This is a genomic window from Kocuria sp. APC 4018 (genome assembly GCF_030407675.1).
In the GTDB taxonomy this organism is placed as follows: Bacteria; Actinomycetota; Actinomycetes; order Actinomycetales; family Micrococcaceae; genus Kocuria; species Kocuria rhizophila.
Map to the genome: position 1 here is coordinate 1 of NZ_JASDCY010000007.1, position 57671 is coordinate 57671.

General features: G+C 70.3%; 50 protein-coding genes (1 of these 50 running past the window's edge). 9 read left to right on the forward strand and 41 right to left on the reverse strand.

Features of this window, described 5'->3' with window-relative positions:
• Positions 1-217: 217 nt before the first annotated feature.
• Positions 218-1507, forward strand: coding sequence for a DUF349 domain-containing protein (locus tag QL985_RS02310; RefSeq protein ID WP_121566906.1), 1290 nt, complete (start codon positions 218-220; stop codon positions 1505-1507).
• 124 nt (positions 1508-1631) lie between these two features.
• Positions 1632-2282: a type IV toxin-antitoxin system AbiEi family antitoxin gene (locus tag QL985_RS02315; protein ID WP_121566905.1), complete on the forward strand. Its 651-nt coding sequence runs from the start codon at positions 1632-1634 to the stop codon at positions 2280-2282.
• A gap of 172 nt (positions 2283-2454) precedes the next feature.
• Here the strand turns inward: QL985_RS02315 and QL985_RS02320 are convergent, their stop codons facing one another.
• The 13 genes from QL985_RS02320 to QL985_RS02380 all read right to left on the reverse strand — a co-directional run bounded on the left by QL985_RS02320 (position 2455) and on the right by QL985_RS02380 (position 18780).
• Positions 2455-4920, reverse strand: coding sequence for a bifunctional (p)ppGpp synthetase/guanosine-3',5'-bis(diphosphate) 3'-pyrophosphohydrolase (locus QL985_RS02320; RefSeq protein ID WP_290147548.1), 2466 nt, complete (start codon positions 4918-4920; stop codon positions 2455-2457).
• Positions 4921-5080: 160 nt separating this feature from the next.
• Entirely contained in the window at positions 5081-6115 is a 1035-nt protein-coding gene (gene secF, locus QL985_RS02325; protein ID WP_290147550.1) for a protein translocase subunit SecF, read from the reverse strand.
• The gene (secD, locus tag QL985_RS02330) at positions 6112-8100 is read right to left on the reverse strand and encodes a protein translocase subunit SecD (RefSeq protein ID WP_290147552.1); all 1989 of its coding nucleotides are present in this window, start codon (positions 8098-8100) and stop codon (positions 6112-6114) included. The genes secF and secD overlap by 4 nt, the downstream gene beginning before the upstream one ends.
• Positions 8101-8195: 95 nt before the next feature.
• Positions 8196-8768, reverse strand: a complete 573-nt coding sequence (locus tag QL985_RS02335) for a preprotein translocase subunit YajC (protein WP_239358420.1) — start codon at positions 8766-8768, stop codon at positions 8196-8198.
• Between the two features lie 112 nt (positions 8769-8880).
• Positions 8881-9981 (reverse strand): Holliday junction branch migration DNA helicase RuvB, encoded by a 1101-nt coding sequence (ruvB, locus tag QL985_RS02340; protein WP_019309306.1) that lies wholly within the window; start codon positions 9979-9981, stop codon positions 8881-8883.
• 2 nt (positions 9982-9983) lie between these two features.
• Positions 9984-10625 (reverse strand): Holliday junction branch migration protein RuvA, encoded by a 642-nt coding sequence (gene ruvA / locus QL985_RS02345; RefSeq protein ID WP_259919245.1) that lies wholly within the window; start codon positions 10623-10625, stop codon positions 9984-9986.
• Between the two features lie 294 nt (positions 10626-10919).
• Entirely contained in the window at positions 10920-11600 is a 681-nt protein-coding gene (ruvC, locus tag QL985_RS02350; RefSeq protein ID WP_259919242.1) for a crossover junction endodeoxyribonuclease RuvC, read from the reverse strand.
• A 4-nt stretch (positions 11601-11604) separates the two neighbouring features.
• Positions 11605-12366: a YebC/PmpR family DNA-binding transcriptional regulator gene (locus QL985_RS02355; RefSeq protein WP_039101125.1), complete on the reverse strand. Its 762-nt coding sequence runs from the start codon at positions 12364-12366 to the stop codon at positions 11605-11607.
• A gap of 391 nt (positions 12367-12757) precedes the next feature.
• Positions 12758-13489, reverse strand: a complete 732-nt coding sequence (locus tag QL985_RS02360; protein WP_259919240.1) for a glutamine amidotransferase — start codon at positions 13487-13489, stop codon at positions 12758-12760.
• 9 nt (positions 13490-13498) lie between these two features.
• Complete coding sequence (locus tag QL985_RS02365) at positions 13499-14812, reverse strand: Mur ligase family protein (protein WP_259919237.1); 1314 nt, start codon at positions 14810-14812, stop codon at positions 13499-13501.
• Positions 14813-14891: 79 nt separating this feature from the next.
• Positions 14892-15467 (reverse strand): HIT domain-containing protein, encoded by a 576-nt coding sequence (locus tag QL985_RS02370; protein WP_019309312.1) that lies wholly within the window; start codon positions 15465-15467, stop codon positions 14892-14894.
• A complete protein-coding gene (gene thrS / locus QL985_RS02375; RefSeq protein ID WP_259919235.1) occupies positions 15464-17593 on the reverse strand; it encodes a threonine--tRNA ligase in 2130 nt (709 codons plus the stop codon). The genes QL985_RS02370 and thrS overlap by 4 nt, the downstream gene beginning before the upstream one ends.
• Before the next feature lie 254 nt (positions 17594-17847).
• A complete protein-coding gene (locus QL985_RS02380) occupies positions 17848-18780 on the reverse strand; it encodes a PRC and DUF2382 domain-containing protein (RefSeq protein WP_259919232.1) in 933 nt (310 codons plus the stop codon).
• 326 nt (positions 18781-19106) lie between these two features.
• Here QL985_RS02380 and QL985_RS02385 point away from each other — a divergent pair, with 326 nt between their 5' ends.
• The 3 genes from QL985_RS02385 (at position 19107) to QL985_RS02395 (ending at position 21319) form a co-directional block, all read left to right on the forward strand.
• Positions 19107-19601 (forward strand): NfeD family protein, encoded by a 495-nt coding sequence (locus QL985_RS02385; RefSeq protein WP_259919229.1) that lies wholly within the window; start codon positions 19107-19109, stop codon positions 19599-19601.
• An 86-nt stretch (positions 19602-19687) separates the two neighbouring features.
• A complete protein-coding gene (locus tag QL985_RS02390) occupies positions 19688-20872 on the forward strand; it encodes an SPFH domain-containing protein (protein ID WP_259919226.1) in 1185 nt (394 codons plus the stop codon).
• Between the two features lie 111 nt (positions 20873-20983).
• On the forward strand, positions 20984-21319 hold the full coding sequence (locus QL985_RS02395; protein WP_290147564.1) for an RNA polymerase-binding protein RbpA: 336 nt from the start codon (positions 20984-20986) through the stop codon (positions 21317-21319).
• Positions 21320-21545: 226 nt separating this feature from the next.
• Here QL985_RS02395 and QL985_RS02400 read toward each other — a convergent pair whose 3' ends face one another.
• The 15 genes from QL985_RS02400 to QL985_RS02470 all read right to left on the reverse strand — a co-directional run bounded on the left by QL985_RS02400 (position 21546) and on the right by QL985_RS02470 (position 39988).
• Complete coding sequence (locus QL985_RS02400) at positions 21546-22286, reverse strand: polyprenol monophosphomannose synthase (RefSeq protein ID WP_124109715.1); 741 nt, start codon at positions 22284-22286, stop codon at positions 21546-21548.
• A gap of 188 nt (positions 22287-22474) precedes the next feature.
• Positions 22475-23794, reverse strand: a complete 1320-nt coding sequence (locus QL985_RS02405) for a hypothetical protein (protein WP_259919964.1) — start codon at positions 23792-23794, stop codon at positions 22475-22477.
• A gap of 49 nt (positions 23795-23843) precedes the next feature.
• A complete protein-coding gene (locus QL985_RS02410; protein ID WP_259919966.1) occupies positions 23844-26669 on the reverse strand; it encodes a DEAD/DEAH box helicase in 2826 nt (941 codons plus the stop codon).
• Positions 26670-26730: 61 nt separating this feature from the next.
• Entirely contained in the window at positions 26731-27642 is a 912-nt protein-coding gene (tatC, locus tag QL985_RS02415) for a twin-arginine translocase subunit TatC (protein WP_082019264.1), read from the reverse strand.
• Between the two features lie 109 nt (positions 27643-27751).
• Entirely contained in the window at positions 27752-28087 is a 336-nt protein-coding gene (gene tatA / locus QL985_RS02420; RefSeq protein WP_039101114.1) for a Sec-independent protein translocase subunit TatA, read from the reverse strand.
• Entirely contained in the window at positions 28071-28451 is a 381-nt protein-coding gene (locus tag QL985_RS02425; RefSeq protein WP_039101263.1) for a hypothetical protein, read from the reverse strand. The genes tatA and QL985_RS02425 overlap by 17 nt, the downstream gene beginning before the upstream one ends.
• Positions 28452-28476: 25 nt before the next feature.
• Complete coding sequence (locus QL985_RS02430) at positions 28477-30696, reverse strand: WYL domain-containing protein (RefSeq protein ID WP_019310640.1); 2220 nt, start codon at positions 30694-30696, stop codon at positions 28477-28479.
• Positions 30697-31092, reverse strand: a complete 396-nt coding sequence (locus tag QL985_RS02435) for an FKBP-type peptidyl-prolyl cis-trans isomerase (protein WP_039101113.1) — start codon at positions 31090-31092, stop codon at positions 30697-30699.
• A gap of 66 nt (positions 31093-31158) precedes the next feature.
• Entirely contained in the window at positions 31159-32145 is a 987-nt protein-coding gene (locus QL985_RS02440) for an FKBP-type peptidyl-prolyl cis-trans isomerase (protein ID WP_039101112.1), read from the reverse strand.
• Positions 32146-32257: 112 nt separating this feature from the next.
• The gene (gene pafA, locus QL985_RS02445) at positions 32258-33667 is read right to left on the reverse strand and encodes a Pup--protein ligase (protein WP_019310758.1); all 1410 of its coding nucleotides are present in this window, start codon (positions 33665-33667) and stop codon (positions 32258-32260) included.
• 4 nt (positions 33668-33671) lie between these two features.
• Entirely contained in the window at positions 33672-33878 is a 207-nt protein-coding gene (locus tag QL985_RS02450; protein ID WP_029603423.1) for a ubiquitin-like protein Pup, read from the reverse strand.
• Positions 33879-34018: 140 nt separating this feature from the next.
• Positions 34019-35713, reverse strand: a complete 1695-nt coding sequence (gene dop, locus QL985_RS02455; protein ID WP_290147575.1) for a depupylase/deamidase Dop — start codon at positions 35711-35713, stop codon at positions 34019-34021.
• Entirely contained in the window at positions 35710-37419 is a 1710-nt protein-coding gene (gene arc / locus QL985_RS02460; protein ID WP_059281700.1) for a proteasome ATPase, read from the reverse strand. The genes dop and arc overlap by 4 nt, the downstream gene beginning before the upstream one ends.
• A complete protein-coding gene (locus QL985_RS02465) occupies positions 37412-38632 on the reverse strand; it encodes a tRNA (adenine-N1)-methyltransferase (RefSeq protein WP_047978906.1) in 1221 nt (406 codons plus the stop codon). Before QL985_RS02465 ends, arc begins: the two co-directional genes overlap by 8 nt.
• 165 nt (positions 38633-38797) lie before the next feature.
• Positions 38798-39988: a site-2 protease family protein gene (locus QL985_RS02470; RefSeq protein WP_059281688.1), complete on the reverse strand. Its 1191-nt coding sequence runs from the start codon at positions 39986-39988 to the stop codon at positions 38798-38800.
• 86 nt (positions 39989-40074) lie between these two features.
• Here QL985_RS02470 and QL985_RS02475 point away from each other — a divergent pair, with 86 nt between their 5' ends.
• On the forward strand, positions 40075-40971 hold the full coding sequence (locus tag QL985_RS02475) for a PAC2 family protein (protein ID WP_059281689.1): 897 nt from the start codon (positions 40075-40077) through the stop codon (positions 40969-40971).
• Positions 40972-40990: 19 nt separating this feature from the next.
• Here QL985_RS02475 and mshC read toward each other — a convergent pair whose 3' ends face one another.
• The 3 genes from mshC to QL985_RS02490 form a co-directional block, all read right to left on the reverse strand.
• Positions 40991-42307 (reverse strand): cysteine--1-D-myo-inosityl 2-amino-2-deoxy-alpha-D-glucopyranoside ligase, encoded by a 1317-nt coding sequence (mshC, locus tag QL985_RS02480; protein WP_059281690.1) that lies wholly within the window; start codon positions 42305-42307, stop codon positions 40991-40993.
• Positions 42308-42443: 136 nt separating this feature from the next.
• The gene (locus QL985_RS02485) at positions 42444-43277 is read right to left on the reverse strand and encodes an undecaprenyl-diphosphate phosphatase (RefSeq protein WP_047978902.1); all 834 of its coding nucleotides are present in this window, start codon (positions 43275-43277) and stop codon (positions 42444-42446) included.
• 120 nt (positions 43278-43397) lie between these two features.
• On the reverse strand, positions 43398-43745 hold the full coding sequence (locus tag QL985_RS02490) for a primosomal protein (protein WP_146008592.1): 348 nt from the start codon (positions 43743-43745) through the stop codon (positions 43398-43400).
• Positions 43746-43832: 87 nt separating this feature from the next.
• On the opposite strand from QL985_RS02490, the gene QL985_RS02495 reads away from it, so the two are divergent.
• Positions 43833-44030, forward strand: a complete 198-nt coding sequence (locus QL985_RS02495; protein ID WP_102614006.1) for a DUF5703 family protein — start codon at positions 43833-43835, stop codon at positions 44028-44030.
• A gap of 16 nt (positions 44031-44046) precedes the next feature.
• Here QL985_RS02495 and QL985_RS02500 read toward each other — a convergent pair whose 3' ends face one another.
• Both QL985_RS02500 and QL985_RS02505 read right to left on the reverse strand, forming a co-directional pair.
• Positions 44047-45273, reverse strand: a complete 1227-nt coding sequence (locus QL985_RS02500) for an acyl-CoA dehydrogenase family protein (RefSeq protein WP_102614004.1) — start codon at positions 45271-45273, stop codon at positions 44047-44049.
• A gap of 176 nt (positions 45274-45449) precedes the next feature.
• A complete protein-coding gene (locus tag QL985_RS02505; RefSeq protein ID WP_059281692.1) occupies positions 45450-46769 on the reverse strand; it encodes a M20/M25/M40 family metallo-hydrolase in 1320 nt (439 codons plus the stop codon).
• Between the two features lie 184 nt (positions 46770-46953).
• Here QL985_RS02505 and QL985_RS02510 point away from each other — a divergent pair, with 184 nt between their 5' ends.
• Complete coding sequence (locus tag QL985_RS02510; RefSeq protein WP_059281702.1) at positions 46954-47457, forward strand: GNAT family N-acetyltransferase; 504 nt, start codon at positions 46954-46956, stop codon at positions 47455-47457.
• A gap of 223 nt (positions 47458-47680) precedes the next feature.
• Here QL985_RS02510 and QL985_RS02515 read toward each other — a convergent pair whose 3' ends face one another.
• The 7 genes from QL985_RS02515 to QL985_RS02545 form a co-directional block, all read right to left on the reverse strand.
• Positions 47681-48127 carry a pyridoxamine 5'-phosphate oxidase family protein gene (locus tag QL985_RS02515; RefSeq protein WP_070637696.1) on the reverse strand — a complete coding sequence of 149 codons (447 nt, stop codon included), beginning with the start codon at positions 48125-48127 and terminating at the stop codon, positions 47681-47683.
• A gap of 243 nt (positions 48128-48370) precedes the next feature.
• Positions 48371-49189 carry an SOS response-associated peptidase gene (locus tag QL985_RS02520; protein WP_102614065.1) on the reverse strand — a complete coding sequence of 273 codons (819 nt, stop codon included), beginning with the start codon at positions 49187-49189 and terminating at the stop codon, positions 48371-48373.
• A 22-nt stretch (positions 49190-49211) separates the two neighbouring features.
• Positions 49212-49943: a lipoate--protein ligase family protein gene (locus tag QL985_RS02525; protein WP_191550957.1), complete on the reverse strand. Its 732-nt coding sequence runs from the start codon at positions 49941-49943 to the stop codon at positions 49212-49214.
• A gap of 59 nt (positions 49944-50002) precedes the next feature.
• Positions 50003-50437, reverse strand: coding sequence for a hypothetical protein (locus QL985_RS02530; RefSeq protein WP_259906448.1), 435 nt, complete (start codon positions 50435-50437; stop codon positions 50003-50005).
• Positions 50438-51090: 653 nt separating this feature from the next.
• Positions 51091-53553: a DEAD/DEAH box helicase gene (locus QL985_RS02535; RefSeq protein WP_259906398.1), complete on the reverse strand. Its 2463-nt coding sequence runs from the start codon at positions 53551-53553 to the stop codon at positions 51091-51093.
• A complete protein-coding gene (locus QL985_RS02540; RefSeq protein WP_259906399.1) occupies positions 53553-54341 on the reverse strand; it encodes a Hachiman antiphage defense system protein HamA in 789 nt (262 codons plus the stop codon). The genes QL985_RS02535 and QL985_RS02540 overlap by 1 nt, the downstream gene beginning before the upstream one ends.
• Before the next feature lie 46 nt (positions 54342-54387).
• Entirely contained in the window at positions 54388-54618 is a 231-nt protein-coding gene (locus QL985_RS02545; RefSeq protein ID WP_259906400.1) for a DUF3387 domain-containing protein, read from the reverse strand.
• Between the two features lie 1320 nt (positions 54619-55938).
• Here QL985_RS02545 and QL985_RS02550 point away from each other — a divergent pair.
• Entirely contained in the window at positions 55939-57447 is a 1509-nt protein-coding gene (locus QL985_RS02550) for a recombinase family protein (protein WP_259906401.1), read from the forward strand.
• Between the two features lie 75 nt (positions 57448-57522).
• On the opposite strand, the gene QL985_RS02555 is transcribed toward QL985_RS02550, so the two are convergent.
• Positions 57523-57671, reverse strand: partial view of a helix-turn-helix domain-containing protein gene (locus tag QL985_RS02555; RefSeq protein WP_290147576.1) — the 3' portion only. Its footprint extends 58 nt past the window's final position; only the last 149 of its 207 coding nucleotides appear in the window; its start codon lies beyond the right edge, outside the window; the stop codon is at positions 57523-57525.

The following is a 57671-nucleotide window of genomic DNA, read 5'->3' on the forward strand; positions in this document are numbered from 1 at the left end:
CGAGCGTCCTGCTCACGAGCCGCCCGCACCCGCGGCTGCACCGGCCCCCACGGGAGCGCCCGCGCCCCAGGATCCTCCGGCCCCGAAGGCTCCGTCTGCGCCCAAGCCTCCGGCCGCGCCCCACCCCTCGGGCGCTCCGAAGCCCCAGGCCGGTCCGAAGCCCCCGGCGGCTCCCAAGGCGCCGCCCGCTCCCCACGCTCCGGGCGCGTCGCACCCGGTGGACGCCGCACACCCCGCCCTCGCCCCGGCCGAGTCCGTGGCACGCGCCAGGAAGTTCGGCCGTGCGGACGAGAACGGCACCGTGTACGTGACCGTGCGGGACGCGGAGCACGAGTGCGGCCAGTTCCCGGACGCCACCCCCGACGAGGCGCTCGCGTACTTCGCGCGCAAGTTCGACGACGCCGAGGCTCAGGTCGCGCTGCTCGAGCAGCGCATCGCGGCCAGGGCTCCGGCCGGTGAGATGCGCAAGACCGTGGCGCACGTGCGCGAGCAGGTGGACGCGCACACCATGGTGGGCGACCTCGTGGACCTCTCCACCCGCCTGGACACGCTCGAGGACGCGATCCGCGTGGCCCTGGACCGTGAGCGCGAGGAGGCGAAGGCCCACAAGGCGGAGCAGCTCGCGCGGCGCACCGCCATCGTGGAGGAGGCCGAGAAGGTGGCGGGCCAGGACCCGGAGAAGACGCAGTGGAAGCACTCGTCCTCCCGCATGGCCGAGCTGTTCTCGCAGTGGCAGGAGCACCAGAAGTCGGGCGGTCGGCTGTCCAAGTCGGACGAGGACGCCCTGTGGAAGCGCTTCCGCAAGGCGCGCACCACGTTCGACCGGCACCGCAAGGCGTTCTTCTCGTCCCTGGACGAGACCAACGCCAAGGCCAAGCGCGTCAAGGAGGCCCTGATCGCGGAGGCCGAGGCGCTCTCCTCGTCCACGGACTGGGGCGAGACCGCCGGGAAGTACCGCGAGCTCATGGACCGCTGGAAGCAGTCCCCGCGCGCGTCCCGCAAGGACGACGACGCCCTGTGGGCCCGGTTCCGCGCCGCCCAGGACGTGTTCTTCGACGCCCGCACGGCCGCGAACGAGCAGATCGACAAGGAGTTCGAGGGCAACCTGAAGGTCAAGGAGCAGCTGCTCACGGAGGCCAGGCAGATCCTGCCCGTGAAGGACCTGGCCGCAGCCAAGAAGCAGCTCGCGTCCATCCAGCAGCGCTGGGAGGAGGCGGGCAAGGTGCCCCGCGCCCACATGCGCCGCGTGGAGAACGAGCTGCGCTCCGTGGAGGACGCCGTCAAGAAGGCCGAGGACGAGAAGTGGCGGCGCACCGACCCCGAGACCAAGGCCCGCTCCAACTCCATGCTGTCCCAGCTGGAGAACAAGATCGCGGACCAGCGGGCGGCTGTGGAGGCCGCCCGGGCCGCGGGCAACGAGAAGAAGGCCGCGTCCCTCGAGAAGGACCTCGCCACGAGCGAGCAGTGGCTCGCCACGCTACAGGCCTCCGCGTCCGAACTCGGCTGAGCTCAGCCTCGACCCCGCGTCACCAGCGCCCCCGCACCGAACGGTGCGGGGGCGCTGCCCGTCCGTTCTCCACAGGTGCCCGGCTTCCCTGCCACGGGGCCGCGCCGTGCGGTGGGATGGGGGCATGACGTCCCTCGCACCCCCGCCGCCCGCCACTGGCACCCGGCACGACGCCGCGGTCACCGTGTTCCTCCCGGGCCACCCGTTCAGCCGGGCCGAGCTGCACGCCATGACCGTGGACGGTGTGCTGCGCCGTGAGCTGCTGGGCGCGCACGTGCACGCGTGGCAGCCCGTCTCCCACGGCATTCGTGCCGCGGTCCTGGGGCGGGTCCTGCCCGGTCACCTGCAGCGCCGGGGTGTCCTCGGCCGGATGGGGGCCGCGTGGTTCTACCGGTGCGCACCGGAACCGGATCCCGTGCCCGTGCTCGTGGACAAGTCCGCGCGCACCACCACCACGGTGCCCGCCGGGATCGTGCTGCACCAGACGAGCTTCGCCCCGGAGGACCTGGTGGCCCACCACGGCATTACGCTCACCACACCGCGGCGCACCGCGCTGGACCTGGCGCTGCACGTTCCGGGACCTCCCGGCGACGCCGCCCTGCTGGCCATGCTGGGACACGACCGGCTGTCGTGCTCGTCCGCCCAGCTCATCCGTGACCTGGAGACGATGCCCAAAACCCCCGGCCGCCGCGCCGCCCTGGCCAGGGTGCGCAAGCTCGACCGGGCGCTCGGCGGGGCCACCGCGGCGCCACGCAGCGGCCGCGCCCCGGCGTGAAGTGCCGCGCCCCGGCGGCGCTCGGCGGGCGCATGCCCGTGCGAGGTGCCAAGGCCGGCGGGGGGCGGTCAGCAGGGTGCGCTCAGCAAGACCTGGCGCGGGCACCGCGGCACCGCTGGCGGCCACGGGGTACGAGGGCCCAGGGGGGTGCGAGCGCCCACCGCGCGTTCCCTCAGGAGGCGACGGGGCGGTGGCCCGACACGCGGTACACGTCGTACACGCCGTCGATGCGCCGCACCTGGTTCAGCACGTGGTCCAGGTAGCGGGTGTCCCCCATCTCGAACGAGAACCGGGAGATCGCCAGGCGCGCCCGGGAGGTGTGGACCTGCGCGGAGAGAATGTTGACGTGGTTCTCGGACAGCACCCGGGTCACGTCGTACAGCAGGGACTTGCGGTCCAGCGCCTCCACCTGGATCTCCACACGGAACAGGGAGGACTGGGTGGGCGCCCACGCCACGTCCTTGACGCGGTCGTCGCCCTCGGGGACCACCTTCATGTTCGCGCAGTCCCTGCGGTGCACGGAGATCCCGGAACCGCGCGTCACGAAGCCCACGATCTCGTCCGGCGGCACCGGGGTGCAGCACCGGGCGATCTTCACGTAGACGTCCGAGGCTCCCTGCACCACGACGCCCGCGTCCGTGGCTCCGGCGCGCACGGGCTGGGTGACCCGGGTGTTCTCGGCCAGGTCCTCCTCGGTCCCCTCCGCACCGCCCAGGTGCTCCAGCAGCTTCTCGACCACCTGGTGGGCGCTGACCGCGTCCGAGCCGAGGGCCTCATAGAGCGCCGCAACGTCCCCGCGGTTGAAGTCCTGGGCCACCGCGAGCAGGGACTCGCTCGTCACCGTGCGCTGCAGCGGCAGGTGGTGCTTGCGCAGGGCCTTGGTCAGCAGCTCCTTGCCGCGCTCGATCGCCTCCTCCCGGCGCTCCTTGGAGAACCACTGCCGGATCTTGGTCCGAGCGCGCGGCGAGCCCACGAACTTGAGCCAGTCCTGGGAGGGTGCGGCCTGCTCGGACTTGGAGGTGAGGATCTCCACGCGGTCGCCGTGCTGCAGCTGCGAGGACAGCGGGGCCAGTTTGCCGTTGACCCGGGCGCCGATCGTGCGGTTGCCCACCTCCGTGTGCACCGCGTAGGCGAAGTCCACCGGGGTGGACCCCGTGGGAAGGGCCATGACCTCGCCCTTGGGCGTGAACACGTACACTTCGGCGGTGTTGATCTGGTATCGCAGGGAGTCCAGGAAGTCCGAGGAGTCCTTGGCCTCCTCCTGCCACGAGACCAGCGAGCTGAGCCAGTTCAGCTCGCCCTCCTTGGCCTTGGGCGTGGCGGAGTTCGCCTGGTTGACCTTGTCCTTGTACTTCCAGTGCGCGGCCACGCCGTACTCGGCGCGGCGGTGCATCTCGTGGGTGCGGATCTGGATCTCCACCGGGCGCCCGTTCGGACCGATCACCGTGGTGTGCAGCGACTGGTACATGTTGAACTTGGGCATCGCAATGTAGTCCTTGAACCGCCCGGGCAGCGGCCGCCACTTGGCGTGCAGCACGCCCAGCGCCGCATAGCACTCGCGCACCGAGTCCACGAGCACGCGCGCGGCCTGCAGGTCGTGGATCTCGTCGAAGTCCTTCCCGCGCACGATCATCTTCTGGTAGATCGAGTAGTAGTGCTTGGGCCGTCCCGTGATGGTGGCTTCAATCCCGGAGCCCTCCAGGGCCTCCGCGATCTGACCCCGGATCTCCGCGAGGTGGCGCTCCCGCTCAGGTGTGCGCTCCCCCACCATGCGCACGATCTCGTCGTACACCTTGGGGTACAGCGCGGCGAAGGAGAGGTCCTCGAGCTCCCACTTGATGGTGTTCATGCCCAGCCGGTGGGCCAGCGGCGCGAAGATCTCCAACGTCTCCCGCGCCTTGCGACCCGAGGACTCGGAGGACACGAAGCGCCACGTCCGCGCGTTGTGCAGCCGGTCCGCGAGCTTGATGACCAGCACGCGGATGTCCTTGGCCATGGCCACGATCATCTTCCGCACGGTCTCCGCCTGGGCGTTCTCCCCGTACTGGATCTTGTCCAGCTTGGTCACGCCGTCCACGAGCGCGGCGACCTCCTCGCCGAACTCCTCGCGCAGCTCGTCCAGGGTGTAGGGGGTGTCCTCCACCGTGTCGTGCAGCAGCCCGGCAACGAGCGTGGCCCCGGTCATCCCGAGCTCCGCGAGGATCGTGGTCACGGCCACGGGATGGGTGATGTACGGGTCCCCGGACTTGCGCTTCTGACCCTCGTGGTGGGCGTCCGCCACCTGGAAGGCGCGTTCCAGGACCGTGAGGTCCTCGTCCGGGTGGGTGCTCTGCACGGTGCGCAGCAGGGGCACCAGGATGGGCGAGCTGGGCACGGACTCCCCGCTCAGCACGGACAGCGTGGACCGTGTGCGCTCGCTGCGCCCGGGGAAGACCGCGCGGCCGAAGACCGGCCGTGATGCCGGCAGCACGTAGTGGGTGCCGCCCGCGGGGGTGCTTCCGGCCCTGCGTGACGGGGCCGGCGCGCGGAGCGGCTCGGTCGCGCGCTCAGGCGCCTGACCCGAGGTGGCGTGGTCGTCGCTGGAGGCGGACACGTCCACCGCGGCACGGTCGACCCGGGGATCGGACTGGCTAGACATGATCCGTCGCCTCCTTAGCGTGGCCGCGGTGGCCGAGGACGTGGTGGGCCTGATCTGCGCGGCTGATGGTCCAGTCTAAGGCCGTGGCCCCCGTGCACAGTGCACGGGGGCCACGGTCACCGCGCTCGCGGTGACGAGGGGTCGGGGCGGACACCCGGTCTCACGCGGAGACCGGGTCCGAGCTGACCGGGGGCGCGTCGGTGGTGCGCTGCTCGAGCACCTCCCGGCTCTGCTGCCGCACGGCGGGCTCACGGTCCCGCAGCCACGAGTACAGCGGCGCAGCTACGAACAGGGTGGCCAGCGTGCCCACGATGATGCCCACGAACAGGGACAGCGAGAGGTCCTTGAGCGTTCCCGCACCCAGCAGGTAGGCACCGATGAACAGGATGGAGCCCACGGGCAGGATGCCCACCACGGACGTGTTGATCGAGCGCACCAGCGTCTGGTTCACGGCCAGGTTCACCTGCTCCGCGTAGGTGCGCTTCTTCCGCTCCCCCGGCGCGGTGCCGTCCAGCAGCCCGGAGGTGTTCTCCCGCACCTTGTCGAAGACCACCACGGAGTCGTACAGCGAGTAGGAGAGCACCGTGAGGAAGCCGATGATCGCCGAGGGCGTCACCTCGAAGTCCACGAGCGCGTAGATCCCCGCGGTGATCACGATCGTGGTCAGCATTGCCGCGATCGCGGAGACCGACATCTTCCACGTGCGGAAGTACAGGGCCATCAGCGCCAGCGCCAGCGCCACGAACACGAGCAGACCCCACAGCGCCTGCTGCGTGACGCCCTGACCCCACGTGGGACCCACGAAGGTGGAGGTGACCTGGTCCTCGCCCACCCCGTACGCGTCCTGCAGCTCGTGCTTCAGCGCGAGCGTCTGGTCGTCGTCCAGCTGCTGGGTCTGCACCCGGACGGTGCCGGGGGCGATGTTGGTCACGGTGGCCTCCTGCGTGCCCGCCGTGTCCGCCACGGCGCGCTCCCCCACGGAGACGTCCGGGTTCTCCACACCGGAGACCGTGAACTCGGACCCGCCCGTGAAGTCGATGCCCAGGTTGAAGCCGCCCTTGACCACGGGAATCAGGATGGAGACCACGACCAGGGCGAGGCTCACAGCCAGCCAGAGACCACGCTTCTGCACGAAGGGGTAGGACGTGCGACCACTGTGCAGGTCGTTGCCGAAACGCGCGAGACGGTTGCTCATCGCTGGTCCTCCTGGGGGTCGGTGCGAACGGCGGAGGAACCCGCCCGGTCGGTGTCCTCGGTGGGCGACGCCGCATCAGCCGTGGGCGCGCCGGCCCCGGTGCCGCTGCCCGCACCACTCGCGCTCGCGGCGCCGTCGCGCGGTTCCGTGCCGTCGGTGGTGGGGTGCGCGGCGGTCTCCGTGCCGCTGCTCTGCTGGGCAGCGCGGCGGCGTCGTTCGGCGATCGTGAGACCGTCCGAGTCCTCCGGCGTGCGAATCCTGCCGGCGCCGCGGTACAGCGGCACGGCGTCGAGGGCCTCGGGGTCGAGCCCCGAGTTCTTGGCGCCCGATCCGAAGTACCGGGTGCGTGCCAGCAGCACCATCACGGGGTGGGTGAACAGGAACACGACCATGAGGTCCGCGATGGCCGTCAGGCCCAGGGTGAACGCGAAGCCGCGCACGTTGCCCACGGCCACGAAGTACAGCACCACCGCGGCCAGCAGGTTCACGGCCTTGGAGGCGAGGACCGTCTGACGGGCCCGCTGCCAGCCGTGGTCCACGGCCGCGGGAATGGTGCGCCCGGCCCGGATCTCGTCGCGGATGCGCTCGAAGTACACGATGAACGAGTCCGCCGTCTGACCGATCGCGACCACGAGGCCCGCCACGCCGGCCAGGGACAGCCGGTAGTTGGCGCCCCAGCCCAGCAGAGTGATGGCGAGGTAGGTGATGACACCGGCCACCACGAGCGAGGCGATGGTCACGAGGCCCAGCCAGCGGTACTGGAACAGCGAGTAGATGCAGACCAGCGCCAGGCCGATCAGACCGGCGATGATGCCCATCTGCAGCTGGTTGCTGCCCAGGGTCGCGGAGACCTGCTGCTCCGACTCGATCGTGAAGGAGACGGGCAGCGCGCCGTACTTCAGCTGCTCGGACAGGAACTTGGCCTCGTCCTCGGTGAAGTCACCCGTGATCTGGGCCTTGCCGTCGGAGATCACGGAGTTCATGGTGGGCGCGGAGACCACCGAGCCGTCCAGGACGATCGCGAACTGCGAGCGGGGGTCCTGCTGGCCGCCCTGGCCGTAGCCGTAGAGCCGCTCCGAGAGCTGCTTGAACGTCTCGGTGCCCTGCTCGTTGAACTGGAGGTTCACCGCGTAGCCGCCCGTGGCGTTGCCCTGCGAGTTCGTGGCCGGGCCGTAGGAGGCGTCGTCGATGTCCGTGCCGGGGATCTCCACCGGGCCCAGGATGTACTTGGCGTTGCCCTGGGGATCGCACGCCACGGTGGCCTTGTCCTGCGGCTGGGTCTCCCGCTCCTTCTGCGGCTGGGGTGCGCTGCAGTCGAGGGCCTCGTACTGGGCGAACAGCTCGGGGGTGATCCAGCGGGGGTCCGAGGAATTCTCGGGGGCCGACTTGGCCTTGGGCACGTCCTTGGGGTCCGTGCGCTGCTCCTTGGGGGTGGCCTCCCCCGGGCCCGTGACGATGACCGGCCGGAACGCCATCTGCGCCGAGGTCTGGATGAGCTCACGGGTCTCCGCGGACGGCGTGCCCGGCAGGGACACCACGATGTTGTTGCCGGACTGGGTGGTGATCTCCGCCTCGGAGACACCCGCGCCGTCCACGCGCTGGCGGATGATCTCCACCGCCTGGTCCAGCTGCTCCTGGGTGATCTCCTGCCCCGCCTGCTCCCCCTGCAGGGACGGCGTGAGCACCATCTGCGTGCCGCCCTCGAGGTCGAGGGCGAGCTTGGGGGCCCAGCCGGTGCGGTCGGTCGTGACGCCGTACACCAGCAGCCCGGCCAGCAGGGCGATGACCGCCACCAGGGCCACGAGGGACCCGCGGGCCCTGGCCGCCGCCGCGGCGGCCCCGGTGCGGGGCTTCCTGGTCCGGGGTGACGACGTGGACTTCCGGGCGGAGCCGGAGTCCTCGGCGGAGCCCTTGCGCCGCCGCCGGGATGACGTCGAGGCCTTCGGAGACTCCGAGGTCTCCGAGCTCTTCTTCTGTGCTGCCATTGCCGTCCTTCGAGGAGACCGTGACCGGACGCGCACGCCGGCCACCACATGAGAAACGGGCCGAGGTCCTCGGCCCGTCTCTCATCGGGGGGATGTCAGATGGTGGGGTTGCCGTGCTCGCCGCGGCCGCGGGGGTCGGTCCCGTTCCCGGGCTCGGTGCGGTCCACGCCGTCAACCGTGGGAGCGGAGCCGCCTGTGACGTCACCGTGGGAGGAGGTGCCGCGGGTCGGGTCGTCGTGCATCGGGGCGTCGTGCTCGGCCGCGGTGCCGTGGGTGGAAACGGCGTCCTGCTCGGCGTGTGCGGCGGTGGAGCCGTCGGCGGGGAGCTGGGCGGCGTGGTGCTCTGCGGAGTCCGTCTCCGGGGTCTCGTCCACCACGGTGGTCACGGTCTGCGAGTGGACGGTCACGAGCTGGCCCGGGGCAATCTCCAGGACGGCCTTGTTGTTCTCGCGGTCCATCTCGTGCAGGGTGCCGAACAGCCCGAAGCTCGTCATCACCTGTGTGCCGGGGCCCATGCTGGCCTGCTTGGTCTTCATCTCGGCCTGGGCCTTCTTCTGTCGCCGCATGGGCAGCCACAGCAGCAGCACCATGGCCAGGAGCATGACGGGAAGGAACCAGGCACTCCCGCCGCCGGTGGCTGCCTGCTGGGTCTCTGCGAGGATGGTCACGGAGAATCCGATCTGTCGAGGGATGAGGGACTCGGGTGCACGGACCCCGGGACACACCGGTGCCGATACGGGCCCACACACGAATTCCTCCCAGCTTAGGGGATGGATCTGGTCACCCGCTGGATGCATCTCCCGGTGACGGGTCTGCGGCGAGCGCGGACCTCAGGGAGGGATCCTTGAACGCGGCGTGCTCGGGAACCTCCAGGTCCAGGTGCTCCCACGCCGCGGCCATGGCGATCCTGCCCCGGGGCGTGCGGCCGAGCAGGCCCTCACGGACCAGGAAGGGTTCGGCGACCGTCTCCACGGTCTCGGTCTCCTCCCCCACCGCAATGGCCAGCGTGGACAGGCCCACCGGGCCGCCGTTGAACTTGCCCACCAGCGCTGAGAGCACGTTGCGGTCCAGCCGGTCCAGCCCGCGGGCGTCCACCTCGTACATGTCCAGCGCGGCCCCGGCGGCGCGGGCGTCGATGCGCTCCACACCGTGCACGAGTGCCCAGTCCCGCACGCGGCGCAGCAGCCGGTTGGCGATGCGGGGGGTGCCGCGCGAGCGCGAAGCCACTTCCGTGAAGGCCTCGGAGGTCATGGTGAGGTCCAGCAGCCCCGCGGAGCGGCGCAGCACGAGCTCGAGCTCCGGGACCGAGTAGAACTCCAGGTGCCCGGTGAAACCGAAGCGGTCCCGCAGCGGTCCGGGCAGCAGACCGGCACGGGTGGTGGCGCCCACCAGCGTGAAGGGTGGCAGGTCCAGGGGAATGGAGGTGGCGCCGGCGCCCTTGCCCACCACGATGTCCACGCGGAAGTCCTCCATGGCCATGTAGAGCATCTCCTCCGCCGGGCGGGACATCCGGTGGATCTCGTCCAGGAAGAGCACCTCCCCGTGGGTCAGGGAGGAGAGGATGGCCGCGAGGTCCCCCGCGTGCTGGATGGCGGGGCCCGAGGAGATCCGCAACGGGACCTCCAGCTCCTCCGCGATGATCATCGCCAGGGTGGTCTTGCCCAGACCCGGCGGACCGGAGAGCAGCACGTGGTCCGCGGTGCGCCCGCGCAGCTTGGACGCCTCGAGCACCAGCGAGAGCTGCGCGCGCACACGCTTCTGCCCCACGAAGTCGTCCAGCGTGCCCGGCCGCAGCGACGCCTCCAGCTGCTGGTCGTCGTAGTCCCCCTCGGCGCCCACGAGGCGCTGCCGCCCCGCGGCCCCGCGCTCCTCCACAGCCATGCTCAGCGCCTCCCGGTGGGCGCGTGCGTGGTGCCCTTGGAGGTACCGAGCCAGGACAGGACGGCGCGCAGGATCTCGGCCAAGTTGCCGGAGTCACCGAGCTCGGGCTGGGTCTGCAGGGCGTCCTCGATGCCGCGGACGGCGTCCTTCTCGTTCCACCCCAAGCCCGTGAGGGCATCGACCACCTGGTCCCGCCACACCGGCATCTGCGGCTGGGAAGCCTGTTGCACGGGAGGTTCGGGGAGCACGAGCTTGTCCGCGAGCTCCAGCACGATCCGCCGCGCGGACTTCGGCCCGATGCCCGGCACGGCCGTGAACGCCTTGTCGTCCCCGGCCGCGATGGCCCGGCGGGCGTCGTCGGGCCCGAGCACGGAGACGGCGGCGAGCGCGGTGCGCGGCCCCACGCCGGAGACTCCCAGCATGACCGAGAAGATCTCCTTCTCGTCCGCCTGGGCGAAGCCGAACAGCAGCGGGGCCTCGTCCTTTCGGGCGATGTAGGCGGTGTGCAGCCGCGTGGTGGCTCCCACCCGCAGACCGGACAGGGTGTGCGGGCTCGCGTGGACCTCGATGCCGAAGCCCGAGACCTCCACCACGGCCAGGGTGGCGCCCACGAAGGCCACCTCACCGGTCACCGAGGCAATCACGACTGCTCCCCTCTCCCGGCCGGGGCCGGGCTCGTGCGCCCACCGGTTCCGGGGGCTGGGTGGTGCGGGGGCGGCTGCCCCGGCGCTCGGGCGCGGCAAGTGCCGCGTCGGATTCGAACACGTGTGCGAACGGTTCTGGGCCACTGTACCAACGGGGGCGCCACGGCGGGGGGACAGTGCAACGGGGCGTGGACCACCGCCACCCGTGGGGCACCGTGGCAGGCGAGAACGGTGCAGCCGGCGGCGGTCCCGCTCGACCGCGGATAGGCCGATGGAGTCTGCCGCGCGCCCCTCTCAGCCGCGTTTGCCCCGTGCGGGGCTGCCGCCGCGGGCCCCCGGAGCACGCGAGGCCGACTCCGCCCGGCGCCACGCCTGCTGGGCCGGTGTCAGCGCGGTGGTACCGGTGGTGCCGGTGGACCGTGACGGACGGGACCCGGAGTGGGTGGAGGTGGCCGCCACCGCGTTCATCCCTGCCACCCCGCCGCGCCAGCCGTGGCACACGGCCAGCGCGAGCGCGTCCGCGGCGTCGGCCGGGCGGGGCGGGGCGTCCAGTTTCAGGATGCGCACGACCATCCGGTTCACGGACTCCTTGTCCGCGGAGCCGTCCCCGGTGACCGCGGCCTTGACCTCGGAGGGGGTGTGCCACGCGACCGGGATGCCGCGCCGGGCCGCCGCCGCGATGACCACGCCGGTGGCCTGGGCGGTGCCCACGACCGTGGGCGCGTTGTTCTGCGCGAACACGCGCTCCACCGCCACCACGTCCGGGCGGAAGCGCTCCATGAGCTCGTCCGCGGCCTCCATGATGGTCAGCACACGGTGCTCGAGCGCCTCGTGGGCGCGCGAGCCGCTCACCTGCACGTGCACGAACGTGCCCGTGCGCTGGGCGGACATGTCCACCACGGCGAAGCCGCACCGGGTGAGACCGGGGTCCACCGCGAGCACGCGCTGGGAGCCTGCCGCCTGCGGACGGGCCACGGGCCTACTCGTCGTCCTCGAGCTGGGCCATCACGTCCGCGGGGATGTTCGCGTTGGAGTAGACGTTCTGCACGTCGTCCAGTTCCTCGACCGCGTCCGCGAGCTTGAGGAACTTCCGGGCGCCCTCCGCGTCCAGGTCCACGCTCATGGTGGCCCGGAACTGGGGGTCGTCGTTGTTGTACTCCAGACCGGCCTCGTCCAGCGCCGCGCGGATCGCGGGCAGGTCCGTGGCCTCGCTGACCACCTCGAACACGTCCGACTCGTCCAGGACCTCGTCCGCGCCGGCGTCGAGCACGGCCATCAGGACGTCGTCCTCGGTGAGGCCGTCCGTCTTGGCCACCTCCACCACGCCCTTGCGCTCGAAGAGGTACGCCACCGAGCCGGAGTCCGCCATGGTGCCGCCGTGACGGGTCACGGCCACGCGCACCTCGGAGGCCGCGCGGTTCTTGTTGTCCGTCAGGCATTCGATGTACAGCGCGGTGCCCTGCGGGCCGCGGGCCTCGTAGAGGATCTCGGTGTAGTCGATCGTCTCGCCGGTCAGGCCCGCTCCGCGCTTGATCGCACGGTCGATGTTGTCGTTCGGCACGGAGTTCTTCTTGGCCTTGGACACCGCGAGCTCGAGCGCCGGGTTGCCGGAGGTGTCCGCGCCGCCCATGCGCGCCGCGACCTCGATGCCCTTGATGTACTTGGCGAACGCCTTGGCGCGCTTGGCGTCGATCGCCGCCTTCTTGTGCTTGGTCGTGGCCCACTTGGAGTGACCTGACATGGATGACCTCCTCGAAAGAGTGCGTCCGGCCGTGCTCGGGCCGGACGCGGTGGTGGATTGACTGCCATGATACCGAGCGCGCCCCGTGCCCTGTCACACCGGGGCACGCCCCAGCACCGCCCAGAGGGCCCTGCGGTGCCGCAGGTGCTCGCCGAGCCGCCGGTGCGGGGACACGGTTCGCCGCGGCGACAGGCTCGGTCGACGACGCCGCGCGCTCGCCCCGTGAGGGCCGCGGGCGGCCGACGCCGCGACTCTGGTGGCCGCGGTTCGGCAGGCCGCCGCGGCACGCAGGATGACGACGCCGCATGCCCGCCCCCTGCCGAACGGCCGGGGCCCGCCGGGCGAGCCACGGCAGGTACGGCCGCGAGCGGCGTCGTCGTCCCCCGATCCGTCAGCGGGGCCGGGAGGCCGCGACCTCGCGGGCGCGCTCCGCCAGCGTGTCGTCCGGGCCGACCTCCGGCAGGGACTCCCCGCGCAGGGCGAGGGCCTGGGCGAGCAGGAAGTCCGCCACGCGCGGGTTCTTGGGCAGCAGGGAGCCGTGCAGGTAGCTGCCGAGCACGTTGTGGGTGCGGGCTCCCTCCGTGCCGTCCTCGCCGTTGTTGCCGGCGCCCGAGACGACCGTGGCCAGGGGCTCCTGCCCCGCGCCCAGACGGGTGAGCCCGGAATGGTTCTCGTAGCCCACGATCCGGCCCAGCTCCGGGGACTCGGTGACGATGTTGCCGATCAGCCGCTCGGTGCCGGCCACGGTCTCCAGGTCGAAGATCCCGATCCCGGACAGGGTCTCCCCCGCCCCGGTGCGGAAGCTGCGGCCGAAGAGCTGGTAGAGCCCGCAGATCGCGAGCATGGGCACGCCGCGTTCCACGGCCTCGTGCAGCCGGGGCGCCACGGCCGCGAGGTCCTCGGCCACGCGGAACTGCCCCGAGTCCTGGCCACCGCCGCCCACGAAGAGGTCGGCGTGCTCGGGCCACGGATCACCCGGGTCGTAGTCCACGATCTCGGTGTCCAGACCGTAGCGCTCGGCGCGGCGCTTGAGGGTCAGGGTGTTGCCCCAGTCGCCGTAGATGTTCATGTCCCGGGGGTAGAGCTGCACGATGCGCAGCGGCCCGGAGGTGTTCTCAGCCACGGTGTTCTCCTAGATGGCGGCCACGTGCGTCATGCCGCCCAGGATCTTGCGCAGGGACAGCATGGCCGTGTAGGTGCAGAAGATGCGCATGGGACGGTCCCCGGACTGTGCGATGAACTGCTTCAACGCGTCCTCCAGGTCCGGTTCCACCCCGCCCACGCGCACGAGGTCGTAGTCCAGCCGCAGGGCCATGTCCCACGCGCGCACTCCGGAGACGAGGTCCACCCCGCCCTCCCGGAGGCTGTCGAAGTCCACGTCCCACAGCCAGGAGACGTCCCGGCCGTCCGCGTACTGGTCGTTGATCGCGATCATGGTCGCGTAGTCCTGCGCGGACGCGGATGCCAGCGACAGCCGGAACCCCGCGGGGTTCTTCACCAGCAGCAGCTGCAGGGGCTTGCCGTCCACCGCGATGGTCTCGCCGCGCCCGAAGGCGGGCGTCACGTTGCCGAGCTCGGTCATCAGGGCGGGGACATCGGCGTCGTCCCCCAGCACCTGCAGGCTCACGGCCAGGGCGGCCGCCGCGTTGTACTGGTTGTAGACGCCGTAGAGGTCCACCGTGGCCTCGTGGCTCGTGCCGCGCACGTCCAGCTCCACGCTGCGGGCGTTGACGGCCTCCAGCACGACGTCCGCGTCCGGGCGCCGCGCCGAGGGCACCTGGGAGTCCTGTTCGCCGGGATCCACCTGGCGCAGGCCCTCGCGCATGTCGTCGTCGGACGGGAACATGGGGCGCAGCGCGTCCGAGAGCCCGAACCAGGACACGGCTGTGCCCGCGGAGAGGTCCTCGGCGAGCCCCGCGATCCGGGGGTCCTCGCGGTTGAGCACCACGGTCTCCGTGGTGGCGCGGGCCACCTGGCGCAGCATCCGGCGCGTGGTGTCGATCTCCCCGAAGCGGTCCAGCTGGTCGCGCATCACGTTGAGCAGCAGGCTGATCCGCGGCTGCACCTGCTTCACGAAGTGCACCGCGTGGGCCTCGTCCAGCTCGAGCACCGCGACGTCCGCGTCCAGACGGCCGAACGCGTCCATCTCCGCGAGCAGGGACGCGGCCACACCGCGCACGAAATTCGAGCCCGTGCGGTTGGTGAACACGCGCAGGCCCTGCGAGCGCAGCAGCTGCACGGTCATCTTGGTGGTGGTGGTCTTGCCGTTGGTCCCACTGATCACCACCACGCCGCGGGGCAGCTTGGCGAGCTCCTCCGCGACGAAGCCGGGGTGCAGCTTCTCCATGAACAGGCCGGGGAACGCGGAGCCGCCGCCGCGCAGGCTGGACGTCCAGCGCACCCCCTGGCCGAGGACGCGTACGAGAGGTCGGGACATGGTCTCCATCCTAGTGAGCGGGTGCGGGCACCCGAGTGGTGAACGGGTGCGGGCACCCTCGGTCGCGGACCGGTGGGCCCGCGGGCCGTCAGTCCCCGGGCCAGGCCGCGGCGATGTCCTCGCGCGTGGCCCCCAGGGTCTGGATCAGCGGTTTGGTCTGCGCGAGCACGGGCATGAAGTTGGCGTCACCGGTCCACCGGGGCACCACGTGCTGGTGCAGGTGAGCGGCGAGCGAGCCGCCCGCCGCGGAGCCCAGGTTGAGCCCCACGTTGAACGCCGCGGGACTCGCAACCTCCCGGATCACGCGCACCGCCGTGCGGGTCAGGGTGTTGAGCTCCCACAGCTCGTCGTCCGTGAGCTCGTCCAGGTCCGCCACGTGCCGGTACGGGCACACCAGCACGTGGCCGGGGTTGTACGGGAACAGGTTGAGCACCACGAAGCAGTGCTCGCCGCGGTGCACGATCAGGGAGTCCTCGTCGGAGCGCTGCGGCGCGGTGCAGAACGGGCACCCCGGCGGCTGCTCCACCGATGTGTCCTCCCCGCGCACGTACGCGAGCCGGTGCGGGGTCCACAGCCGCTGGAAGCTGTCCGGCACCCCCGGGACCTCGAACTCGTCCCGGACCACACCGTCCCCGTCCGGCGCCGCGGCGCCCCGCCCGGTCACAGCTGCTCCGGCGCCCGGGTCTGCCCCGACGACGCCGCCGCCGGCTCCTCGACCACGGTGGCGTCCACCGCGACCTCCTCGGCCGGGGCCGTCGGATCCTCGTTGGCGCGTGAGGCCACGTGGCGGGCAATGAGCTCCACGGCCTCCGCCCGGCTCACGCCGTTGTGCTGGGAGCCGTCGCGGAAGCGGAACGACACGGTGCCCGCCTCGGCGTCCTCGCCGCCGGCGATGACCACGAACGGGATCTTGTCCTTGGACGCCGTGCGGATCTTCTTGGGGAAGCGGTCGGAGGAGGTGTCCACCTCCACCCGGATCCCGCGCTCGCGCAGGGACTGGGCGAACTCGTCCAGGTAGTCGTTGAACGCCTCGGCCACGGGGATGGCGCGCACCTGCACGGGAGCCAGCCACGCCGGGAACGCGCCCGCGTAGTGCTCTGTGAGCACGCCCATGAAGCGCTCCACGGAGCCGAACAGTGCGCGGTGAATCATCACCGGGCGCTGCCGGGTGCCGTCCGAGGCCTGGTACTCCAGGTCGAAGCGCTCCGGCAGGTTGAAGTCCAGCTGGATGGTGGACATCTGCCACGTGCGCCCGATCGCGTCCCGGGCCTGCACGGAGATCTTGGGTCCGTAGAACGCGGCGCCCGCGGGGTCCGGGACCAGCTCCAGCCCGGAGTCCTGCGCCACCTCCCGCAGCGTGCGGGTGGCCTCGTCCCAGATCTCGTCCGAGCCCACGAACTTGTTCGGGTCCTTGGTGGAGAGCTCCAGGTAGAAGTCCTCCATGCCGTAGTCCTGGAGCAGGGACAGCACGAAGTTCAGGGTGTTCGTCAGCTCGCCCTTCATCTGCTCGCGGGTGCAGTAGATGTGGGCGTCGTCCTGGGTCATGCCGCGCACGCGCGTGAGTCCGTGGATCACCCCGGACTTCTCGTAGCGGTACACGGCGCCGAACTCGAACAGCCGCAACGGCAGCTCACGGTAGGACCGCCCGCGGGAGCGGAAGATCAGATTGTGCATGGGGCAGTTCATGGGCTTGAGGTAGTAGTCCTGACCCGGCTTGGTCAGCTCACCCGTCTCCGGGTCCCGCTCCTCGTCCACGTGCATCGGGGGGAACATCCCGTCCCGGTACCAGTCCAGGTGTCCGGAGACCTCGTACAGGTGGCCCTTGGTGATGTGCGGGGTGTAGACGAACTCGTACCCGGCGCGGGCGTGTCGCTCGCGCGAGTAGTCCTCCATCTCCTTGCGGATGATCCCGCCCTTGGGGTGGAACACGGGCAGGCCGGAGCCCAGCTCGTCCGGGAAGGAGAAGAGGTCCAGCTCCACGCCCAGCTTGCGGTGGTCGCGGCGCTCGGCCTCGGCCAGACGCTCCTTGTAGGCCTTCAGCTCGTCCTTGGAGGGCCAGGCCGTGCCGTAGATCCGCTGCAGCTGCTGGTTCTCCTGGTTGCCGCGCCAGTACGCCGCGGCGGAGCGCATGAGCGCGTAGCCGTTGCCGATGTGCTTGGTGTCCGGCAGGTGCGGGCCGCGGCAGAGGTCGCGCCACACCACGTCCCCGCTCTTGCGGTCCACGTTGTCGTAGACCGTGAGCTCGCCACCGCCCACCTCCACGGACGCACCCTCGGCGGACTCCTCCACGGCACCGGAGCCCGGCCCGCCGGCCAGGTCGATGAGCTCGAGCTTGTAGGGCTCGTCGGCCATCTCCGCGCGCGCCTCGTCCTCCGTGACCGTGCGGCGGCGGAAGATCTGGTTCCTGTTGACGATCTTCAGCATCGACTTCTCGAGCTGCTTGAGGTCCTCGGGGGTGAACGGCTCCGCGACGTCGAAGTCGAAGTAGAAGCCGTCCGTGATGTACGGGCCGATGCCCAGCTTGGCGTCCGGACGCAGCTCCTGCACCGCCTGCGCCATCACGTGCGCTGTGGAGTGGCGCAGCACCTCGAGCCCCTCCGGATCGCTCACGAGCACCCGTTCCACGACGTCCCCGTCCTGCAGGGGCGTGGACAGGTCCTTGAGGACACCATTGACGTGCGCCACCACCACGTCCCGCTGCTCGGCGTAGAGCTCGGCGGCCGTGGTGCCCGGCTCCGTGGTGCGGGCCTCGCCGTCCACGGTGAGCTGCAGTGCTGGGGCATCCGTCATGGTGTGTCTCCTCGTCAGTTCTGTGTGTGCCCGCCCGTACCGGGGGCGCGCGTTCCGCGGACGTGCCGTGCACGCCCGTGACCTCCCCGATGCTACCGTCCACCTGCCGCGGACGGCACGGGACGGCGCGCCCTGCGGACGGATCGTGAGTCCGCTCACGCGCTGGCACCCTGGGCACGACGAAGGGTGTGCCTCGAGCCGGAGCCCGGGGCACACCCTTCAGTGTTCACGCGAGGTCACTCGCGTGGACGGCTTCAGCGGCGGGGAGCCTCGCCGTTGCGGCCGAGGTCGTCGCGGCCGAGGCCGTCACGATCGACATCGGTCTCCACGTCGACCTGTTCCTTCTGGACGTCGGCCTCCACGCGCTGGGTCTCGCGGACGGTCTGCTTGTTCAGCCCGACCTCCTCGACGGCCACGGCTTCCTTCTCGACGACGGGGCGCTCCTCGTGCAGAGTCACGTCCACCTCTTCCTCGCCGATCCGGCCGGTGCCCGCGTGGGCCTCGGTGCCGTTGAGCGGGGTGCGCTCCACGGTGACCTCTTCGCGCTCGACCGGGACGTCAACCGTCTCGTGGTCGGTCACGACGTACTTGCGCAGGCGGGCGTGGCCGGCCTCGCGCTCCTGGGTGCCCACGTTGAGGCGCTCCTCGTGACGGGTCACGGAGGCGTTCTCACCGGCGGCCACGTGGCGGTCCTGGTCCACACCGGCGCGGTCGCGGTCGGTGAGGTCGCGGTCACGGTCCGCGGCGAGACGGTCGCGGTCGGCGACGTCGCGGTCGGCGTTCGCGTGACGGTCACCGGCGGCGGCGCCGGCCACACCGGCGGTGCCAGCCGCGGCGGCGTTGCGGTCACGGTCGGTGCCCGTGGCGCGACCGTCGTCGTAGTTCATCTCGTAGTAGCGGTACAGCTCCTCCTCCTCGGCGGGGGACAGGTGCTGGTCCGCGTCGACCTTCGGAGCGTCCTTGATGACGTCCTTGGTGTAGGGAAGAACCACGCGGTCGCCGTCCTGACGGGCGCCCTTCACGGGAACGAAGTTCTCCTTGGCGCCGAACAGACCGGTGTTCACGGTCAGGAAGGTGGGCTCGCCGGAGTTGTCGTCCAGGAACACCTGCTCGACCTTGCCGATCTTGTCGCCGTCGGAGCCGTAGGCCGTGCTGGACAGAATTGCATTCACGTCGAACGTGGACATCGCATTAACTCCTCAGTAAGTCTCTGCTGCCGGCGCACGGGTTGTGCGCCGGAGGCCGCCGCACCCGCAGTGGGTGTGCGGTCTGGCTTCGTGACACATATTACGGCCATCAGCACACTGCGCTACCGATTTCTCTCACGGAAAAACCGGCGCGCCGGTGCCCGCGCGCGCGGCGCACCTGTGGTGGCCGGGCCGGGTGGGCGGCGCCTGCGAGGTCGCCGGGGTGGCGTGGGGCACAATGGGCAGGACCAACCGGTGTGAGTTCCCCGGAACCGTTCGGGTGATTCACACGGAAACGGCAGCGCAACAGAGGACGGAGCTCCGACGTGTGGGATGCACTGGTCACCAATCCATGGATCTTCTGGCTGATCATCATGCTGGCCCTGGCGGCCATCGAGATGCTCACCCTGGACTTCCTGTTCCTGATGATGTCCCTCGCGGCGCTCGTGACCGCCGGTGTGAGCCTCGTGGTGGACAGCTTCACCGTCCAGGTGGTGCTCTTCGCGGTCGTCTCGGTGCTGCTGATCTTCGTCATCCGCCCGATCGCCCTGCGCCGCCTCAACCGGTCCACGCCCACCACGCGCTCCAACACCGACCGGCTCATCGGACTGCCGGCCACCGTGCTCGAGCCCGTCACGCAGCACAGCGGACTGGTCCGGCTGGAGGGGGACGTCTGGACGGCCCGCTCCTCCGCGGGTCCGGCTCTGCCGGAGGGCCGCGAGGTGTTCGTCCACCGCATTGACGGCGCCACCGCCGTGGTCTCGGACGTGGCCCCGGCCCACGCGCCGGGCGCCGACGGCGAGCACGGCACCTACCGCTAGGGCCCCACCACGGCGGGCCCGTGAGCGCTCGGCTCACGCGGACGCGCTCCCCGCCGACACACTCGAGCCCCCACCGAAAGGACGTCATGTCAATCGTCATCCTCATCCTGCTGATCGTGGTGGTGCTGGCCGCGGTCATCGCCCTCATCAAGGCGGTGCGGATCGTTCCGCAGTCCCGCGCCGGCATCGTGGAGCGGCTGGGCAAGTACCAGTCCACCCTCAACCCGGGGCTGCACTTCCTGATCCCGTTCATCGACCGGCTGCTGCCCCTGATCGACCTGCGCGAGCAGGTGGTCCCGTTCCCGGCGCAGTCCGTGATCACGGAGGACAACCTGGTGGTGGGGATCGACACCGTGGTGTACTTCCAGGTCACCGATCCGCGGGCCGCCACCTACGAGATCACCAACTACATCCAGGCCGTGGACGAGCTCACGAGCGCCACCCTGCGCAACGTGGTGGGCGGGCTGAACCTCGAGGAGACCCTGACCTCCCGCGACAAGATCAACGCGGAATTGCGCGGGGTCCTGGACTCCACCACGGGGCGCTGGGGCATCAGGATCTCCCGCGTGGACATCAAGGAGATCACTCCCCCGCCGTCCATCCAGGACTCCATGGAGAAGCAGATGCGCGCCGAGCGCGACCGCCGCGCCGCGATCCTCACGGCCGAGGGCGAGAAGCAGTCCCAGATCCTCACCGCCGAGGGTGAGCGCCAGGCCGCCGTCCTCTCCGCCGAGGGTGACGCGAAGGCCGCGATCCTGCGCGCGGACGGCGAGGCCCAGGCCATCGCCAAGGTGTTCGACTCGATCCACCGCGCCAAGCCCACCCAGAAGCTGCTGGCCTACCAGTACATTCAGACGCTGCCCAAGGTGGCCGAGGGCACGGCCAACAAGGTCTGGATGATCCCCGCCGAGCTCAGCACCGCCCTGCGGGGCGTGGGCTCCTACCTCAACCCGGGCGCCTCGGACTCCCCCGAGGACGATGCATGGGAGGAGGAGAACGAGGCCGCCCGCAGCACGCGGCAGGACGATCCGATCGTGGCGCACGAGACCGTGAAGGTCACGGAGGAGGACCTCGAGCCCGATCTGACCCTGACCGACCCCAGCGAGTTCGAGATGCCCGACTCCCGCTACTCCTCCCCCATTGCCGAGCAGGCACGGGACCCGCACGTGGGCGAAACCCCCGCCTCCGACTCCCCGTTGACCCGGCAGCCGGGTTCCACGGCCCGCCATGCGCAACCCGAATCCCCCGAGGATCCGCGCGCCGGGGAATGAATCGGGTGCTCCGGTGGTTGTGGCTCGTGAAGAAGTCGGTCCGGCCCCGGAACCCCGTGCTCGCGGAGGTTCCAGCCGGTCGAGTGTCCGTTCGTCAGGAAGGATCGTTGCGTGAGTGATCGCAGCCTACGAGGCATGCGCCTGGGTTCCCAGTCCATGGAGACCGAAGCCGGTGTGGAGCCCGCCCCGCGCCAGCGCATGGAGTACCGCACGGCGGACGGCGAGTCCGTCTCCGTGATGTTCGCCGCCGAGGCCGAGATCCCGCCGGTGTGGACCACCAAGACCGGACAGGAGGCCATCCTGGTCAACGGTGAGAAGCCGGAGAACCCCAACGAGAAGCACCAGCGCTCGCACTGGGACATGCTGCTCGAGCGACGCAGCGTGGAGGAGCTGGAGGAGACGCTCCAGCAGCGCCTGGAGTTCTACAAGGAGCAGCACGCGCTCTGATCCGTCACCCGCGAACGACTGTGGCCCCCGTCCTCCGACGGGGGCCACAGTCGTTCATGCCGGGCCAGGGCGTTGACCAACTCGGCAGTACAGGCTCGGCGCGGGAGACGGAGCGTGCGGCAGACCGGCACGGCCGCGTCCACGCCCGTTTCCGTCAAGGCCGGGCGACCGGGCGGAGACGGGGTCCACGCCCCGGTCAGGTGACCGGAGCGCGCACCGCAAGGCGTCAGCCGCGGCGGCCGAGCTTGCGGGCGAGCGTCTGCGCGCGGGCGGTGAGCCCCCACTTCGCCACGCTCGTGGCCGCCTCGATGGTGACGTCGTTGCTCATCTTGGACACGCCCTCCTCACGCTCCACGAACGTGATCGGCACCTCCACGATCGTGAACCCCAGCCGTTCGGCACGCCAGGCGAGGTCGATCTGGAAGCAGTAGCCGCGTGATTGCACGGAGTCCAGGTCCAGGGCACGCAGGGTGGTGTCGCGGTAGGCGCGGAAGCCGCCCGTGATGTCGTGGATGCCGGTGCCCAGCAGGATCCGCGAGTACAGGTTTCCGCCGCGGGAGATCAGCTGGCGCTGCAGTGGCCAGTTCTCGGTGCGTCCTCCGGGGACGTAGCGGGAGCCGATGGCCATGTCCGCGCCGCGCTCGACCGCGTCCAGCAGCAGCGGGAGCTGCTCGGGCTGGTGGGAGCAGTCCGCGTCCATCTCCACGAGGACGTCGTAGCCGTGCTCCAGTCCCCACGCGAAGCCGGCGAGGTACGCGGGGCCCAGGCCCTCCTTGCGGGCACGGTGAAGCACGTGGATGTTCGCGTCCCGTGCGGCGAGGGAGTCCGCGAGGTCTCCGGTGCCGTCGGGGCTGTTGTCGTCCGCGATCAGGACGTGGGCATCCGGCACCGCCGCTCGCAGCCGCGTGATGACCGTGGGCAACGACTCACGTTCGTTGTACGTGGGAATGATGGTGAGAACTCGCACCGGGCGTCCTTTCATGCCGCAGGTAGCCGGGCACCGGGCCCGGACAGACCACTGGGCAGGCCCATCCGCCTTCGGACCAGAGAGGACACGAGGCCGATCTCTGTTTTCTAAGGACGGATGGACCCACCCGGCAGTAAGAACTCAGTCTAACCTCAGGGGAGGTCAGGGCCAACACGGCACCACCGTGCTCAGGGGCGCGGCTCGTCCCCGCTCACCAGGGTCCCGGCGACCACCGTGGCCTCGCACCGGGGCAGCCGGGCGTCATCGAGCGCGGGCAGCACGGGTGTGCGCGCCCGCGGGTCCGTGCTCCACGAGGACCCCGTTCCCTGGGCCTGCTGCACCATCACGGACTCCGCGTCCCAGACCGCGAGGGTCGCCTCCGAGCCCGGCGCGAGCTGCCCCGCCAGCGGGGTGGCCCCGGGCTGGACGCGCCACGCACCGCGGGTCAGGGCCAGGAACGCGGCCCGCGCCGAGGTCCGCAGCCGCTCGTGGGGTGCCTCCAGGGCGGTCTTCACGGCGGACCAGGGGTTCGCCGCGTCCGTCAACAGCGTCACGGGCACCCCCGCGCGAGAGAGGTCTCTCAGGGGCGCCACTCCGGCGTGGCAGGACACCGCGAGGCCAAGGGTCGCGAGCCGTTGGCACTGGGCGTCATCGAGGTCCCCCACCCCCACGAGGCGGTGCCCGCGCGCCCGGAAGGTCCGCTGTCCCGTGGTCTCCTGCGCCTCGGCGGCCGCGTCCAGCAGCGCGTCCACGCGTTTCCCGGACGACGACGCCGCCCCGCCCGCCGCCGTCTCCGCGGGGGACTCCTCCGGCTCGAAGACGTGAGGGAGCAGGAGAACCGCCTGCAGCCCGGCACGCGTGCAGGCCACGAGGTGCTCGCGAGCGGCCGTGCGCAGCGCATCCGTGTCGTCGAGGGCCGCGGCGTCGAAGCCGAGCGAGGCCGAGGGCAGGGTGGAGGGATCGAGGTCCTCGTGGGACGTGGCGGCCCTGACCAGCACGGGCAGGGGCCGGGCCCCGTCGGCCTCGACGCGTGCCGCAGCCTGCTCCAGCGCGCAGGGATCGCAGCTCACGAGCTCCACGGCTCCGTAGCCCTGGCAGGACCGGGGCAGTGCGTGCGGGTCCGGGATGCCCTCGGAAGCGGGAAGGTCCGGGGCGCCCCCGGAAGCAGGGCGAGCCGGTTCACCCGCGCCGGGAGCGCCCTCGGCTCCGTCCCGACCGGCACTGCCCTGCGCGGCAGCGCCTCCGGTGTCCTCGCCCCGGTCGTCCATGCCGGACGTGGCGCGATCCAGTGGCGGGACGCGGTGGTGCCCCACGAACGCCGGGGTGACCACGGCCGCCCGCAGGTCCCTCGGGGTGACGTCCGGGCCCGCCATGGCCCGGGCGGCGTCGTCGGAACCGACCCACGCCACGGTGGGACCGGAGATGAGGATGGCCGTGGCGAACGGGTCCGCCGGCGAGTACACCGAGCCATGGGTCCAGACACGGGTGCGGGATTGGGGTGCGGTCACGTGATTCCCTTCGGTCCGGCGCGGGGGGTGGCCCGGCGCCGGGTGCTGGTTACTGTTCGAAGACGCTGTACTCGACCACGCCGCGGCGCACGGACTCGATGGCCTCGTGGGCCGTGTCCCGCAGCGCGGGGTCCAGCCCGTGGACGCCGCGCAGCTGGTCCAGGACGTCGATGGTCTGCTTGGCCCAGCGGACGAAGTCACCGGCCGCGAGGTCGGTGCCCGTGAGGGTCCGCGTGAGGGTCGCCCCGCGCGCCCAGCGGTGCATGGCCTCCGCGAGTCCCAGCTCGGGAGCCGCGGTCACGGGCAGCCGGTGCTCGGCCTCCTGGGCGGAGAGCACGGACCAGTTGTGCAGCAGGGTCTGGACCGAGGCGTCCATGTGGGCAGTGGGCAGCTGGGGGCGCGCCCCCTGGTCCTCCCGCCGGGGCTGGTACACCAGAGCCGTCATGACCCCCGCGAGACCGGGGGCGTCGAGACCGTCCAGGAAACCGTCCCGCAGGGAGAGCGCGAGCAGCAGGTCACGCTCGCCGTACAGGCGCCGCAGCTGCTCTCCCGCGGCGGTGGGCTGCAGCTGCCCGGACTCGTCCTCCCGGAGGTACTTGAAGTGCGAGAGCACCGCGCACACCCGGTCGAACGTTGCTGCGATGCTGCCCGTGCGCCCGGCGATCTGCCGACGCAGGCCCTCGGTCTCCCGCTCCAGCTTCCACGCGCGCTCGGCCCAGCGGGCATGGTTCTCCCGGTCCGAGCAGCCGTGGCACGGGTGGGCCCGCAGCCGGCGCCTCAAGTCCTCGATGCGGTGGTCCCGCGCGGAGGTGCCGCGGTCGAAGCGGATGGAGTGGCCCCCGGAGCCGGCCCGGGCGGGGCGGTGCTCCCGCAGCGCGGCCCGCACCGTGGAGGCGAGGTCCTTGCGCTCCTGGGGCGACTTGCCCGAGAAGTTCTTGGGGATCCGGATCCGGGACTTGGGCTGCAGGGAGCCGTCGAGGTCGTTGACGCCCACGCGTCGCAGCTTGCCGTCCACCGTGAGGATGTGCGGCCGGGGGTCGAACGGGTGGGCGTCCGCCCGCAGCACCACGGCCCAGCCCGCGTTGCGGCCCTGGGGGATGTCGATCACGTCGCCCGGCAGCAGATCCTGCAGGGCCACAGCGGCGTCGTTGCGCTCCCGCGCGGTGCGGGACCTGCTCGCGGACTTCTCCTCGGCGGCGAGCTCGCGGCGCAGCGCGGCGTACTCCCCGAAGTCCCCCAGGTGGCAGTCCATGGCCTCGCGGTAGGCCGCCAGGGTCTTCTCCTGGGAGCGCACACGCCGGGCGATGCCGACCACGGAGCGGTCGGCCTGGAACTGGGCGAACGAGGTCTCCAGGATCGAGCGCGAGCGCTTGGCCCCGTAGCGCGCGATCAGGTTGGTGGACATGTTGTACGTGGGACGGAAGCTCGAGTTCAGGGGATAGGTCCGGGTGGAGGCGAGCCCCGCGACGGACTGGGGGTTCATGCCGTCACGCCACAGCACCACGGCGTGGCCCTCGACGTCGATGCCCCGCCGGCCGGCGCGACCCGTGAGCTGGGTGTACTCCCCCGGGGTGATGTCCACGCGGGCCTCGCCGTTGAACTTGTCCAGCCGCTCGAGCACCACGGAGCGGGCGGGCATGTTGATCCCCAGCGCCAGGGTTTCGGTGGCGAAGACGGCCTTGATGAGCCCCTCCGAGAACAGCTGCTCCACCACTTCCTTGAACACCGGCAGCATGCCGGCGTGGTGCGCGGAGACACCGCGGATCAGCCCGTGGTACCAGTCCTCGTAGTTGAGGGCCGCGAGGTCCGCAGTGGACATGTGCGCGGTGGCCTCCGCGGCGTAGGCCTTGATGGTGCGCTGCTCCTGGGGCGTGGTGAGCCACAGGTCCGCGACCACGCACTGGCCCACGGCGGCGTCGCACCCGGCACGGGAGAAGATGAAGGTGATGGCGGGCAGCAGCGCCTCCGCATCCAGCCGGCGCAGCAGGTGCGGTCGGGAGATCCGGTCCTGACGACCGGTGCGCGGCTCTTGCCGGTGTCCGCCGCGACGACGGTTGCGGTGCCCTGGGCCTCGGCCCCCGGAACGGCCGCCGCGGGGGTGCTGGGTGCGGAAGAGCCGCAGCAGCTCGGGGTTCACCGCGGGCTCGTCCCGGTGCTTGTCCGAGTGGCGCTGGGCGGCCTCCTCCACCGTGGTGTCGTCGACGAACAGGTCCATCAGCTGCGGGCCCACCTGCACGTGCTGCCACAGCGGGACCGGGCGGTGCTCGGAGACCACCACTTCCGTGCTGCCGCGGACGTCGTCCAGCCACGCGCCGAACTCCTCGGCGTTGGAGACCGTGGCGGACAGGGACACCAACTGCACGTGCTCCGGCAGGTGGATGATGACCTCTTCCCACACGGCACCCCGGAAGCGGTCCGCGAGGTAGTGGACCTCGTCCATGACCACGAAACCCAGGTTGCTGAGCGTGGCCGAGCCGCCGTAGAGCATGTTGCGCAGCACCTCGGTGGTCATGACCACCACGTCCGCCTCAGAGTTCACGGAGGTGTCCCCGGTGAGCAGGCCCACGCGGTCGGAGCCCCAGCGGCGGGAGAACTCGTGGAACTTCTGGTTGCTCAGCGCCTTGATGGGGGTGGTGTAGAACGCCTTCTTGCCCTGCTGCAGGGCCAGGTGGATGGCGAACTCCCCCACCACGGTCTTGCCCGCACCCGTGGGCGCGGCCACGAGCACCCCCCTGCCGTCCTCGAGGGCCCTGCACCCCTGGAGCTGGAACGGATCCAGCTCGAAGTCCAGGGTGTGCTCGAAGGCCGAGAGTTCGGTGCTGGCGTGGGCCGCGCGAGCCTTGGCGGCCGTGTACCGGTCGGCGGGGGAAGACATGGCCCCAGCCTACGCGGTGACCCCGACACCCTCGAGGCGGGAGCGGGAGCCGTGGGAGCTCTCAGCCCTCCACGGCGGTGCTGCCCAGGGAGCGCAGCTCCTCAGCGGAGGTGCCGCGGTCGGCGCTCGCCCCCGTGGCCTCGGCCTGCCGCGCTTGGCGCTTGGCCTTGCGCCGGTCCAGGTAGAGGCACAGCCCGGCGGCCACGAAGAACAGCGCGAGCAGCGGCACGGCCAGGTAGACCATGGTGATGGGGTCCGGGCCCGGTGCCGCCATGGCCGCGATCACCAGCACGACCACCACCACGATCCGCCAGGACTTGATCACGGAGCGCCCGGAGAGCAGGCCCATCATGTTGAGTCCCACCAGAAGGACCGGGACCACGCACGAGATGCCGAAGGTGAGGATGAGCTGGAGGAAGAACCGCAGGTAGGTTCCGGCCTCCACGAAGTTGGCCCCGCCCTCGGGGGTGAACGCCGTGAGGGCGTAGACCGCGGTGGGCAGGGTGATGATGGCGATCGCGCAGCCGCCCAGGAACAGGGGAATGGCCGCGGCCAGGAAGCCCAGGGCGTAGCGGCGCTCCTTCTTGTGCAGCGCCGGGGTGATGAACGCCCACAGCTGGTAGAGCCACACCGGTGAGGCGATGATGAGCCCCAGCACGATGGAGACCTCGACCATGGTGTTGAAGGAGCCGCCCACCGACGAGTAGTTGATGGTGGCCGTGCGCCCGGACTCGGCGAGGCGTTGCAGCGGCTCCGTGATGTACCGCATGAACGGCTCGTACACCATGAACCCGAGCACGGCCCCCACCACGGTGGCCGCCGCGGACTTGAACAGCCGGTTGCGGAACTCCCGCAGGTGCTCCTTGAGGGCCATCTGGGCCTGGGGGTTGTGCCGACGGGACGTGACCTTGCGGCGGTCCCGGCGCGATGGACGCGCCGCGCGTGCCGGGGTCTCGGAGTCCGTGCTGGACATGGGTCCCTGCCTTCTCTGCCGGGCGGCCCACCCGGGCTGCCGGAGCGTTCTGGTCATGCACACGGGGCCGAGCCGTGCGGCCCGGCCCCGTGACCTGTGAGGCTGCGCCTCAGGCGGTGGGCCGCTGGTTCTGGTCCACCACGGGTGCCTGCTGGGTGGCCTGCGGCTGTGCCGGTGCGGCCGGCTGGGCGGGAGCCTGCGGCTGCGTGGGAGCGGCCTGCTGGGCCGGAGTGCCGGCCACGGGCTGGCCGTCCGCGGCGGGCTGGCCGTTGACGGTCACGTTCGGGTCGTCGTCCTTCTTCATCTCCTTGACCTCGGACTTGAAGATGCGCATGGACTGGCCCAGGCTGCGCGCCATCCCGGGGAGCTTGGGCGCACCGAAGAGGAGCAGGATGACCACGAGGATCAAGATGACGGTCAGAGGGCTGTCAAACAACTTGCCCATGGCGGAGTCCTTTCTGTTCGGCTCGCAGGACGTCCCGGTAGCGCTGTGGCAGTCCCTGGGCGTCCTTGCGCTGCATCCTGCGGATGAGCCGAGCCGTCTGTCGTTGGTCCCGGCCGCTGCGGTACGCGGCACGGGTGTCGTTCACCGGGGTGAACATGGCGGGTGGTGCGGGTGCGCGCAACGGCGCGGGCTGCCCCTGGGAGGCGGAGTTCCAGTGCTCCGAGAACTCGGAGGCGCTGCGTTCGAGCTCGTCCAGGGCGGGCACCACGTGCCGCGTGAACAACCGGTAGAGCAGTCCTGCGACGAATGCGGCACTGGCCAGGACCACCACGGTCCACAGCACGATCCACATCCACCAGAGCATGCTCCCCAGTATAGGCACCAGGGCGTCAGCTCGGCTGCGCGGTGCCGCCCGGACCACTGCTGTTCAGCCACTGTTCAACAGCGGCCACGGCCTCGGGCGGGGACACCACTCCCACGTGGCCGGCGTGGCGGGTGACGAGCGACGACAGGGCATCGAGCGTGGGGAAGTCCACCTCAGCCGCCACGTACTCCGGCAGCGGACGCGGTCCCCGGGGTGCCCGCGTCCGTGCCGCGTCCCCCGCCTGGGAGTTCGCCGTGGACGCCGTGGCGGCCCGTGCGGTTTCCTCCCCTGGCGCTCCGGCGGCCGCGGGTCCGTGGGTCGAGGCGGCCTCCGGCACCGAGACCTCCACGTAGCGCTTGGCGTGGTAGTGCTCCACGATCCACCGGCCCCGGCGGTCGGTGACCACCACGGCCTGCACGGGCCGCCGTTTGGCGGGCTGGATGCTCGAGCGCACCTCGGACTCCATGCGCGGGTGCGCCTCGGCCTCCCCCGCGTCCTCGCAGCCCACGATCCGGTCCGCCCGGAAGGTGCGCGGCCCGTTGGCCTGCAGGCACCACCCGCGCAGGTACTGGTGGCCGTCCGAGAAGATCATCCGCACCGGGTCCACGAGCCGCTCCGTGACCTCGTCGCGCGAGGCCACGAGGTAGCGCAGCCGCACCCGCCGGCCCTCGGCGATCGCGCGGCGCAGCTCGGCGACCAGGGCGCTGTCCCGCGGCTCCGCGGCGGCGTCGCCCTCCGGTGCGGCGAGGGCGTCCGCGAGCGGGAGGGCGTCCGCGGCCGTGGCGACCTTCTGCATGGCCGAGCGCACCACGCGGCTGTCGCCGCCGGGCACGGCCTGCAGGGTCTGCAGACCCATGAGCAGGGCGCTCGCCTCGGGGACCGTGAGCCGCACCGGCTCGGAGAGCTCCTGCGCGTTGCCCAGGTAGATGTGGCCGTCGTCCCACGAGGCGTCGATGAGCTGGTCCGGGAGGTGCCCGGGACGGCCGCACACGAACAGGGTCTGCAGGTCGTTGACCAGCTCGGCGTCCGTGATGCCGAAGTGCCGGGCCGTCTCCTCGAGCTCCGCCCCCTGGTGGGCGTAGACGTGGCGCACGATGTGCAGCAGCCGCGCGAGGTGGTGCTCCGTGCTGGCCTTGGCCGCGCCCTGGCGGCGCTGCTTGCCCCAGTGCACGGACACGCCGCCCATGCGTGCCTGGAAGGCACGGGCGTCCTCGAGCCTGCGGGCCACGGCCTCCGCGACCACGGCCTGGGTCTCCTCGTCCACGGTGCACGAGGCGTCCTCGGGCGCGGACGAGGTGCGCGGAACCCACGCGTCCGGACCGGCGGCGCACACGTGCTCGGCGGCGGACTCGGTGTCGTGGACGGCCAGCTCCACGGCGTCGAAGCCCTCGGGTGCCCGCCAGCACGACGCCGCCGCGGGCGTCGCGATCCGGCGCAGCAGCTGACCCGCGCCCTGCCGCACGAACACGACCACGCGCAGCTGCGGCGGCTGGCTGACCATCCGGGCCAGCTGCCCTCCCATCGAGAAGTCGCGGGGCGGCTCGAAACCCTCCCGGGTCACCGCGACCTCGGAGATGATCCGTGAGAGACGGAATGTGCGCTGAGCACCCCGGTCCGTGTCCCAGCCTGCGAGGTACCACGCGCCGTAGCGCGAGCCCACTCCCCACGGCTGCACGGTGCGCCGCGAGTAGGCGCCCGTGCGGTCCACGTAGTCGAAGCGCACCGTCCGGTGCGCGAGCACCGCCGAGAGCAGCGGCTCGAACGCGGGGTCCGCGACCGCCACGGTGGGCTGGACGTCCCGCCCGGGCGTGACCTCCGCACTCAGCGCGGGTTCGAGCTTGTCCAGGGCGCGCCGCGCGAGCCGGTCCTGGGCGGCGTCGTTCCAAGCATCTGCGGCGACCGCGAGCACCGCCGACTCCTCCGCGCTGAAGCGCACCTCGGGGAGGTTGTAGGAGCCGCGGGGCACGCGGTAGCGCGGGGTGAGCTGGGCGTCGGAGGCCCAGGGGTCGTCGTCGGGGATCTCCTCGACCGGGTACCCCAGGGACCGCAGGTGGGCCTTGTCGCGCTCGAACATGCGCTCGAACGCGTCCTGGTTGCCCGCACGGTCGTACCCGGGCACGATGGCGCGCAGCTGCTCGCGCGTGTAGCCGGACTCACGGTCCAGCAGCGCAATCAGCAGGTTCAGCAGACGCTCGGCGGACGCCGTGGTCGAACGGCGTGCCGCCTCGCCGGTGTGGCGCGGCATTCAGCGGACGTCGAGCAGGTCCACCACGAAGATCAGGGCCTCGTCGGGGCCGATCTGCGCCCCCGCGCCGCGCTTGCCGTACGCCATCTCGGAGGGGATCTCCAGACGACGCCGCCCGCCCACCTTCATGCCCAGCAGACCCTGGTCCCAGCCCTGGATGACCTGGCCGATGCCCACCGTGAAGTCCAGGGGCTCGCCGCGGTTCCAGGAGGCGTCGAACTCCTCGCCGCCCGAGTAGGTGACACCCACGTAGTGGCAGGACACGGTGGCGCCGGGGGTGGCCTCCTTGCCCGTGCCCTGGATCTCGTCCACGATCCGCAGCTCGGTGGGCACGGGGTCCTGGGGGAAGTCGACCTCGGGCTTGGAACGATCAAGCTTGCGCTGTCCGAATGACACGGGCTCTACCTTTCGTCGAGGACCCCGGCGGTGCGGGGCGTTGCCGAGGGCCTAGTGTAGCGGCCCTCACCTGCCGGAGGAGGACGCCCCCGCGCTGGGTGCCGAGCTCGCGGACGGGGCCTCGCTCGGCGACTGCTTCGCGGGATCCGGCGTGTCCGTGCGTCCGAGGATGTCCACCACGAACACGAGGGAGCCGGCGGGGTACTGCGCGTCCTTCCCGAGCTCCTTCTCCGTGCCGTAGGCCTTGGACGTGGGGATCACGATCTCCACGCGGGAGCCCACCTTCTGGCCGGCGAGCCCCTCCTTCCAGCCCACGATCACGTTGTCCAGCGGGAAGGACACGGGGGTGCCCTTCTCGTAGGAGGAGTCGAAGGGCTTGCCGTCCTCCCAGCGCACCCCCACGTAGTTGGCCACCACGGTGTCGGACGCGGAGACGGTCTCGCCGTCGCCCTCGATCAGCACGTCCGTCTTAAGCTTCGTGGGCTCGGGGCCGGAGGGCTTCTGGATGGTGGGGGTGCCCTTGTCGTCCTGCGTGACCTTGGGCATGCCCTTGGCCGGGGTCTTCATCTCCTCGTTGAGGGGCGGCAGCAGCTTCTTGGTCACCTCGTAGACCTCGACCGAGGTGGAGTCGTCGCCGTCCTCCGCCTTGCCGCTCGTCTCGGGCGAGCTGTAGGCGATGACCTCGCCCTCCTGCGCGTTGGACAGCGCGTCGTACATCTGCGGCAGGGACTCCTTGAGCTGGTCGTTGACCGTGAGCACCTGACCGGAGCCCTTGCTGTAGGTGTCCCCCAGGGAGGAGCCGTCCGAGCCCTTGTAGAGGGCGGCCTGGAGCATGATGTTGTCCCCGGCGTCGATCTCGGACCCGCCGCCCTCCTTGAGCACCTTGGTCTGCGTCTCCTCGACCTTCATGGGCGTCTCGAAGGTCACGGCGGGGGCCTTGCCCGGGGCGGGCTCCTCGGTCATCTCCACGGAGTCCCAGCCGGAGGAGCCGCAACCGGTGAGCAGCAGTGACATGGCGACGGCGGTGGCGCCGACGGGGATGATCTTTCGCAAGACGGGGTGACCTTTCGTCAACGGGGTGTGGCTGCGGTCCAATGTAGAGGACTCGTGTGGTGCGTGGCTGGGAACGCGCACGGAACGCGTCCGTGCGCGTGGCGCGGAGTGCTCAGACGGCCCCGGTCCCGAGGTCCCGGATCATCTCCTCGACGTCCGGCTGCGTGGTGGCGAACGGGTCCTTGCACGTGCTGGTGCGCTGCGAGTTCGGGCCGTTGAGCTTGAGGTGCACCCAGTCCACCGTGTGGTTCACGTCCGCGGCGTGGGCCGCGGCCACGAAGCGCCCACGGAGCCGGGCCCGGGTCTGCGGTGCCTCCTCGACGGCGCGCGAGACGTCCTGCGGGGTCACGAAGGACTCCACGGCACCCCGGCGCTCGAGCATGTGGAAGAGCCCGTGCGTTGCGGAGGTGTCGTGGTAGGCCAGGTCCAGCTGCGCGATGCGCGGGTGGGACAGATCCATGCCGTGAGAGGCCGCGTAGGAGTCCAGCAGCTTCTTCTTCACGGCCCAGTCCAGCTCCCGGTCCACGAGGCCGGGATTCTGCTCGGACACGGCCCGCAGCCCGCGCTCCCAGAGCTCCAGCACCCAGCCCAGACGGTCGTGGTGCGCCCCGTGCCGGTCCGTGAACCGGGTCACGGCCTCCAGGTACTCGTGCTGCAGCTCGAGTGCCGAGCGGGTCGAGCCGTCCGCGAGCTCCAGCCGGGCGGTGCCCGTGAGGTCGTGCGAGACCTGGCGCAGCGCCGAGGCCGGATCCGCGAGCGTCCGGTCCGGGAGGATCTGCCCCGCCTCGATCATGCGCAGCAGCGCGTCCGTGGCCCCGACCTTCAGCGCCGTGGTGGTCTGGGACATGTTCGAGTCGCCCGTGATCACGTGCAGCCGGCGGTAGTGCTGGGCGTCCGCGTGGGGCTCGTCCCGGGTGTTGATCATGGGCCGCGAGCGCGTGGTGGCGGAGGAGGACCCCTCCCAGATGTGGTCCGCGCGCTGCGAGAAGGAGTAGCTCGCGGAACCGTCCCCCGGTGCGAATGCGCCGAAGGCCGGCGGGCCGGCCGGGTGCACCTTCCCGGCGCCCACGAGGATCTGGCGGGTCACCAGGAACGGCAGCAGGTGCTGCAGCAGGCGGGAGAACTCGGTGCTGCGCCCGATCATGTAGTTCTCGTGCGAGCCGAAGGCGTTGCCCGCGGAGTCCACGTTGTTCTTGAACAGGTGCACGGTCCCGGCCACGCCCTCGCCGTCCAGGGACTCCTGGAGCTGGGCGCGCAGGTCGTCCACGATGCGCTCCCCCGCGGCGTCCTGGGCCACGACGTCGTGCAGCGTGGCGGCCTCGGCGGTCGCGTACTCGGGGTGGGAGCCCACGTCCAGGTAGAGCCGCCCGCCGTTGGGCAGGAAGACGTTGGAGGCCCTCCCCCACGCGAGCACGGGCGCGAACAGGCGCCGGGCGGCGTCGTCGGCGCTCAGTGCTGGGCCCTCGGGGGCGCTGTGGGTCAGGCCGAACTCGGTCTCGATGCCGTAGATCCTGCGGTCCACGGCGTCACTGACCGCCCTTCTGCACGAAGCCCTTGACGAAGGCCTCCGCGTTGGTCTCCAGCACGCCGTCGATCTCGGCGAGCAGGTCGTCCGTGCCCTGGGTGTCCCGCTGCGCCTGCGCGGCGCCGGAGACGGGCGGGTCCACCGGACCCGGGGTCTCGGGCTCCTCCTCGCGGCGCGAGCCGGTGCCGAAGATGCGTTCCTGTGCCATGTGTCCTCCTGGGTTGCTGGTGGTTGTGGGTGGCCGGGGTCCGCGCGGACGCGCCGGGCCCCGGGGTTCTCGAGCTCCGCGCCGCCGCGGCCCGTGCGGAGCCGTGGTCCCTGCCGCGTGGCGTCCCCCTGTGCAGCGGGCTACCCGCGCGGCGGGCCGATATCGCTGCCCGTGACGAGCGCGGGCCGGTGGCGTGCCACCGTGCGCACCCACTGCTCGGCGTCTGGAGCGTCGAACCACGGCGCGCTCACGTCACGGGTGAGGTCCCGGGGTTCGGGCATCGCGATCCGCGCACCGCGCCGGATGCCGGGGAAGGTGACGTTGACGGTGTCCCAGCCCACGCCCGCCACGGCCTCCGGGTAGCGCTCCACCGCGGTGCCGCGGAAGTACGCGCGGGTGTCCGCGGGTGGGGTGTCCGCAGCCGCTTCGATCCGCTCGGCGGACACGAGGGTGCGCATCCTCCCGGAGGCCACCAGCCGGTGGTGGAGCCCCTTGTCCGGGCGCACGTCCGCGTACTGGAGGTCGATGGCCACGAGGCGCGGATCGTCCCACGCCAGCCCGTCCCGCGTGCGGTACGCGTTGAGCAGGGCGTACTTGGCGGCCCAGTCCAGCCGGTCGGCCAGGCGGGCCGGGTCCGCGGCAAGGTCGGTGAGCACCTCGTCCCACAGGGCGAGCACCTGCGCGGTGTCCTCGTCCAGACCCTCGGGGGCGAGCTCGCGCTCCAGCTCCGCGCAGGCGTCCAGGTACGCGCGCTGCAGCGCCACCCCCGTGAGCTGACGGCCGTCCCGCAGGGCCACGGTGGCGCCCAGGGTGGGGTCGTGGCTGATGGCCTGCAGCGCGGCCACGGGGTCCACGAGCTCGAGGTCCGGGACGCGGTCGTGCTCCACCAGGTTCAGCACCAGGGACGTGGTCCCGAACTTCAGCAGCGTGGCCGTGTGGGAGAGGTTGGCGTCCCCGACGATCACGTGCAGCCGGCGGTAGCGGGAGTCGTCCGCGTGGGGCTCGTCCCGGGTGTTGACCATGGGGCGGTGGATCGTGGTCTCCAGGCCCACCGTGCGCTCGAAGAAGTCCGCGCGCTGGCTCAGCTGGAAGCCCGGGCGGGAGCCGTCCACGCCGAGGCCCACGCGCCCGGCGCCGCAGACCACCTGGCGGGACGCGAAGAACGGCAGCAGCGCCGCCGTGATGCGCTCGAAGGGCACGGCGCGGTCCACCGTGTAGTTCTCGTGCGCGCCGTAGGACACGGACTTGTTGTCGGTGTTGTTCTTGTAGAGGTTCACGGGCGCTGACCCCGAGCCCGCAGCCTGCTCCGCGAGCAGCTGCACGGCGCGGTGCGCCACCACGTCCCCAGCGGCGTCCCACGTGAGCGCGTCCAGCGGGCTGGTGACCTCCGGAGACGAGTACTCGGGGTGGGAGTGGTCCACGTAGACCCGCGCGCCGTTGGGGATCACGGTGTTCATGACCACCCGGCGCCAGTCCATGTCCTCGGTGTAGAGCGCGGACTCGCTGATGGCCTCCGCCGCGATCTGCTCCGCGGTCAGCTCGGGTGCCTCGTCCGTGAGCTGCGAGGGGTGGGCGTCCTCGCGGGCCACCGTGAAGCCCCGGGCGTCCGCGAGCGGGGTCTCGGAGCCGTAGTCCCACCCCGTTCTCACGACGCCGCCCGGCCCGGCCCCGTGCGTTGCCGCACCGGCGCGCGCTGTCTCCGAGCGGCGTCGTGCGACCCACGAGGCGTAGCCGGTGACCACGCGCGTGGAGAGCACCGTGGCGTTCGCGTCCGGCTGGCCCTGCGCGAGCACCCCGAACTCGGTCTCGCTGCCCATGATCCGCCGGACCGTCATGCCTGCTCCCCCGTCGCGTCCGCACGGTGGGTGACCATCCGCACGCTCTCGATCGAGTCCGCGCGGCGCCCGGTGAGCCGGGCCCGGTCCTCGGGGTCCTCGGTGTTGGGCAGATCCTGCTGCTCGTGGAACTCCTCGTCCACGGCCGCCACCAGGTGCTGTGCGGTGATCCCCCGCCGACCGGTGGTCAGCAGCGTCTTGACGGCCTGCTTCTTGGCGCGGTCCACCACATTGCGGATCACCGCTCCGGAGGCGTAGTCGGCGAAGTAGAGGGTCTCGTGGGTGCCGTCCCGGTAGGCGATGCTCAGGAACTCGGTGCCCGGCTCCCGCGCGTACATCCGCTCCACCGCGGCACTCACCAGCTCCTGGGCCGCCCGGGCGCGCGAACCGGCCCGGGCCACGTCCTCGTCCCGCAGCGGCAGGTCCTCGGTGAGGTAGAGGGAGAAGATCTCGCGCGCACCCTCACGGTCGGGGCGGTCGATGCGGATCTTCACGTCCAGGCGGCCGGGGCGCAGCACGGCGGGGTCGATCATGTCCTCGCGGTTGGTGGCACCCACCACCATCACGTTGTCCAGCTGCTCCACGCCGTCGATCTCGGTGAGCAGCTGCGGCACGATCGTGGTCTCCACGTCCGAGGACAGCCCCGAGCCGCGCACGCGGAACAGCGAGTCCATCTCGTCGAAGAACACCACCACGGGCACACCGCGGGCGGCCTGCTCGCGGGCGTTGGCGAAGATCGAGCGGATCTGGCGCTCGGTCTCCCCCACGTACTTGTCCAGCAGCTCGGGGCCCTTGATGTTGAGGAAGTACCCCTCGGCCCGCGAGCGCCCGGCCTTGGCGGCGCTGCGCTCCGCGAGGGAGCGGGCGACGGCCTTGGCGATCAGGGTCTTGCCGTTGCCCGGGGGGCCGTAGAGCAGGATGCCCTTGGGTGGGCGCAGGCCGTGCTCACGGAAGATCTCGGGGTGCACGTAGGGCAGCTCCACGGCATCGCGGATCGCCTCGATCTGGGGACCGAGACCTCCAATGTCCGTGTAGCGGACCTCAGGAACCTCCTCGAGGACGAGCTGCTCGACATCCGTGCGGGCCACGGGTTCCAGGGCGAATCCGGTGCGGTGGTCCACGGTCACGGCGTCCCCGGGCTTCGGGCGCTCGCGCCGCAGCCGGCCGGACAGCAGCAGCACGCGCTCCTCGTCCGAGCGGCCCACGGTCAGCACGCGGTCGTGGTCCACGACCTCTTTGACGGTGGCCACCTCGCCGGTGCGCTCGTAGTCGAGCAGTGCCACCACCACGTAGTTCTCGTTGAGCAGCACCCCGAGACCGGGCTCGCACGCGCCGAACGAGACGAGCGGGCTCACGGCCACGCGCATCCGGCGCCCGGCGGCCAGCACGTCCACCGTGGGGCCCGTGACCACGGGTCCGTCCCCGGTGGCCTCTCCCACGGGCCGGCGGCCGTGGTTGACCTGCAGGACCACGGCGTACGTGGCGGGCGGCTCGGCCTCCGCGGCCAACGTCTTCTTGAGGCTGACGATCTCCTGCCGGGAGGCGTTGAGCAGCCGCACGAGCTTCTGGTTCTGCGTGCTCAGCTCGGCGGCCTGCCGGTCCAGGTTCCGCTTCTGGTCCCGCAGCAGGTTGACCTGGCGCTGCACGGGGTCGGTGGCGGGTGGCCGCGGGGCGGCGGAACCGCTCTCGTGGCTGGGCTCAGTCATCACGGCCCCGTTCGCCGTCGGACTCCCGTCCGTCCGTCCGATCGTGCGCGCCCTGCGCGCCACGATCGTGCTCGACGTCGTGCGTCCCCTCGGCCGGGGTGACGGCAGGCTCCCCGCGGTCCACGGTGGGTGCGGCGCTCGGGGCGGTCCGGGCGTCGTCGTCCGCGGCGTCGATCTGCTGGTGCGCGCGGGCGGCGTGCTGCGCCAACGACGCCGCATCCCGGCCCGCGCGGCGCAGCTTGCGGTCCGAGACGATCCGCTCACCCAGTGCCACCGGGGTCCAGGCCTGCAGGTCCTCCTCGGTGTACTCGCTCTTGGACGCGCGGCGCTTGGGGGCCAGGCGGGGCGAGCCGTCCGCGAGGCGGCGGGACTGGATGAGGAAGCCCGTGTGGGCCACCATGCGGTGGTCGGGGCGCACCGCGAGACCCTCGACGTGCCAGCCCCGCACCATGGTCTCGGACGCCTCCGGCTCGGTGAAGCGGCCATCGGCCCGCATGGCCTCGGCCACGCGGGAGAGCTGCGGCACGGTGGCCACGTAGCAGATCACCACACCGCCGGGGGCGAGTGCGGTGGCCACGGCGTCCAGGCACTCCCACGGTGCGAGCATGTCCAGGATCACGCGGTCCACGGAGCCGGGCTCCTCGGTGGCGCCGAGCTCCTCCGCGAGGTCACCGAGGCTCAGCTCCCACGCGGGGTGCGGGCCGCCGAACATGGTCTCGATGTTGCCGCGCGCGATCTCCGCGAACTCCTCACGGCGCTCGAACGAGTGCACGCGGCCCTCGTCCCCCACGGCGCGCAGCAGGGAGATGCTCAGCGCACCCGAACCCACCCCGGCCTCGACCACGCGGGCGCCCGGGAAGATGTCCGCCATGGTCACGATCTGACCCGAGTCCTTGGGGTAGATCACCGCCGCGCCGCGGGGCATGGAGAGCACGAAGTCCTTGAGCAGGGGGCGCAGCGCCTGGTACTGGATGCCGGCGGTGTTGCTCACCACGGTCCCCTCGGGCCGCCCGATCAGCTGGTCGTGCGTGAGCACCCCGCGGTGCGTGTGGTGCTCCCCGCCGTCCACCAGGGTGATGGTGGTCATCTTCCCGCTCTCGTCCGTGAGCTGGACGCGCTCCCCCGAGCGGAACGGCCCGCGCCGGTTGGCCGCGCCGCGCACGGGCGCTGCGGTGGAGGGGGTGGCGGTTTCGTGGGGTCGCTGCTCGGTCATCTGCTCGCTTTCGCGCGGGGTCGACAGGGATGCTGTCCGGTCTGTGGCGCGGTCCCCCGCGTGGGGGCCGCCTCTGGTGCCATTCTCCCACCGTAGCCCGACGCCGCACGCCACCTCCACGGCCCAGCCCCACCTCCGGGTGGGCACCACCGCCGCAGGGTCGTCTCAGGAGCGCAGGGCGTAGCGCGCGATGTCCTCGTGGTGGACCACCCCGGTCACGTGCCCCGCGCCGTCCAGCACCACCAGCCAGGGGAAGTGCCGGGACTCCATGAGCCGCACCAGCTGTCCCCCGGCCTCGTGCGGCGCGGCGCGCGCGGTCTCCGGGAACCAGTCGGCCACGTCCCCCACGGCCACCCGGGTGCGGTCAGTGCCGAGCACGCTCGCCGAACGGGCGGGGCTGAGCACGCCGAAGGCCCCGCGGGCGGAGTCGCGCACCACCACGTCCGGGGTCCAGCCGCGGTAGCCGTCCGTGGTGGCCGCGTGCACCGTGGCGTCCACGAGCGAGAGCGGCGTGGTGGGGGCGAACTCGAGAGCGGGGCGGGCGATGCCACCGGCCCGCACGGCGTCGAGAACCCCCAGGAGACGAGCCTGCTTCAGGGCCTGTCCCGCCCCCAGGACAATGAACCCCGCCACGAGCAGGATGACCGCGAGCACCAGGGGATCGCGCCACTGCCCGGTCCACAGCGCCCACAGCACCACGAGCACGGCGATGACGCGTCCGCACCACGCGGCCACCACGGTGCCCCGGGTCTCCGAGCCCGTGACGGCCCACACGAGGGACTCGACCACGCGCCCACCGTCCAGCGGCAGGCCGGGGAGCAGGTTGAACAGTCCGAGCACCCAGTTGGCGAGCACGAGCAGCTGCAGCAGCGCCCACCCGGGGCCCGCAGCGGTGGCCGGCGCGCAGGTCATGGCGACCTCCCCCAGCAGCGCCACCGCCACGTTGGAGAGCGGTCCCACCAGGGACACGAGAGCCGTGGGCAGGGCGCGGGTGTGCACGGTGCCGAACGCCGTGTGCCCACCCATGAGCGTGAGCACGATCCGGGACACGGGCCATCCCGCCGCCCTGCCGGCCACCGCGTGGGCGAGCTCGTGCACGAGCACGCTCAGCGCCAGCCCCACCGCGAACCCGAGGGCGAGCACCAGGTTCAGCCACCCCAGCCCGGGGTAGAGCCGCCACAGCACGGGCCCGTACATGACCACGGTCAGCACCGCGATCACGAACCACGAGCGGTCCAGGACCAGCTCCACCCCCGCGACGCGGCCCAGCCGCACCCCGCGGGTGCGCGGGCCTGCGGTGCCGCCGGGAACGGGAGCGGGGCCGCCGGAGGGCTCGGGGCGTGGAGAAGCGGACATGGTGCTCATGGTAGGGCGCGAGCCCCGGTGCGCGCTGGGCGCGAGCGCGTGGAGCCCGCCGGGACGGGCACCGTACAGTAAGACGGGTGAGCACGTTGGACAGCAATTCGCAGCAACCCGGCACCGGCCCGTTCGGCGTGGTGCGCGACGGCCAGGGCCAGGAGACCGTCACGGTCCTGATCGCGGCGTTCGAGGGCTGGAACGACGCCGGGGACGCGGCCACCGACTCCCTCAAGCTCATCCGCGAGCACCTGGATGCGCGCGAGGTCTTCGAGGTCGCCTCCGACGACTACTACGACTACCAGTACTCCCGCCCGGTGGTCCGCCGGTCCCTGACCGGGGAGCAGAAGCTGCACTGGCCCTCCACGCGGCTGTCCCGGGCCTCGGTTCCCGGCACCAACCTGGACCTCGTGCTGCTCCACGGCTGGGAACCCTCCTACCGCTGGCGCACGTTTACTGCGGAGCTGCTGGAGCAGGCCGCCGCCCTGGACGTGGACTTCGTGATCATGCTGGGCTCCCTGCTCGCGGACGTTCCGCACACCCGACCCATCCCCGTGACCCTGACCTCGGACACCGAGGAGCTGCGCGAGCAGCTGGACGCGGAGGCACCCCAGTACGAGGGCCCCACGGGCATCGTGGGGGTGCTCTCCCACATGGCCGCCCTCGCGGGCCTGCCCACGCTCAGCATGTGGGCGGCCGTCCCCCACTACGTGGCCCACTCCCCCTCGCCCAAGGCCCAGCTGGCGCTGCTGCGCCGCCTCGAGGACCTGCTCGGTCTGTCGCTGCCCCTCGATCCGCTGATCGAGGACGCCGAGGCGTGGGAGCGCGGCGTTGACGAGCTGGCGTCCGAGGATCCCGAGGTGGCGGACTACGTGCAGCAGCTCGAGGAGGCCAAGGACACCGTGGACCTCCCGGAGGCCACCGGGGACGCCATCGCGCGGGAGTTCGAGCGCTACCTGCGCCGCCGCGACGACCGGGGCTGAGACCAGCCCGCCGGGCGCCTCAGAGCACGATCCCCAGCAGCGCCTCGACGGTGTCCCGCGCCAGACGCGTGTCCTCGGACGACGCCGCACGGCCGCGTGCCGCCGCCCCACCCAGGTTCCGCGCGGCCCACGCATCCACCGCGATCAGCGCGGCCGGCGCGTTGAGATCCTCGCCCAGCGCCGCACGCACGGCCGCGAGCATCGCGTCCGCACCCGCCGTCTCCGGCTTCGCCGCGGCCTCGCGCCACGTGGCGAGCCGTCGCCGCGACTGCTCCAGCAGGTCCTCGGTCCAGAACCAGTCCGTGCGGTAGTGGTGGGAGAGGATTGCCACGCGGATGGCCGCGGGGTCCACCCCCTGCTCCCGCAGAGCGGACACGAGGACCAGGTTCCCCTTGGACTTGGACATCTTCTCGCCGTCCAGACCCACCATGGCCGTGTGCACGAAGTGCTCCGCCATGGGCTCGCCGGACAGGGCGTACGAGTGTCCCGCCCCCATGTCGTGGTGCGGGAACGCGAGGTCCGAGCCGCCGCCCTGGACCGTGAACGGGCGGGGCAGGTGCCGCAGGGCGATCACGCTGCACTCGATGTGCCAGCCGGGGCGTCCCGCACCCAGCGAGCCACCGTCCCACGCCGGCTCGCCGGGGCGCTCCACGCGCCACAGCAGCGGGTCCAGCGGGTCGCGCTTGCCCGTGCGGTCCGGGTCTCCCCCGTGGCCGGTGAACAGGGGCAGCATGCGCTCCCGGTCGCCCTCCAGTCGGCACGTGCTGCCCACGACCCACGCGTCCGGGTCCTCGGCACGCAGCGCATCAGCCGCGGCGACGTCGAAGTACACGTCCCCGGCGGGGGCCGGTTCCCCGTCCTGTCCCGTGCCGGCGGGGACACGGTAGGCCACACCCCGTTCGACAAGGCCTTCGACCGCCGTGACGATCCAGTCGACGGCCTCGGTGGCACCCACGTAGTGGTCAGGGGGAAGCACGTTGAGCGCCGTCATGTCCGTGCGGAAGAGCTCGGTCTGGGACGCGGCCAGCTCTCGCCAGTCCACCCCGGTGGCATTCGCACGCTCCAGGAGGGGGTCGTCCACGTCCGTGACGTTCTGGACGTAGTCCACCTCGTGGCCGGCGTCGCGCCACACGCGGTGGAGCAGGTCGAAGTTCACATACGTGGCGGCGTGGCCCATGTGGGTCGCGTCGTACGGGGTGATCCCGCACACGTAGAGACTGGCCCGGCCGTCACGGGCCGCGAGGGGCTCCGGGGCGCCGGTTCTCGTGTCGTGCACCCGGGGAGTTCCGGATGTGCCGGGCAGGGTGGGCACCGGGCGGGAGGTCCAGGACTTCATGGTCACCTTCGTGTCGACGGGCGGGTGTTCTCGTGTGCGGCAACCGGTGTGGCGGGCCGGCTATTCCGCCCCGGTTCCGGCTCCCCCGCTCCGGGTTCGGCGGCGTGGGAGACGGGCGGGGCGCTCGAGGCCGATCTCAGGGGGTGAGGACGCCCAGGCCCAGCAGCACGAAGACCAGGGCACCCAGGGCGATGCGGTACCAGACGAACAGGCTGTAGCTGCGCTCCGAGATGTAGTGCATGAACCAGCCGATGATCAGGTAGCCCACCGCGAAGGCGATCAGCGTGGCCACCGCGGTCTGGCCCATGGTGTACATCCCCGCGGGAACCTTGCCCGACACGACCTTGTAGAGCTCGTAGAGTCCCGAGGAGAACACGGCCGGGATGGCCAGCAGGAACGCGTAGCGCGCGGCGGCCGCACGGGTGTAGCCCATGAGCAGCCCAGCGGTGATCGTGCCACCGGAGCGGGAGACCCCGGGAATCAGTGCCAGCGCCTGGGCGAAGCCGAAGCCCACCGCGTGCTTCATGGTGAGGTCCTCCAGGTGGCGCTCCTGCTTGCCCACGTGGTCCGCGACCGCCAGGAAGATGCCGAAAAGCACCAGCATGGTGGCGGTGATCCAGAGGGACCGGAACTGGGTCTCGATGAAGTCCTGCAGCAGCAGACCCAGGATGCCGATCGGCAGCGAGCCCAGGATGATGAACCAGCCCATCCGGGCATCGGGGTCCCTGCGGTCCATGCGCCCGGTCAGTGAGAGCGCCCAGTGCTTGATGATGCGCACGATGTCCCGCCAGAAGAAGATGATCACGGCGGTCTCCGTGCCCAGCTGCGTGATGGCGGTGAATGCCGCTCCGGGGTCGCCGCCGCCGGGCAGGAACTCCCCCACGATGCGCAGGTGCGCGGAGGAGGACACCGGGAGGAATTCGGTCAGGCCCTGCACGAGGCCGAGAATTATCGCTTCGATCCAGTTCACGCGACAACTGTACGGCACGTGAACTCCACCCCGGCCGGTGCAGCAACTGGGAGGGGGCTGGACGCACACAGGGCCCCCGTCCGTGGACGGGAGCCCTGTTCGAGGCGCGGCGAGGACGGCTCAGCGAGTGCCGGGGCGATCTTCCGCGGTGTCGTCCTCGTCGTCGAAGTCGTCCTCGTCGATGAGGTCCTCGTCCATCATCTCGTTGTCCTCGAGGAGGTCCTCGTCGTCATCGTCATCGTCCTCGTCGTAGTCATCATCGTCGTCGTCGGCGAAGACGGTGAGGGGTGTGACCTCGTCGTGCGCGTCGTACAGCGCCTCCTCGTAGGCTTCGAAGGCGTTGGCGATGGCCACGTAGGCCTTGTCCACCGAGGGGTCCTCGTCCGAGCGCCTGTTGGCGGCTGCGGCGAGGTGCTCCTCGAGGGCGTTGACGAGCGATTGCAGGGCGGCGCGAGGATCGGTGCTCATGGAGTAGACGTTAGCCGTTATCCGAGCAGAATGGGAGCGATGAGAGAACAACGCCTCAAGCGCACGTCCGTCACCGGGCACCCCACCATGACGGGTCGCGACGAGCGCTACGAATACCTGTCCCTCACGGTGGGCCCCCGCGAGAAGCCCGCCGACGCCCGCACCCGCGTGGCGGAGCACGCCGAGTACGGGAAGTGGGAGCTCATGCGCTCCGCGGTGCTCTACGACGGGGCCCGCCGCTTCGTGCTGCGGCGCCGGATCATGCGGGTGGACCGCACGCTCTGAACGGGCGGCCCCTGCGTCAGTCGGCCACCGGGCCCAGCAGGGAGGTGGCCGTGGCCGCGTGCACGGATTCCTCGTCCGAGGGGTGGTACATCCCGGCGAGCACGTCCCGGTAGAGCCGCTCCAGCTCGGAGCCCCGCCGGTACTGTGACCCGCCCGAGGAGCGCAGCGCCAGGTCCACGACCTCCCGGGCGGCCTCGGTGGCACGGTGCTTGACCCCGGAGAACAGGACGAACCAGCGCCGCCCGTGGGCAACCTCCCGGTCCGAGCCGAGGGCGTCCACGTCTGCACACAGCTGCCGCAGCTGCAGCTCGATCCCGTCCCGCAGCACCCCGGCCCGGGCGATGTGGCGGCGGATGTCCGGGTCCTGCGAGTACGCCGCTCCCTTGGCCAGCGAGCGGCGGGTCGTGGTGATCTCCACGGCCACCTCGATCGCCCGGTCCGCGATCCCGGTGTAGACCGCCGCGAGCAGCAGCTCGAAGCACCCGAAGATCCCCCACACCACGGGATCGGGGTTCGGGCCCACCGCGGTGGTGGTCAGGAGGTCCGCCTCCCGCAGCAGGGCACCGTCCAGCACGGTGGAGCAGGACTGCGAGGCGCGCATCCCCAGCGCGTCCCAGTCCGCACGGGTGGTGACCCCGGGGGCAGGGCTGCGGTGGTCCTCCCGGGTGAGGAATCCCACGAGGAGCCGCGCGGCGTCGTCGTCCTCCGTGGGTGCGCCGCCGGGGGGTTCCGCGCCCTCGACGCGGGCGTGCACGAGCAGCCGCGTCCAGCGCGGTGAGAGCGACGTGAAGATCTTGGTCCCGTGCAGCGTCCAGCCCCCGGTGGCGGGCTCGGCGCGGGTGGTTGCGTCGAAGAGCACGGAGTCGTTGCCGGCCTCCGAGATGCCGAACGCGAAGACCTCCCCCGCCACGGCGTCCTCGAAGATCCGGCGCGCCCGCTCGTCCCCGCGCAGGTGGAGCGTGTAGCCGATGCCCACGATCACGTGGTGCATGTTGATTCCCAGCGCCGTGGCCGGTGCGGCCGTCGCGAGCCGTCGCTGGGCGCGGGCCGCCTGCTCCAGTGTGAAGCCCAGGCCGCCGAACTCCCGCGGCACGAGCATGCGCAGGTAGCCGGTCTTCCGCAGCGCCTCGAAGTCCTCGTCGCAGAAGCGGTTCTCGCGGTCCACGTCCGCGGCGCGGGCGCGGATCCGGGCCAGCAGGTCCTCGGGGAGCAGGTCGGTCACGGGGTCCAGCACGGGGTCCATCTCAGGGTCCTTCGGATCGGGGTGTTCGCGGGTTCGGGTGCTCGTGCGGCTGCGTGCTCGCGCGGTCGGCTGCGCGCGGTGCGCTGGCCGGGCGGTGAACCGGGGAACGACGCCGCGCGGGTGCGTTGGGCGCGCACGCGACCGTGCGGCGTCGTCGTCGCCGGTCCGTGCTGTGGTCAGTAGGTGCGCAGGAGCCGGTCCAGCACGCGGGAGCCGAACTCCAGGGAGGCCACCGGCACGCGCTCGTCCACGCCGTGGAACATGCCCGTGAAGTCGAGCTCGTCCGGCAGCTGGAGCGGCACGAAGCCGTAGCCGGTGATCCCCAGGGTGGAGAGGGACTTGTTGTCGGTGCCGGCCCCCAGCATGTACGGCAGCACCACGGCGTCGGGGTCCTCGGCCTCCAGTGCGTCGACCATGGCATCCACCACCGTGCCGGAGAACGGGACCTCCAGGGCGATGTCCTCGAACTCCGCGTCGATGCGCACCTTCTCCCCGGCGAGCTCCTGCAGCGTGGCCAGCACGTGCTCCTTCTGCTCGGGCAGGAAGCGCACGTCCACCGCGCCCTGGGCGGAGCCGGGGATCACGTTGGTCTTGTACCCGCCCTCGAGCACCGTGGGGTTCGAGGTGTTCTGCAGCGTGGCCCCCACGAAGCGGGACACGGCGCCCAGCTCCCGCAGCAGCTTCTGGGGGTTCTGCGGGTCGAACTCCACGCCGGTGAGCTCCGTGACCTGGTCCAGGAACGCCCGCGTGGTCTTGGTGAGCTCCACCGGCCACGTGTACTGGCCGATGTTCGCCATGGCCCGGGACAGGTGCGTCACGGCGTTGTCCTCGTGCAGCCCGGACCCGTGGCCGGCCTGGCCCTGCGCGTGGAGCTTGAGCCACAGCAGCCCCTTCTCCGCGGTCTGCAGCAGGTACGCCCGGCGCCCGCCGATGGTCGCGGAGAACCCGCCCACCTCGCTGATCGCGTCCGTGACGCCCTCGAAGACCTCGGGGTGCTCGTGCACCATGTACTTGGAGCCGTAGCGCATGCCCGCCTCCTCGTCCGCGAAGAACCCGAAGACGATGTCCCGCTTGGGCACGGCCCCGGTGCGGCGCATGTGCCGCAGGACGGACAGCATCATGGCGTCCATGTCCTTCATGTCCACCGCGCCGCGGCCCCAGATCATGCCGTCCTTCAGCTCGCCCGCGAACGGGTCCACGGACCAGTCCTGGGCCATCGCGGGCACCACGTCCAGGTGGCCGTGCACCAGCAGGGCGCCCGCCGTGGGGTCCGAGCCCTCCAGGCGGGTGAACACGTTGGCGCGGCCCGGGGCGGACTCGAAGTACTGGGTCTCCAGCCCCACCTCCTGGATCAGCTCGGCCACGCGCTCGGCGGCCGCCCGCTCCCCCTCGGCCTCGCCGCTGGAGTAGTTGGAGGTGTCGAAGCGGATGAGCTCCTGGCAGATCCGTGCAGTCTCCGCCTCGGGGGTGGAGGTGTTCTCGGTCGTCTCGCCCATGGCGCGGCTTCTCCTCACTCGTCGATGACGACGCCGCCGCGCGGCCTTCCCGGGCCGCACTCGCTCCCGGCACCGGCGGCGTCGCTGCTGCTCCCACGGTAGTCCCCCGTGGAATTGGCAGGGTTCTCGGTTACCCTGAGTGGCACGAACCCCTGTGTTTCATGAGGACCCGTTGGAGGACACGATGACTGGAAACATCACGCTGATCGCCCGGACCGTGCCCAACCGCCGGGAGGTCACCGCGCCGAGCCGGTCCGTGACCGAGAGCGACTCCGCCGCCCTGGCCCAGCTGCTGGTGGAGGCCTACGGCACGCGGGTGGAGGGCGAGCAGGACAAGGCGGAGGCCCTCGTGCGGGACGCATTCGCCGGTGCCTACGGTCCGTTCCTCGCGGAGCAGTCGCAGCTGATCGAGGACGAGGACGGCCACCCCGTGGCCGCCGCCATGGTTCTGGAACGCCGCGAGGACGACCGGCTCCCGGACGTCCCCTACCTGTTCGAGCTGTTCACGGCGTCGTCGCACCGACGCCGCGGACTCGCGGAGCAGCTCGTGCGCCAGGTCATGGCCTCGCTGCACGAGAACGGGTACGACGAGGTGTGCGTGCGCATTCCCGAGGACAACTCCGCGGCGCTCGCGCTGTACTTGACCCTGGACTTCAACCGCTGGTCCCCGGAGCAGGACGAGATCTGAGCCGACCGCCCCGGGCAGGGCTGCGCCCGCGCGGGCCCTGCCGCTCGGCGTGGGCCCTGCCGCTCGACGCGGAACCGCAGTAGGCGCGGAGTCCGCGCCGCACCCGAGGGTGCCGGATGTCCCGGTCGGCAGTCCCGACCTTCTCGTGCCGGTGGGAACGGCGAACCGGGGCTCCCGCCGTCGGCCCCCCGGCCGCGCCGGGTCACGCCACCGCTCCGCGGCCTCAGCGCAGGTCGAGCTCCCTGCGCACCGGAGGCTGCTGCGTGACGTCCGTGTGCAGCGCCCAGCGCACGGCCACCTCGACGAGCCTGAGGCTCTGCGGGTCGTGCGTGGCGGTGGCGCCGGGGTGCCGGGAGTCCAGGACCTCCCCGGCCGCCGCGGCCTCGGCATCCTCCAGGATGCGGGCCTCGCCCTCCAGCTGGACCTCCTCGGTGCCGTCCCGCATGATGACCATGGAGATCCGCGGGTCCGAGGCGATGTTGGAGCACTTGCGGGAGGCCACGTTGGTCCCGAGCACGAGGTGTCCGGCCTCCGTGCCGGCCACGTGCACGTAGGCGGACTCCGGGTACCCGGTCCCGCTGTTGCTGGCCACCACGGCCGAGCCGGCATCGGCCACGAAGCCCATCAGCCAGCGTGCGTCCTCGGTGAGGTTGTTGCCCAGTTCGACCATCTCTGCCCCCGGTGGGTCGTCGCGGTTGCCGGTGCGGCACGTCCACCACCCACTGTAGGGCCGCGGCCTTGGGCGGTCACCGGATGGACGCGTGTCGCCCGAGGCCGAGCAGGCACCGCCGACGCCGGGCGTGCCGTTCCGGGCCGGAGGATGCCGACCGGAAGTGCGGCCCGCCGGCCAGAACCGGGGCATGACGACCGGAATCCGAACGGTGCCCGGGGTGTCGGCACCACCTCCGGAGGCTCAGAGCAGGGTCTGGACGGGCTCCACCAGGTGCGCGTCCCGGGACTGCACCGAGCCCACGTCCGTGCTCACGGGGTGCATCCGCCACTGGCCGGCCACGTCCAGGCTGTGCGCCACAGCGCGCTCCAGCAGGGCCCGGGTGTGGTCCTTGTCCTTGTCCGGGGCGATCCACTCGCGGGCGAAGTCCTCGCCCATGCCCATCGGGAGCCTGTTGTGCAGGGCGCCGAGCGCGGCCAGGTGCGGGTCTCCGGAGCTGGGGTCCGGTGCCTCACGGGTGAGGATCGAGCACGACAGCAGCCACTGCCCCGGGGCGTCCTCCTGCGCGGCCCTGCCGGGGCGCGACTGCCCCGGGCGGGCGGCGTCCTCGCAGCCCTCGGGGATGCGCCACCACTCGTAGATCCCGGCGAACCAGATCACGGAGCCGTTCCGCGGGTGCACGTAGTACGGCTGCTTCCGGCCCCGCCCCGAGGCGGGGGCCTGCCACTCGTAGTAGCCGTCAGCGGCGATCGCGCAGCGCCGGGCGGTGATCGCCGCGCGGAACGAGGGCTTCTCCATCACGGTCTCGGAGCGGGCGTTGAACATCTTGGAGCCCACCGAGATCTCCTTGGCCCACGAGGGCACCAGACCCCACCGGGCGGCGTGGATCTCCGGCAGCAGCTGACCGTCCTCGGTGAGCCGCTCGAGCAGGACGGGCACGGTGTGGGTGGGGGCCACGTTCCAGTTCGGCTCCGCCCCTTCGCCGATCGAGTCGTCCACCCGCGCGTCGAAGGGCAGGGCCAGCTGGCCGGGGGTCCTGGCGATCACATAGCGCCCGCACATGCCGCGCTCCTCTCCCTGGGGGTCATCGAGAGGCCGACGACCGCGTCACCGGGCCGTAGCCCATGTACGTGGCATAGCGGTCGTAGACCCCCATGAGGGCCTCCTCGACCTCCGCCACCGTGGTCCCGGGGCGCACGTCCGCCGCGCAACCGGCCGTGGCCGGCTCCCACGGCACGTCCAACGCCTCGTAGACCTCCTCGAGCACGCTGCGCAGCGGCTCCGACTCCTCGACCACGAGCACCGTGGAGAAGTACCACGCTCCAGCCACCACGCGCTGCGCCGTGCCCGCGAGCTTCACGGGCCGCGCCGGATCCGCCGCGGTGCCGGGCGCGTGCACGCTGTACTCGCCGGCGCAGTACTCGCCCGGGATCTCCCCCACCTCGGCCGGGATCTCCAGCTCCTCCAGAGCCGCCACGATCATGTCCCCGAACAGCCGGTAGCGGTCCTGGATGCCTGTCTTGGGATCCGGGTCCGGTTCCACGTGGTCGATCACCAGGCACCCACCGTGGTAGGCCGCCGCGCGACCACCCACGCGGCGCACGAGAGGGGTGAAGGCGGCGTCGTGCGCGGCCTGGCGCGCCCGGGAGAACCCCGGGTTCAGCTCGTCGCGGCGCCCGAACGCGACCGTGGGTCGCGGCTGGTACACGCGCAGCACGGGTTCGGTGCCGCCGCTTCGGGCGGCGTCGAGGATGGAGAGGGCGCGGCGGTAGTCCTGCTCGGCGCCCAGGGACTCGCGCTGACGTATGAGTTTCATGCTGCCGCCAACTCTAGTGCAGGCGCGCGGCGAGCCGCCCGGTCCCGAGCGGGGCGGAGTCAGGCCCCGGTGTGGACGAGCCGTGCCCCCGCAGCGGCACTGGATGCCCGAGCCGGCGTCTCCGCAGCAGCCCGGGGCGCCGGGGCCAGGGGGCCGTGAGCCGCGGCCGCGACGATCGCCGTCTTGAGGACGTGCGGGTCCTCCAGCAGGTCACGGGACTGGTTGAGCGACGTGAGCACCCGCCACGCCATGGGCACGCCCCCGCGGGACACGTACCGGTTGACGTGGCGCACCGCGGTGTTCCACCGTCGGCGCTGGTCCCGGGTCAGCTCGTGGCCCCCCAGCTCCGCGAGCCACCCTCGGGCACCCGCGTAGACGCGCGTGACCAGCTCGCGCTCGAACGCCTCCACGGTCCCGGTCCCCCGCATCAGACGATTCAGAGCGGTCAGTTCTGCCACGGACATCGCGGCTTTCACGGTGGTTGCAGTGCGCATGACGTCTCAGCCCCCCTGAGATGGTGACCGTGGTGAGAGCGCGCCAGGGCGCCCTCACCACGGTTGTCGAACCAGCCCTGCTGGCCGGACGCTCCCCCCGGATCGTCCTTCGGCCAGCGGTCTCTCCCCTTGCGCACTCAGTGTAGGCAGGTCCCCGCGGGCCTTCACAGTCGCACATTGGGGGACGACGCCGCACGGTTGTCCCCCGGAGGGCACCCGTCCGCGGTGGGGCGGTTGCGACGGAGGCCGCGACGGTGATCCGTCGCGGCCTCCGGTGGAGGGGTCATCCGAGGGGACTCAGAAGTCCCAGTCCTCGTCAGGTTCCCCGGAATCTTGCGGTTTTTCGGTGGCCAGGTCGGACTCGTGCCCTCTACGTGCCACTCCCCCGCAGTCGGACGACAGCAACGAAGCCACACGCTTCGGAACCCATGCGAAACCGAGGACAACAGCTTATGGGGCAAACAGCCACAGCGGAAACACTTGATCCTACGACGGTCAAGTCTTTTTTCGTGGTGTAACTCGGTTTAGGCGGTGAGGAGCAGTTCCGGACGTGAGCGCAGTGAGATCCCACGTAGGCACGGTCGCTTCGACGGCTACATCGTCGCGCGCCACTTGCCTCTTTCGCTCTGCACGAGCCTCTCGGACTCGCCGGATCACGCCTGCGCTCCAATCAGTCCCCGCACTTCGAAGAGCAGGATGTCATTGATGTTCGCTGACTCCAGGGCCTCAAGCAGACCCTGGCGAAGCTCGATCGTGTTCGCGGCCGTGTCCGCTCCGACGAACTCCCGATAGGACTCTGCGATGAGATGTGCGAGCTCAAAGGACATGCCATTGCGCAGCAGCGCGATCACGTAGCGATCTGCGGTGCCGTATTTCAGCTTGAGATAGAACGTCTCCTCGACCAGGTCCAGCGAGAACAGTATCTCCAGGTACTTCATGAAGTTGTAGTCGAGGAAGTCGAGCTCCGCCTTGATCCGCACGATTGCGAGGTTGACGAGCGCACCGCGTGATTTCGTCGACCGTCTCACGTAGCCACTCGTGTGTTCGGTCGCGAAGCGCTTGACCTCGCCCCACTTCGACCCCACCCAGATCAGATCGTCCCCCTGACGCCTCCAATGCGTCAGGTAGCGCCCGATCATGAGCTTCAGAGGATCGCCTTCTGCCCGCCAGCTGAGGAACATGGCATAGAAGTTGCGCGCCCCCTGCTCGTCTCGAAGGCGTTCGAGGTCATCGGTGTCACGGCCGAGTTCGACACCCGTGAGGAAGATATCGACGATCAACGTAATCAGGTCGTCGGCCGTCGAGACTGCGCTGCCGGTGCGATCAGTCGCCCGATCCTGCATCAGCAGCTCGTAACGAAACACATCGAAGTCTTGCGCGCCGTGCCGGAAGCAGAGACGGCCGAGCTCAGTCTGCGCAAGCCGAGCGCCCTCAAGTCCGGACGCACCCGACTCGATGTTCTCCAGCCGCTCGAGCGCTTCAATGCGCGGCTGATCAACCGGGCCAGACTCAAGAAGTGGATTCTCTACCGGATCGGACGCCGACTTCGAAGGGTCAGCTCGGTCCTCGAGCCAACTCAGCGGGTTCCAGCGCTTCGGCGCGTAGGAGCTCTTGAGGACGTAGATCTTCGGAACCAGTAGCTCGAGCTTCGGCGTATCCGACGAGAAGATCTGGCTGAACCGAGCCACGCGACCAACCAGATTCCTGAAGGCCGACCGTGCCAGGTAGCCACGTCCCCGATCGGGCGACAGCAGGACCATCGTGTCAGCTGGAGTGTTCACACCCTCCAGCAAGGTCGAAGTCGTCACGAGGAAGCGATTGTCCGGAGACTGATCTTCCCGGAAGAGGTTCTCAACATACTGTCGCAGCACCTCGGGAATCTGTCCGTGATGGAAAAGGACGCCACTTCGGATCACGTCGACGAGGAGGTAGTCCTTGTCGACGAGGTCACTGATTGCCTCGATAGCTTTGGCGGCTGCAGGAGCAATCGCGTCATTCGCGGAACCGACCTTGCTTGCGATACGGCGCGCCAAGTCCTGAGCGTCACGAGGCTTGTTCAGGTAAACGATAGTGCGAGGGCCGGCGAAAGCGATGACCGCGTCGGCATCATCCTCCGGAACCGTCAGCGACGACTCGAACGAACGAGCCAAGAACTGATCGAAAACGTGCAGGGTATCCCCGGGCGCACCCACGAAGAATTGCTCGACCTTGACCTGTTCGTTTACCGTGCGGGCACGCACCAGCTCATCCGCACCGTTGACGTGTCGGAGCGCTTCAGGGTTCTCGAGGAACGGCGTGTAATAGGCGGCCTGCATGTCGGCTTTACGGGCACGCGCCACGAGAATCACCTGAGACAGCTCAAGCGCACGGGGCTTGTCTGACAGAACGTTTTGTGCCTCATCAATAAGCAGATGATCGATCTTGAGTTCTGGGTTATCGACGAACAGCTTGTGCAGCCGCTCCTGCGTGAGGATGGCGAGGAACGATGACTCGCCGTTGTACGCCTCGGGGTGAGAAATGACGCGTGCCGAGACGTCACGTTGGCGCATGAGACGCACCAGTTCGGCTTTTGTCTGCGCGATCAGAGCCTTTGACGGCACCACTATGCAGACTGCACCGGGGAGTGAGGCAAGGGCACGATCGGTCATCATCTCGGACTTGCCGTATGAGGTTGGCGCGATGATGGCCACGTGCGAATTGAGCATGTTGAACGCGCGCAGCGCCAACTGTTCGCGTGTACGGGTGATCCCCTCCGATGTGAAGTTCTTGCCATGAGCGACTCCGAGCACCCGGTGCAACGAGTTGTCTTCGAGCACTTCGGGATGAGCCGCGTGGATCGCGGCGATGACGGGCATCAGTTCACGGTGATCCGCGATGTCCAGCAGCGGCTCGAAGTCCGCCGTGTCCAGTGAGTACTGAAGTGCGATTCGATAGCCGAGCCGCTCGACGGTCGCGTCGCCTTGGCGAAGGAAGATCACGGCATACGAAAGCAGCTCCTGGTACTGGTCGTCCGAGATCGCGTGTCCGAGCGACATGCTCGTGTAGAGCTCGAGAAAGCGCGACTCGTCGAGGTTCGCCTGATTTCGCAGCTTCCGATAAGTGATGTCAACGGCCATCAGACGAGCGCTCCGATCGAGGCACGCAATACTTTGACCAGGTCTTCAAGGTCCGACTGCTGGATGAGCAGCAACCGGAGGTCTGCAAAGCGACCGCGACCCTTCACACTTTCGATGAGCGACTTGCCTGTCTCTGAGTCGATCTCGTCGAGCAGCAGGTCACGCATTACGACGCCGCACAGGAGCGCGCGCACCTTCGTGGTTCCGCCGCCGTGGACGGCCTTGAAGTCCGCACGAAGGAGCTTCTTGACGCTCGATGCTTGGGCGCTTTGCAACGTTGCGTCTGCGTCGAGTAGCGCTGCGTCCCAGCGCTTCTTGCGAACGTCAGACGTGAACATCTCGTGGAGGCTTCGCTCGGCAACGCCGATGAGATCGCGAACCTTGCTGTCTGCCGTCTGGGTGTCGGATACCTTCCCCGCCTTGACCTCGCCGTACCAGAGGCCCCCATCGTGGGCATCGTAGAAGGTGAGGTCAAATCCCTTCTTGATCGCACGCTCCTCCTTGTTGAGGTAGAGCGCAGCAGACACAAGCTTTTCGTGACCGTGCGGCACGAGAAGGTGCACTATCAGCTCCCCGGCAATGCCGAGCTTCGTTTCCTCACTCTTCGTGTCGTAGAGTTTAAAGAACTCCTCGAGTGTCAGATCGAACGAGTAGTAGTCGGGGTCTTCGGCCGCCTTCACACGCCCATAGCAATACTCGACAAGCCTCGTATTGAGCGTGTCTTTAATCTCCTGGGTCACTTCTTCGAGCACCAGGATGCTCGCGTCGTCGACGGTGACGACTCTCACTCCGTCCATGTGATCCCCCAAACCCAGACGCTTCTCCCCCGGCGATTCATGGCCTATGCAGTCTCCTTCGCGGGCCAACGCTTCGGCCTGCGTCGCGCACTGAGTCCTTCAGATTCCAGTCGATGGTGACTGATGCCCGAACTGCCGCGACAAGCTCCTGCGCGATCTTCTTGAGTATGTCGTCACCTAGCTCTAGTGCAGCAGCGCCGTCGGCAGCGTCCCACAGCCGCTGCTCCAGCGTCTTCGTTGGTTTCGGCTTCGCGGTCCGTCCTGCCATGGCGTGTCGCTGTCTCCTTAACGCCGATCAGGGCGCAGATTACTGATGTCGGGTCACTGATCCCACGATATCGGCCGACTGTGTCATTCGAGCCGAAGAGATCTCGCGTGCAGCTTTGTGTCGCGGTCCGGCGGGGGGCAGCTTGCCTCAACCTGATGCCGATAGCCGCCCACCGAGTATCCTGAACTGGGCTTTTCGGGAATAGCGATCGCTCAGAGGCGCTGTCCAGGATCCTGCTCGACCTCGATCGGCATCGGCTCGACCTCGGCATTCGCATCGACCTCTGACGCAGCCTCGAGCATCGAGTGTCACCTGCCGAACAACCGCCTCCGCACGGTTACGCACCATCTCTCGCTACAGCTCCGCTATCGCCTCGTCGTCCGCGACCTGCACCGAGGACAGGAGCCTCCATTGCTCGTCAGAGAACTTCCGCGCCTCGAACATCGCTCGGAAGCGGGCATACCACCCGTCAGGACTCATCTGGGGTTTGGCGAGCGCGACCTCGGTTCAAAGCGCTGCTTCATCTGCGGGTGCGAGCGGGGTCTACACGACGAAGGATGCTCGCTTCGTCCACGTCAGGCGAATCAGGTTCGCTCCCCCTGCCCGCGGCGCACTTTCTTCCAGAACGATCGGACTGCCGGCAGTGCCCGCTCGTTGATCATGCGCTGCACGTGCGGAGTCGCCTTGCGGATCAGAACGTACCCGCCCGCCGCGGCGCCGATCACGGCCAGGATGCGGAGTGCCGCTGCCTACCGCGTCGGCATCCGAATCGGAATCGTTGGTTGGCGACGTCGCGTCGTAGTTGTAGTCGTTATCCTCGTCTGGGTCCTCTGGATGGAACGACGCATGATCCGACAGCTTGCCCTAGCTATCAAAGAGCAATTGGCTCAGGCCGCCATCCTCTGACCGCCCAGGCGTCAGGGACTCGTCGTATTCGTAGTACCCGTAGATCTTGCCCATGTACTCCCCCGGAGTTCGTTGAATCGCAGTCAACACCAGCCGACCGAAACTCCTCCGTCAGACATGAAGAATGCGCCGCCGACCGGAGAGCGCCGAAGCGCTCCGTCTAGACGACTTGGGCGCGGTGCTCGACGACCTCGCGCGCGATTGGCAGGATCCCTCCCCAGGTCCCAGGAGCCCCGCCGTACGTCCTATTCCTCGCTGAGCCGAGCAACGGGATGTATGGACCCACACAGATCCGCATGATTCCGCGGTTTTCGGTCGAAGATTTTCGCCGCACTATGACAGATCGATGAGGCAGGAAGCCTCATCGTGTGGAGAGAGGAATCTGTCATGGGACCGACGGCGCACCTGCCTTTCATGGACAAGAACAAGCCCTCAGCAATAACACCCGTCAGAGCGTTGATATATGCACGAGCGTCACAAGACCGGCTCAAACTGATGCGGTCGATCGGCGATCAGGTCAGTGACTGCCGCTCGTGGTGCCAACCGTTGGGGTGGACGGTCGTGCGCGTCCTGAGAGATGCAGACCGCTCCGCTTCCCAGTGGCGGACAAAGGATCGAGAAGGTTTCGAGGAAGCCTTGCAACTCATCGAGTCAGGGAAGGTCGACGGTTTCGTCACCTGGGAGCCATCCAGAGCCGGCCGGGATCTCCAGATCTACCTCCAGTTACGCGCCGCCTGCCAAGCAGCAGGAATTCTCTACCTGACGCAAGGCCGGGTCTTCGACTTCACTCGCTCCGACGATAGCTTCATGCTCGGATTCGAGTTCCTGCGAGCCGAAGCCGACGCACACACGATGCGCGAACGGCAGATCCGCACCGTACGCCTCCTGGCAGAGAAGGGACGCCCGCACGGGCGAATACCTTATGGCTATCGACGCGTTTACGACACGAGCACAGGCCGGCTCATCGGCCAAGAGCCGGATCCGCACACCGGCGAACTCGTAAGGCTGATGGCACGGGGGATTATCTCCGGCACACCACTCGGAACGATCGCGAACGATCTTCAAGACCGGGAAGAGCCAACACCTCAGAAATCCCATAACGGGAAGATCACCACAGGGTGGACATCGATGACGGTGAAACAGATCATGCAGAACCCCACCATCGCAGGAAAACGCGTCTACCGCGGAGAGATCATCGGTGACGCCGCGTGGGAGCCCCTGATCTCCATCGAGGATTTCACACGGATCCAGCGGCTCCTGTCCGACCCATCACGGCGAGTGCACGAGACCGGGACGGTCACCCCCAAATCGTTGCTGTCACACATCGCAATATGCGATTGTTGCGAGCACCCGCTTCATCGCGTCCTCGACCGACCCCATGGCGATGCCCCACGAAAAGTGCGATACCAATGCCGTTTCCGCGGCTGCTACAAGATATCCATCAGCGCAGCACCCGTCGAGGAGTACGTCGTCGACTACGTCCTCGCCTGGCTTTCGCGTCCTGCAAACGCCGCATTGCTGATCGGCGAAGACGACGAATGGGTTTCGCAGTCCGTCGGAGCACGCGAGCATCTCGCAAAACTGGAGGCGAGACTCCAGGAGGCAATAGACGGTTGCGCGAATGGCGATGTCAGTCTCGGACTGCTCAGCGGTATCGAGAAAAAGCTCGTCCCGATGATTGAGCGCGCGCGACACCAGTTGGCGTTGCCCATCGTTGATCGCGCGATCGGAGATCTCGTCAACGCCGAAGACATCTCCATCGCTTGGAATGGACTCGCATTCGCAGAACAGCGAAGGATCATCAAGGCTCTCTTCGAGGTGCGCATCACTCCGGCTCCCCGAAGGTCGGCAGGAGGGGCGTTCCAACCCGAGCGCGTCGTGATCACCGCGCGAGCCGTAGGCGCTGGAAAGGTGCAGGGATGACGCGGCTGTCTTCGAGCTGACACCGGCGTCAGTCACGGTGGGCGGGTCCTCCAGGACCCGCCCACCGCACGTCTCTCACCTCGTGGTCGGCATCTCGACGATGAGTCTCTGATCGAGCTCGTCGAGGTCGACCCGGACAAGACGTCCGACCTTGTAGCCGTGGATCGTTCCGTCCGAGATCCTGCGGCGAAGTGTCTTGGTTGACACTCCGAATCTCGACGCAG

Coding starts and splice junctions, on each gene's coding strand:
- QL985_RS02315 (WP_121566905.1), top strand. CDS start 1,632: ATGACGTCCCTCGCACCCCCGCCGCCCGCCACTGGCACCCGGCACGAC.
- QL985_RS02320 (WP_290147548.1), bottom strand. CDS start 4,920: ATGTCTAGCCAGTCCGATCCCCGGGTCGACCGTGCCGCGGTGGACGTG.
- secF (WP_290147550.1), bottom strand. CDS start 6,115: ATGAGCAACCGTCTCGCGCGTTTCGGCAACGACCTGCACAGTGGTCGC.
- secD (WP_290147552.1), bottom strand. CDS start 8,100: ATGGCAGCACAGAAGAAGAGCTCGGAGACCTCGGAGTCTCCGAAGGCC.
- ruvB (WP_019309306.1), bottom strand. CDS start 9,981: ATGGCTGTGGAGGAGCGCGGGGCCGCGGGGCGGCAGCGCCTCGTGGGC.
- QL985_RS02355 (WP_039101125.1), bottom strand. CDS start 12,366: ATGTCAGGTCACTCCAAGTGGGCCACGACCAAGCACAAGAAGGCGGCG.
- QL985_RS02365 (WP_259919237.1), bottom strand. CDS start 14,812: ATGGAGACCATGTCCCGACCTCTCGTACGCGTCCTCGGCCAGGGGGTG.
- thrS (WP_259919235.1), bottom strand. CDS start 17,593: ATGACGGATGCCCCAGCACTGCAGCTCACCGTGGACGGCGAGGCCCGC.
- QL985_RS02380 (WP_259919232.1), bottom strand. CDS start 18,780: ATGTCCACGTTCGACGTGAATGCAATTCTGTCCAGCACGGCCTACGGC.
- QL985_RS02390 (WP_259919226.1), top strand. CDS start 19,688: ATGTCAATCGTCATCCTCATCCTGCTGATCGTGGTGGTGCTGGCCGCG.
- QL985_RS02410 (WP_259919966.1), bottom strand. CDS start 26,669: ATGTCTTCCCCCGCCGACCGGTACACGGCCGCCAAGGCTCGCGCGGCC.
- tatC (WP_082019264.1), bottom strand. CDS start 27,642: ATGTCCAGCACGGACTCCGAGACCCCGGCACGCGCGGCGCGTCCATCG.
- tatA (WP_039101114.1), bottom strand. CDS start 28,087: ATGGGCAAGTTGTTTGACAGCCCTCTGACCGTCATCTTGATCCTCGTG.
- QL985_RS02425 (WP_039101263.1), bottom strand. CDS start 28,451: ATGCTCTGGTGGATGTGGATCGTGCTGTGGACCGTGGTGGTCCTGGCC.
- QL985_RS02430 (WP_019310640.1), bottom strand. CDS start 30,696: ATGCCGCGCCACACCGGCGAGGCGGCACGCCGTTCGACCACGGCGTCC.
- QL985_RS02450 (WP_029603423.1), bottom strand. CDS start 33,878: ATGGCACAGGAACGCATCTTCGGCACCGGCTCGCGCCGCGAGGAGGAG.
- dop (WP_290147575.1), bottom strand. CDS start 35,713: ATGACGGTCCGGCGGATCATGGGCAGCGAGACCGAGTTCGGGGTGCTC.
- arc (WP_059281700.1), bottom strand. CDS start 37,419: ATGACTGAGCCCAGCCACGAGAGCGGTTCCGCCGCCCCGCGGCCACCC.
- QL985_RS02465 (WP_047978906.1), bottom strand. CDS start 38,632: ATGACCGAGCAGCGACCCCACGAAACCGCCACCCCCTCCACCGCAGCG.
- QL985_RS02470 (WP_059281688.1), bottom strand. CDS start 39,988: ATGTCCGCTTCTCCACGCCCCGAGCCCTCCGGCGGCCCCGCTCCCGTT.
- mshC (WP_059281690.1), bottom strand. CDS start 42,307: ATGAAGTCCTGGACCTCCCGCCCGGTGCCCACCCTGCCCGGCACATCC.
- QL985_RS02490 (WP_146008592.1), bottom strand. CDS start 43,745: ATGAGCACCGATCCTCGCGCCGCCCTGCAATCGCTCGTCAACGCCCTC.
- QL985_RS02495 (WP_102614006.1), top strand. CDS start 43,833: ATGACGGGTCGCGACGAGCGCTACGAATACCTGTCCCTCACGGTGGGC.
- QL985_RS02500 (WP_102614004.1), bottom strand. CDS start 45,273: ATGGACCCCGTGCTGGACCCCGTGACCGACCTGCTCCCCGAGGACCTG.
- QL985_RS02505 (WP_059281692.1), bottom strand. CDS start 46,769: ATGGGCGAGACGACCGAGAACACCTCCACCCCCGAGGCGGAGACTGCA.
- QL985_RS02510 (WP_059281702.1), top strand. CDS start 46,954: ATGACTGGAAACATCACGCTGATCGCCCGGACCGTGCCCAACCGCCGG.
- QL985_RS02515 (WP_070637696.1), bottom strand. CDS start 48,127: ATGGTCGAACTGGGCAACAACCTCACCGAGGACGCACGCTGGCTGATG.
- QL985_RS02520 (WP_102614065.1), bottom strand. CDS start 49,189: ATGTGCGGGCGCTATGTGATCGCCAGGACCCCCGGCCAGCTGGCCCTG.
- QL985_RS02525 (WP_191550957.1), bottom strand. CDS start 49,943: ATGAAACTCATACGTCAGCGCGAGTCCCTGGGCGCCGAGCAGGACTAC.
- QL985_RS02530 (WP_259906448.1), bottom strand. CDS start 50,437: ATGCGCACTGCAACCACCGTGAAAGCCGCGATGTCCGTGGCAGAACTG.
- QL985_RS02535 (WP_259906398.1), bottom strand. CDS start 53,553: ATGGCCGTTGACATCACTTATCGGAAGCTGCGAAATCAGGCGAACCTC.
- QL985_RS02545 (WP_259906400.1), bottom strand. CDS start 54,618: ATGGCAGGACGGACCGCGAAGCCGAAACCAACGAAGACGCTGGAGCAG.
- QL985_RS02550 (WP_259906401.1), top strand. CDS start 55,939: ATGGACAAGAACAAGCCCTCAGCAATAACACCCGTCAGAGCGTTGATA.